Origin of the sequence: Streptomyces sp. TM32 (assembly GCF_004122755.1) — a bacterium.
In the GTDB taxonomy this organism is placed as follows: domain Bacteria; phylum Actinomycetota; class Actinomycetes; order Streptomycetales; family Streptomycetaceae; genus Streptomyces; species Streptomyces sioyaensis.
This window is the reverse complement of sequence record NZ_SDIG01000038.1, coordinates 1-44,183: the sequence shown is the minus strand read 5'-3', so window position 1 is coordinate 44,183 and position 44,183 is coordinate 1. Positions and strand designations below refer to the sequence as shown.

The following is a 44,183-nucleotide window of genomic DNA, read 5'->3' as shown; positions in this document are numbered from 1 at the left end:
GCGCCTGCGGCGGGCGGTGCCGCTGCGCGGGGCTGTGGGGTGCGGTGACGGGCCTCCGCGGGTGGGTGTCCGGACTGCTTCGCTTTACGTCCGGACACCCACCCGCTCCGGCCCGTCCCCTCCCGTTGGGGGTGGGAAGAAGGCCGGTGGGGGTGGACGTGCCTGGTCGAGCGCGCCCGGCGCGCCTTGGGGTCGTACCGAAACGGCCATCGGTGGCCCGCCCCCACTCAGCGTCACGTACTCCACTCACGGGAGGGGACGGGCCGGAGGGGCCTGTTGTGTGGACGTAAAGCGAAGCAGTCCACACAACAGGCCCCGGAGGTCCGTCACCGCACCCAACACCCACCCGGCCCGCCGCAGGCGCCACGGCGACAAACCACCACGGCGGGACAGCCGACAACGTACGACGCGCCGCAAAGCGCAGCGAAGAGCGCACCGCGAAGCGGGCGACCAACGGCGAACAACACCCACGGCGGGAAAGCCGACAACGTGGGAAGCCAAGCAAAGCGCAGCGGAGGGGCGGGAAAGCCGACAACGTGGGAAGAAGAGCTAAAGCTCAACCTCCCGCATCAGCATGCCGACCTCCGTGTTCGTCATCCGGCGCAGCCAGCCCGACTTCTGGTCGCCCAGTGCGATCGGGCCGAAGGCCGTCCGTACCAGCTTGTCGACCGGGAAGCCGGCCTCGGCCAGCATGCGGCGCACGATGTGCTTGCGGCCCTCGTGGAGGCTCACCTCGACGAGGTAGTTCTTGCCGGTGTTCTCCACGACCCGGAAGTGGTCGGCGCGGGCGTACCCGTCCTCCAGCTGGATGCCGTCCTTGAGCTGCTTGCCCAGGTCGCGCGGGAGCGGGCCCTGGATCGCGGCCAGGTAGGTCTTCTTGACGCCGTAGCGCGGGTGCGTCAGGCGGTGGGCCAGCTCGCCGTGGTTGGTGAGCAGGATGATGCCCTCGGTCTCGGTGTCGAGGCGGCCGACGTGGAAGAGCCGGGTCTCGCGGTTGGTGACGTAGTCGCCGAGGCACTGGCGCCCGTCGGGGTCCTCCATGGTGGAGACGACGCCGGCCGGCTTGTTCAGCGCGAAGAAGAGGTACGACTGGGTGGCGACCGTCAGGCCGTCGACCTTGATCTCGTCCTTCTCCGGGTCGACCCGGACCCCCTGCTCCATGACGATCCGGCCGTTGACCTCGACCCGCGCCTGGTCGATCAGCTCCTCGCACGCCCGGCGCGAGCCCATACCGGCCCTGGCCAGCACCTTCTGCAGCCGCTCGCCCTCCTGGTCACCGAAGGTCTTGGGGGTCTTGACCTGCGGCTTGTTGTGGCGGGCGCGGTTGCGCTCCTCCACCTGGGCGTCGTACTCACGGGGCCGCGCGGGCGCCTGGCCCCGGCCGCGCTGCGGACCACCCTTGGCGCCCGGCCGTGCCCCCTTGGACGCGGCGCCGGTACGGGGGCCGCCCTTGGCGCCGCCGCGGGCCGCCGCGCCCCGGCTGCCGCCGCTCTTGGCGCCTCCGCTCTTGGCGCCGCCGCCCGCGCGCTCGTCCTTGCGGCCCGAGGAGCCGCCGCCGGGGCCACCGGTGCCGCCGGATCCGCCCACGTCGTAGCGGCGCTCCTCGGGACGGGGGCGGCCCGCGCGCTGCTGCTTGTCGTCCCTCTTTCCCCCAGCCCTCGGCTGGGAGGTGCCCCCACCCGCGCCGCGGGAGTTGCCGCGCCCGCTGTCCCTGCTGTTCCTGCCGCTGCTTCGCATCAATGATCCGTCTGAGAGTCGCCGCTGTCGTCTACGTCGAACGACGGGATACCTTCCGGGGAGTCGCCCTCGACCGCGTCCGCCTCCGGGAGGAACGGTGCCAGCTCAGGGAGCTCGTCCAGGCCGCGCAGGCCCATCCGCTCCAGAAAGTAATTCGTCGTCCTGTACAGGATCGCACCTGTTTCAGGTTCCGTCCCCGCCTCCTCCACCAGGCCGCGCTGGAGGAGCGTGCGCATCACACCGTCACAGTTCACGCCGCGTACGGCCGAGACGCGGGAACGGCTGACCGGCTGACGGTACGCGACCACGGCCAGAGTCTCCAATGCGGCCTGGGTGAGCCGGGCCTGCTGGCCGTCCAGGACGAAGCTCTCCACCGCGTCCGCGTACGCGGCGCGGGAGTAGAAGCGCCAGCCGCCGGCCACCAGCCGCAGATCGAATCCGCGGCCCTGGCGGGTGTAGTCGTCGGACAGCTCGCGCAGCGCCAGCGCGACCGCGCGGCGGGGCCGCTGCAGCACCCTGGCCAGGTGCTCCTCGGTCGCGGGCTCGTCGACGACCATGAGGACGGCCTCCAGCGCGGGCTTCAGCTCCAGCCCCTCGACGCCCAGCGCCCCGGCCGGCGCCCCGGTCCGCTCCCCGGCGCCGCCGGCCCCGGACCGCGTGCCCGCCCCGGCCTCCGTGATGTCGTACGCCTCACCACCGGCCACACCGCTCATGCCTGCTCCTCCTCCGCCTGCTCCGCGGGCTCCTCCCCGGCGGCCGGCTCCCCCGGCTCCCGGTCGAACTCATCCGTGACCTGGGGCGCGGCCCCCTCGGGGCCCGTCCAGCGGACCGTCAGCTCGCCCAGTGCCTCCTCCTGCTCCAGGGCCACCACCCGCTCCCGGTAGAGCTCCAGCAGGGCCAGGAAGCGCGCCACGACGGTGAGGGTGTCCGGGGCGTCGGCGACCAGCTTCGCGAAGCCGGCCTCGCCCGCCTCGCGCAGCCACGCCATCACCACCTCGGCCTGCTCGCGCACGCTCACCAGCGGCGCGTGGATGTGGTCGACGTAGACCTGCGGTCTGGCCTTGGGCTGCATCGCCTTCACCGCGAGCCTGGCGAAGCCCTCCGCGCCGATGCTGATGACGACCTCGGGCAGCAGCTCGGCGAGGTGCGGCTCCAGCCCGACCGTACGGGGATACCGCCGGCTCTCGTCCGCCAGCCGGTCGCTGAAGATGTCCGCGATCCGCTTGTAGGCGCGGTACTGCAGAAGCCGGGCGAAGAGCAGGTCACGGGCCTCCAGGAGCGCGAGGTCCGCCTCGTCCTCCACTTCGGCCGCGGGCAGCAGCCGGGCCGCCTTCAGATCGAGCAGGGTCGCCGCGACGACCAGGAACTCGGTGGTCTGGTCCAGGTCCCAGTCCGGTCCCATGGCGCGGATGTGCGCCATGAAGTCGTCGGTGACCTTCGACAGGGCGACCTCGGTGACGTCCAGTTTGTGCTTGGAGATCAGCTGGAGCAGGAGGTCGAAGGGGCCCTCGAAGTTGTCCAGCCGGAGGGTGAAGGTGCCTTCGTCGCCGCCGTCGCCCTCCGGGGGCGCGGCTGCGGCGGCATCGGTCTGGGGGGACTCCTCCCCTGGAACGGCCGCCGCCGGCTGCGGCACGTCTACGGCCTCGGGCCCGGTGGCCGGATCGAGTGCCTGAGGCCCGTCCGCCGCGTCGTGGGCCCCGGACCAGACCGCCGGGTCCCCTGCCGGGGGCTGCTCCGGCGTCTCGGGCGGCTGGGGCGCATCCGACTCCGCGGCTGCCTCGGCCGCCCCGCGCCCGAGAGGTCTGCGGGCGCGGGGCCGGGGGGCATCGTCGTGGGTCGTCGGCATCGCGGTCCATGCTGCTGTGGTCCCGTGCCGGGGGCGACGGGCTGGTCACGGGCGGGACACCCCGCCGAGGAGGCAGGCTATCCCGTCTCCGCCCTAACGCCCGCGCAGCCGCCGCACCAAGATGCTGGCGTCGCCGCGCGACTCCAGGTCGGCCAGGACGACGGCGACCGCCTCGCGGACGATCCGGCCGCGGTCGACGGCGAGGCCGTGCTCACCGCGCAGCACCAGCCGGGCATGTTCGAGGTCCATGAGCTCCTCGGCGGAGACATAGACGGTGATCTTCTCGTCGTGCCGTTCCCGGCCGCTGGGGCGCCGGTTGGCACCGCGGCCACCACGCCGCCGGCCCTGGCCGCCGGCCTGCTGCGCGGCCGCGCCGGCCGCGTCGGAACCGGCCTGGCCGCCCTGGCCCGCCTGACTCCGGTGGGACTTGGCCGCCTCGCCGTCCGCCTCACGGCCGGTGTGCTCGGCCGGGGAGCCGACGGCGGGCACCCGCGGCGGGGTGGCCGGTCCGCCGTCGCCGGCGGTGGCTGCCGGGGTGTCAGCCCCGGTTCCGGGCCGACGGGTGCGGACCGCGGTGGCCGCCTCCTGCCCGTCCGCCGCCGGATCGGGTTCGCCGGCCGGTGCGGGCACCCGGGGCGCCTCGCCGGGCGCCGTCGAGCCGTTCGCCTGCCGGCGGGGGCTGGAGGGCTGCAGCCCCCCTCCCCCGGTGGTACGGAACAGTTCGTCGGCTCCCGGCAGACTCACTCGGCGTGACACCGGGCGAGCACCTCCCTGGCGAGCTGGCGATAGGCGGCGGCGCCGACGGAGTTGGAGGCGTAGGTGGTGATCGGCTCGCCCGCGACGGTGGTCTCGGGGAAGCGGACCGTACGACCGATGACGGTGTGGTAGACGTGATCGTCGAACGCCTCGACGACGCGGGCCAGGACCTCGCGGCTGTGCACGGTGCGCGAGTCGTACATCGTCGCCAGGATGCCGTCCAGCTCCAGCTCGGGGTTGAGCCGCTCCTGGACCTTCTCGATCGTCTCGGTGAGCAGCGCGACACCGCGCAGCGCGAAGAACTCGCACTCCAGCGGCACGATGACCTTGTGAGCCGCCGTCAGCGCGTTGACGGTGAGCAGGCCGAGGGAGGGCTGGCAGTCGATGACGATGTAGTCGTAGTCGGCCAGCAGCGGCTTCAGCGCACGCTGCAGGGTCGACTCACGCGCGACCTCGCTGACCAACTGCACCTCTGCCGCTGACAAATCGATATTGCTGGGCAGCAGGTCCATGTTGGGGACCGCGGTCTTCAGGAGCACCTCGTCGGCGGACATCCCCCGCTCCATGAGCAGGTTGTAGACCGTCAGGTCGAGCTCCATCGGGTTGACGCCGAGTCCGACCGACAGGGCACCCTGCGGGTCGAAGTCGACGAGCAGCACCCGTCGTCCGTATTCGGCGAGTGCGGCACCCAGGTTGATGGTCGAGGTGGTCTTGCCGACCCCGCCCTTCTGGTTGCACATCGCGATGATTTTGGCCGGTCCGTGGTCCGACAGCGGTCCGGGAATGGGGAAATAGGGAAGCGGGCGTCCGGTCGGGCCGACGCGTTCGCGGCGCTGTCGCGCGGCGTCCGGCGCGAGCGTCGCGGCGTATTCGGGGTCCGGCTCGTACTCCGCGTCCGGATCGTAGAAGTGCCCCTGGGGCAGGTCGTCGTAGTCGGCGAGACGGGCGGGTTCTCCACTGCCCCGGTCGCCGGCCATGGCGTTCACGTGATGGCCGTCCATGCTCTGGTGGGCTGTCGTGGAAATGCTCTGGTGGGCTGCGTGGGTGTGGCCCGCAACGGAGCCGACAGCCTCGCGCCCCGAGGGACCCTGGCCCCGTGCAACCACTCCTGGTTGACCACCTCCGGGAGAAAATGTCGACTCATTCACAAGTCGTCTTACCTCCTTGGATGTGACCAGGAAACTTTATCGATAGGTCAGCGTGGCACCATGCCGACGGTTGGCGACTCTATGGCGTGTCGGGCGTCCGCAGCAACACAATCCACCGGACCCGGCACGATGTGTCGGTAACCGGACCCCCCGATGTCAAGGGCGCAGGCGGTATCGCACCGATGTTTTGGGGGTGCGCGAATCGGTTAAAGGGTTACGTTCGCGGCGAGTTGAGAGTGCGTGTTCCGGAACACATGATTCCGCTGCTCGGACATGCGACCGGCCGGGCCCTGTGGACAGGACCCGGCCGGATGCTCGGCGTTGACGCGTGTCGTTGACGCCTCAGCCGAGGAGCGTGCGCAGCTCGATGTGCTCCAGGCCGTGGGCCTCGGCGACGGGCTGGTAAACCACCTTGCCGTCGTGCGCGTTCAGGCCCTTGGCCAGCGCCGGGTCACGGCGCAGCGCCTCGACCCAGCCGCGGTTCGCCAGCTCCACGATGTAGGGCAGCGTGGCGTTGGTGAGCGCGTGGGTGGAGGTGTTCGGCACCGCGCCGGGCATGTTGGCGACGCAGTAGAAGACCGAGTTGTGGACCGGGAAGGTCGGCTCGGCGTGCGTGGTGGGACGGGAGTCCTCGAAGCAGCCGCCCTGGTCGATCGCGATGTCGACAAGAACACTTCCGGGCTTCATCTTCGCGACGAGCTCGTTGGTGACCAGCTTGGGGGCCTTGGCGCCGGGGATCAGGACGGCACCGACGACGAGGTCGGCGTCGACGACGGCCTTCTCCAGCTCGTAGGCGTTGGAGACGATCGTCTGCACCTTGGTGCCGAAGATCTTGTCGGCCTCGCGGAGCTTGTTGATGTCCTTGTCGAGCAGGGTGACGTGGAAGCCGAGGCCCACGGCGATCTGCAGCGCGTTCCAACCGGAGACGCCACCACCGATGATGACGGCCTTGCCCGCGGCGACGCCGGGGACGCCGCCGGGCAGCACGCCGCGGCCGCCGGCCTGGCGCATCAGGTGGTAGGCACCGACCTGCGGGGCGATACGGCCCGCGACCTCGGACATCGGGGCCAGCAGCGGCAGCTGGCGGCCGGCCGTCTCGACGGTCTCGTAGGCGATGGCGGTGGTGCCGGACTCCAGCAGCGCGTCCGTGCACTCCTTGGAGGCGGCCAGGTGCAGGTAGGTGAAGAGCGTCTGGTCCTTACGGAGCCGGTGGTACTCCTCCGCAATCGGCTCCTTGACCTTCAGCAGCAGGTCGGCGGCGCCCCAGACCTCATCGGCGGTGTCGAGGATGCTGGCGCCGGCGGCGACGTACTCCTCGTTCGTGATGGACGACCCGAGACCGGCGTCCTTCTCGATGACGACCTGGTGGCCGTGGCGGACGAGTTCGTTGACTCCGGCGGGCGTGATGGCCACGCGGAACTCGTTGTTCTTGACCTCGCGGGGGATGCCGACCTTCACGTCGATCACGGTCCTTGAAAGAGAGGGTGCAGGAGGAATTATCCCCTCATGCGCTGCATGACGGAACTGACCGCGCCGAACGCGGCCCCGCCAGTCTATTGAAGGAGCTCTTCTTGTCTAGCCTTGCAAAGCAATAATCTTTCGGAGTAGCACTACCGATTTCGTAGGTCACTCGGGGTAATCGTCGAGGAGTCGCTCTCCCACGGAACGATGGAGCCGTGCCGCCGCGGGATCGCCGAGCCGGTCGAGGGTGTCCGCAATCCGTAGGTGCAGGGCCGCCTCCAGCCGTCCGTCGCCCGCCTTACGGGCGACGTCGAGGGCTTCGAGGCAGGTCCGCAGAGCCTCCTCGGGCCGTCCCGCGTACTCCTGCACCCGGGCCATCTCACCGGTCGCCCGCGCCTGCCCGGACACCTCACCGAGCCGGCGGTACGTCCTGGCTGCCGCCCGCCAGGAGGTGAGCGCCTCGCCCCATCGGCCCGCGTAGGTGTGTGCGCTGCCGATCCGGCCGTAGAGCCGCGCCGCGTCGGCGCCCTCGCCACGGGCCAGCCGCAGCTCCAGCGCCCGGCCGTACCAGTCGGCGGCCCGCTGCCAGTCGCCCAGCTCGGTGTACGTACCGCCCAGGGACTCCAGCGCCCGGCCGGTGGCCACCGGGTCCGGCACCGAGCGGGCCGCCTCCAGCGCGCTCCGGTAACGGGTGAGCGCTTGCGCGCTGCGGCCCGCCCGGCCGTCCAGGTCGGCGAGGTTGAGCAGCGCGGCGGCCCGCTCGCGGGCCAGCCCCCGCCGTTCGGCGACCTGGAGGACGAGCCCGTGCAGCGCATAGAGGTCCGGCGCGGCGGCCTCGGGGCCCTGGTGGACGAGCAGCGTGCGGGTCAGCGCGGCCATCAACCGCCGGTCCAGGGTGTCGAGTTCACCGTCCGCGACGGCGAGGGCGGCGGCGTCGAGGAGCGCCGCCCGACGGCTGCGCAGCCAGTGCGCGGCCGTGCCCTTCGAGGTGAAGCGCAGCGAGCGCGGCAGCCCGGCGACCTTCTGCCGGGCGGGCGAGTCGGCCGGCTCGCCCATCGCACGGCAGGACTGCAGCAGCCGTACGGTCCGCTCCAGCATCCGGGCGCGGGCCAGTTCGAGCTCCGCCGGGCGCTCGTGCTCCCGGAGCAGTGCGCGCACCAGCGGATCGAGGCAGCCGGGCAAGCGGTACCGGGGGTGCGCGGCGGCGTCGGGCGTACCGGCGCCCGCCACCCCGTCGTCCGGTGCGGCGAGCGGCCGCAGCAGGCCGAGCGCGGCGAAGTCGTCCAGGGTCGTGGCGGCCGCGGCCACCGAGCAGCCGGCCAGCGCGGAGGCGATGTGGGCGTCCACGAGGCCGGCCGGCGCCAGCGTGAGCAGCCGCAGTATCCGGGCGGCGGGCGCCGGCAGCGCGTCATGGGCGAGCCGGAAGGCGCGGAACAGCGGGCGGGCGCCGGTGGGCAGGTCCTCGGGCAGCGGGACGGCGTGCAGCGCCCGGCACAGATCGGCGACCGAGGACATCGGGCGGGCGGCGAGCCAGGCACCGGCCAGCACCAGTGCGGCGGGCTGGCCGCCGCACTCCTCCGCGACGCTGTCGGCGGTCCGGGGGTCGACGGTGATCCGGGTCGGTCCGGCGTAGCGGGTGAGGATCTCGACGCCGGCCGCGCTGTCCAACCCGCCCAGGGTGCACGGCCGGACGTCCGGGATCCCGGTCAGCGGCCCCTGGGAGACCACCACGACCAGGCAGCCCGGGGCGTCCGGGAGCAGCGGTTCGACCTGCTCCGCACCGGGGGCGTCGTCCAGGAAGAGCAGGGCACGGCGGCCGGCGAGCGCCCCGCGCAGCTGCTCGGTCAGTTCGTCCTCGGCGGCTCCCGGCGGGGCACCGGCACCCAGGGCGGCCAGCAGCTCACGTGCGGTACGGCCGGTGTCGGCCGGTTCGCCGCCCGGTCCGGTCAGCGTGGCCCGCAGCACCCCGTCGGGGTGCTCGCCGGCCAGCTCGCGCAGCAGTTCCTCGGCCAGTGCCGTACGGCCGGAGCCGGGGCGGCCGGCGATCAGCAGCACCCGGCTGCGGGCGCCCTTGCGGCCGGAGAGGGTGTCCAGGCCGGCGCGGGCGATGTCGGCGTGCAGCTCCTTGAGCTCACGGCGGCGCCCGGCGAAGTGCACAGGGGCGGGCGCGGGGACGGCCGGGTGGTGGGCGGCACCGTCCGGGCGGGACCGCGGGGCCGGCCTGCCGGATGCCGTCGCGGCGGGCGCCTCCCCCGCCTCCGGCAGGAGGGGCCCCCCGCCCACCGCCTGGTCCGTCACCGGTCACGCTCCCGTCCACCTGCGCGTACGAGTCCGCCGCTGGGGCGCGGACGGCACGCTGTCGAGCGTAGTTCACGGCCCGTCACGTCCGGTGCGGAGCAGGGCGGTCGAGTCACCCGATCGGATCGGCGGATCATCCGACAGACCTGTGGTGCGGCGCCGGCGGCCCGGCGGCTCAGGCCTCGAAGGGGCGGGCCGGCCACGGCGCGTCGGCCGGCCGGAGCGCGTCCAGGCCGGGGCCGCTCCGGGCCGCGGTGAGCGCGAGCACGCCGACGACGAGGCAGTTGTTGTGCAGCTCACCGGCGAGCGCCCCGCGCACCAGCTCCTCCTGCGGGACCCGCGCCAGCTCCATGTGGGCCTCCTCCTCGGAGACCTCGAACCGCTCCCCCTCCGCCTCGGACAGCTCGCGGGCGAGGAAGATCCGCACGGCCTCGTCGCAGCCGCCGGGCGTGGTGTAGACGTCGGTCAGCACCCGCCAGTCCGCGGCCTTGACGTGCGCCTCCTCGTACAGCTCGCGCTGCGCGGCGTGCAGCGGGTTCTCCCCGGGGACGTCGAGCAGCCCGGCGGGGATCTCCCAGAGCTTCTGGCGTACGGGGTGGCGGTACTGGCGCAGCACCAGCACCCGGCCCGCGTCGTCGAGCGCGACGACGGCCACGGAGCCGGGGTGGACCTGGTAGTCGCGCGAGACGGTGGACCCGTCCGGCATGACGACCTGGTCGGTGCGCACGCTGGTCTTGTTTCCGGTGAACGGCGTCGTCGTCGCGGTGACCGTCCACTCCTCGGGGGTGTCCTTGATCGCCATGGCGCGTCCTCCTGTAGGTGCCTCTATCACGCAGAAACCGGGGTACGGCCTCGAAGAACGAGGCCGTACCCCGGCAACCGTATCCGTCGCCGCGCGACTACTTCACGGCACCCGTCTTGCGCGCGACCGCGGCCTTCACCAGCCCGGCGAAGAGCGGGTGCGGGCGGGTCGGGCGGGAGCGCAGCTCGGGGTGCGCCTGGGTGGCGACGAGGTAGGGGTGCACCTCGCGCGGGTACTCGACGTACTCGACGAGCTTGTTGTCCGGGGAGGTGCCGGAGAACTGCAGCCCGGCCTTCTTCTCCAGCTCACCGCGGTAGGCGTTGTTGACCTCGTAGCGGTGGCGGTGGCGCTCCTCGACGTAGGGCTGGTCGTCGTAGACCTCGCGGACGATCGAGCCCTCGGCGAGCTTGGCCGGGTACATGCCCAGCCGCATCGTGCCGCCCATATCGCCCTCACCTGCGACGATGTCCATCTGCTCGGCCATCGTGGAGATGACCGGGTCGGCCGCGGCCGGGTCGAACTCGGTGGAGTTCGCGCCCTCGATGCCGGCGAGGTTACGGGCCGCCTCGATGACCACGCACTGCAGGCCGAGGCACAGGCCGAGCAGCGGGAGCTTGTTCTCCCGGGCGTAGGTGATCGCGCCGACCTTGCCGTCCACACCGCGGTCGCCGAAGCCGCCGGGGATGCAGACCGCGTCACAGTCCGCGAGCTGCTCGGCGGCGCCGGCCGGCGTCTTGCAGTCGTCGGAGGTGACCCACTTCACCTTCACCCGGGCCTTGTTCGCGAAGCCGCCGGCCCGCAGCGCCTCGGTGACCGAGAGGTAGGCGTCCGGCAGGTCGATGTACTTGCCGACCAGCGCGACCCTGACCTCGTGGTCGGGGTTGTGGACGCGGTCGAGCAGGTCCTCCCACTGGGTCCAGTTCACATCGCGGAACGGGAGGTCCAGCTTCCGTACGACATAGGCGTCCAGGCCCTCGGTGTGCAGCACCTTGGGGATGTCGTAGATCGACGGGGCGTCGATCGCGGCCACGACCGCGGCCTCGTCGACGTCGCACATCAGCGAGATCTTGCGCTTGATCACGGTGGGGACCTCGCGGTCGGCGCGCAGCACGATCGCGTCGGGCTGGATACCGATGTTGCGCAGCGCCGCGACCGAGTGCTGGGTCGGCTTGGTCTTCAGCTCACCGGACGGACCGATGTAGGGGAGCAGCGAGATGTGCACGACGAAGACGTTGTCCCGGCCGACCTCGTGGCGGACCTGGCGGACGGTCTCCAGGAACGGCAGCGACTCGATGTCGCCGACGGTGCCGCCGACCTCGGTGATGACGACGTCGACGTCCTCGGTCGCCATCCGCCGGATGCGGTGCTTGATTTCGTTGGTGATGTGCGGGATGACCTGCACGGTGTCACCGAGGTACTCGCCGCGCCGCTCCTTGGCGATCACGGTGTTGTAGACCTGGCCGGTGGTGACGTTCGCGGAGCCGTCGAGGTCGACGTCGAGGAACCGCTCGTAGTGGCCGATGTCCAGGTCGGTCTCGGCGCCGTCATTGGTGACGAAGACCTCACCGTGCTGGAACGGGTTCATCGTTCCCGGGTCGACGTTCAGGTACGGGTCGAGCTTCTGCATCGTGACCCGCAGGCCGCGCGCCTTCAGGAGAGCACCCAGGCTGGAGGCGGTGAGCCCCTTGCCCAGCGAGGAGGCGACGCCCCCGGTGACGAAGAGGTGCTTGGTCGTCGAGGATTTGGGCGGCATGGCCAAGAGGGGGCTCCCGTGGTCGCGAGGTGGAGAGGTGCGAGGCGGCGCCTGCCTGGGGTTTCAGGGGTGCCCTCGCTGCGGTTCGGGGGTGCCTTCACCACTGCCGTGACGTCCTGGGCGTCCCACCGGTCCACGGGGTACCAGGCTATCAGCGACCGGGCATGGTCGTGCCCGGCCGGAGGCGGAAACCCGGCGCGGGCGGCCGTGCTGCCTGCGGCACGTGACGGAGGCCACCCGTTCGGACCACTTCTCTCGTCGCGAGGGTCGCGCGGAGCACCGGGGTGCGTCGTATCCTGCTCGGACACTCGCGACGAGCCGTCCGGGAAGGCAGCACCCTCCCCCAGCTACCGCTGGGCGGTGCCCCCAGCCCGATTTCCGGTCCCGCTGCTCGGCGACGTTTCATGGGCAGGACGGACAATCACAACGTCCCATGGGGGGCGTGACTCCAGTTCGACGGGAGACGCACGTGGCCGGGCGCATCGAGGACTACGCACTTATCGGCGATATGCAAACCGCCGCTCTAGTGTGCCGGGACGGCACGGTGGACTGGCTGTGCCTGCCCCGCTTCGACTCGCCGGCGGTCTTTGCCGGGCTGCTGGGTACGGAGGAGCACGGTTTCTGGCGGATGGGCCCGGTCAACGGGCCCGGCGGTCGGCCGGCGCCCGCCGACCGCCGGCGCTACCGGGGCGATTCGCTGGTCCTGGAATCGGAGTGGGACACCCCGCGCGGCACGGTCCGGGTGATCGACTTCATGCCGCCGCGCGATGGCGCTCCGCAGCTGATCCGCATCGTGGAGGGGGTCAGCGGCCGCGTCCCGATGCGCTCCGAACTGCGGATGCGCTTCTCCTACGGCTGGGTCGTGCCCTGGGTGCACAAGGTGGACAGCCGTACCGTCGCGGTCGCGGGCCCCGATTCGGTGTGGCTGGACACCGCGGCGGAGACCTACGGCAAGGACCTGACCACGTTCTCCGACTTCACCGTCGCGCCCGGTGAGCGGATCGCGTTCACGATCAGCTGGGAGCCCTCCCACAAGCAGCCGCCGGCCGTGGCGGACCCGGAGGGCTCGCTGGAGGCCACCGAGGAGTTCTGGCGCGAGTGGGTCGAGCACTGTACGTATCACGGTCCTTACCGGGATGCGGTGGTGCGTTCGCTGATCACGCTGAAGGCGCTGACGTACGCGCCGACCGGCGGGATCGTGGCGGCGCCGACGACCTCGCTGCCGGAGTGCGTGGGCGGCGTGCGCAACTGGGACTACCGCTTCACCTGGCTGCGGGACGCGGCGATCACCCTGTCCTCCCTGCTGCGCACCGGCTACCGCGAAGAGGCGCGGGCCTGGCGGGAGTGGCTGCTGCGGGCGGTGGCCGGCGACCCGGACAACCTCCAGATCATGTACGGCATCGCCGGTGAGCGGGAGTTGGGCGAGAACGAGCTCAGCTGGCTTCCGGGATACGAGAATTCCCGTCCGGTGCGGGTCGGCAACGGCGCCGCCGGACAGCTCCAGCTCGATGTCTACGGCGAGGTCACCGAGGCGCTGCACCTGGCACACATGACGGGCCTGGCCCGCAACGACTACGCCTCGCTGCTCCAGCTCAAGCTGATCCAGTGGGTGGAGAAGCACTGGGACGAACCGGACGAGGGGATCTGGGAGGTCCGCGGCCCGCGCCGGCACTTCGTGCACTCCAAGGTCATGACCTGGGTCGCGGTCGACCGTACGGTCAAGCTGATCGAGTCCGGGGACGTCGACGGACCGCTGGAGCGCTGGAAGGACCTGCGCGAGACCATCCACCGGGACGTCTGTGAGAAGGGCTACGACAAGGAACGCAACACCTTCACCCAGTCCTACGGCTCGCAGGAGCTGGACGCCTCGCTGCTGCTGATCCCGCAGATGGGCTTTCTGCCGCCGGACGACAAGCGCGTCATCGGCACGATCGAGGCGATCCAGCGGGAGCTGTCCACCGAGGACGGCTTCGTGCTGCGCTACCCGACGTCCGGTGCGGACGACCTCGGGGTGGACGGTCTGGAAGGTGAGGAAGGTGCCTTCCTCGCGTGCTCGTTCTGGCTCGCCGACGACCTCGCGATGATCGGCCGGGTGGACGAGGCCCGCAAGCTCTTCGAGAAGCTGCTCTCGCTCCGCAACGACCTGGGCCTGCTCGCGGAGGAGTGGGACCCCAAGGCCAAGCGGCAGGTGGGCAACTTCCCGCAGGCGTTCAGCCATGTCCCGCTGATCGACACGGCGCTGCGGCTGACGGCGAGTGGGGCGTACGGAGGCTAGAGCCCCCTTCGGGGCTCCAGCCTCCCGGCGGCCTTGGGTGCCGTCCGGTTTCCGGGTGGCACCACCTCTGTTTCCGGGTGGCCCCCTTCTCCCTGTCAGAAGGGGGTCAGGGTGAGGGTGATCTCCGTCGGGGCGGGGTCCTCCATGTAGGAGGCGAAGCCGGCGACGTCGTCGAAGGCGAAGCCGTAGGCCTTGCCGTCGCGGGTCGCGGCGTGCATGGCCTTGGCGTAGTGGTTGGTCAGCCGCTGCCGGTAGAAGGTGGCCGGGTCGGTGGTGGGCTGGCTCGCGTGTCCGGCGAGGGTGGAGCGGTTGAGGGCGGCGCCCAGGACGGCGGCGACCGGGCCGAGGACCCCGTCGTTGGGGGCGGCCAGGGTGCCGTCACAGAACAGGACGTCGCGGGTGGACGGCTTGCCGAAGGAGACCGTGCGGGGGCCGGTGAAGGTGAGGGTGCCGCCGCGGGTCCGGCCGGTGAAGGTGCCCGCGTCGGTGGTGACGGTCAGGTCCTTGTTCTCGTAGGCGGACCAGGCCTCGTCGATGGCCGGGGCGAGGTGGTCGCCGGCGAACAGGCCGCTGTCCAGGCCGTGTCCGGGGGCGATGACGCGCTTGTCGTCGATCACCAGCCGTTCGAAGCCCTCGGCCTGTCGGACCGCGGAGAAGACCGCGGCACGGCCGCCGTCCTTGAGCGTGCCGGTGGTCTGCTGCCGTGCGCCGGTGAGCGTGAGGGCGAGCGGGACGCTGAACATGTCGACCATGGTGGTGTTGCAGTACATCCCGCCGGCGTGGAAGGTGAACTCGGCGCAGTCGTGCACGACGCCGTAGTTGGGGTCGCCGGAGACCCAGCCCGCCGGGTAGGCCAGCGCGGCCTTGCCGTTGCCGTCCTGGACCGCCTTGAACTTCAGCTTGCTGCCCAGTGCGGTGTAGATCCGGCCGGACATCGGGGGGAGCCGGAGGGTCGTGGTGCCGCTCGCGGCGAGCGGGATGGCGTAGTCGGTGAAACCGTCCGGCCCATTGTCGGCCAGGGCGACGGGCCGGAGTTCACCGTCCGGGGTCACATGCACCTGCCGGGTGCCGTCGTTGCCGACGAGGTAGACCCACACCGAGGAGTTGGCGAAGGCGCCGGAGCGGTTGACGAGGTGCAGGGGGATGCTTGCGGCGGACCGGCTGGATGCATCGGTGCCGGCGGGGGCGCCGTGGGCGCGGCCGGCCTGGGTGAGGCCGAGGGTGGTGGCGGCGCCGGCGGTGAGCCCACCGAGCAGACGGCGACGGGTGATCATGAGACCACTCCTGGGCGGACATGCATGCTCATGACATTCTCTCCTCGGTGCAGTGGGGGTGGTGAGGAGTTCCGTGGGACGGGAGCGCAGGGGGGAGTTCCGTGGCCGGTGCCCGCCACTCGGCGGCCGGGCATGGTGCAGCGTGAGAGCCCCGCGTGAGAGCCCGGGTGAGAGCGCTCCCACCTCCCGCGCAGTGAACCCTGCCGACCCGACGGCCACTCGTCAAGTCACCGCGTGATAAAAGGAGTTGGATGAGGTCTCAGCCGAACGGCCCCCGACCGACGCTGGAGGCGGTCGCGGCGCTCGCCGGGGTCTCCCGCGCCACGGCGTCCCGCGTGATCAACGGCGGCGCCGGTGTACGGCCCGCGGTCCAGGAGCGGGTGCACCGGGCGGTGGTCGAGCTGGGCTACGTACCGAACAGCGCGGCCCGCTCGCTGGTCACCCGCCGCACCGGAGCGGTCGCCGTGATCATCGCCGAGCCGGAGAGCCGGGTCTTCAGCGATCCGTTCTTCGGCCGCCAACTCCGCGGCATCAGCCGGGCGTTGGCCCGTGCCGACACCCAGCTTCTGCTGATGTTCGTCGAGGGCCGCGCCGACTACGACCGCATCGGCCGCTGGCTGTCGGCCGGCCACGTCGACGGGGCGCTGATGTTCTCCCTGCACCGCGACGACCCGCTGCCCGCCCTCGCCGAGCGCGCCGGACTGCCCACCGTCTACGGCGGCCGGCCCGACTGGGCGGGCGCCGGCCACACACCGCCGCCGCTGTACGTCGACACCGACAACCGGGGCGGCGCCCGCCAGGCCGTACGCCATCTCCTCGGCCGTGGCCGGCGCCGGATCGCGGTGATCACCGGACCCCTGGACCAGACCTCGGCGGTGGACCGTCTCGACGGCTACCGCGACGCGCTGGGCCCGGCGGAGCCGGATCCACGGCTGATCGCGGACGGGGGGTTCACCGCGCACGGCGGCGAGCGGGCGATGGCCGAGCTCCTTCGGGCCGCCCCGGATCTGGACGCCGTCTTCGCCTGCTCCGATCTGATGGCGAACGGGGCGCTGCGCACGCTGCGGGCGCACGGGCGGCGGGTGCCGGACGAGGTGGCGGTGGTGGGCTTCGACGATCTGGAGCCGGCGGCCTGGGCGGATCCGCCGCTGACGACGGTGCGGCAGGACGTGGAGGAGATGGGGCGGCTGATGGCCCAACTGCTGCTGCGGCTGCTGGACCGGCAGAAGGCGGACCCGGCGGAGGGGCCGGGCCCGGCGGCGCCGGCGCCGATCATCACCGAGGCACGGCTGGTGGTGCGGGAGTCGACGTGAGGGGCTCTCGGCGGGGGCCGGGCGGCCGTGGCGGGGCGGCGGCCCCGGCCACGGCGCCGCCATCGGCCGGGCCGGGGCACCGCGACCCGCCACCACACCCCCGCGCCGATCCGGACCAAGCCCCTCCGGATAGCGGACTGCGGGTACCGTTCCTGGCCATGGGGCCGGAAGCGAAGATGGAGACCGAGATCACGGTGCGCAGGGCGCTGGAGCTGCCCGCGCTGCGCCGCGGCCTGCCGGAGGTGCTGGCCGGCGGGGACCGGCTGGACCGTGCGGTGCGCTGGGTGCATGCGGGCGAGGTCCCGCACATCGCCTCGCTGCTCAAGGGCGGCGAGCTGCTGCTGACCACCGGCCTGGGGCTGGGTGCCCGGCCCTCCGAGCAGCGCGCCTTCATCCGCAAGCTCGCGGACCGCGAGATCGCCGCCCTCGTCGTGGAGCTGGGTTCCCGCTTCGCCTCGCTGCCCGCCGCCCTGGTCGACGCCGCACGGGACTGCGGACTGCCGCTGATCCAGCTGCACCGTGAGGTCCCGTACGTCACGGTCACCGAGGCGATCCACACCGAGATCATCAACAGCCACTATGCGATGCTGCGGCGCGCCGACGAGGTCCTGCGGCGCTGCACCGACGTGCTGCTGCGCGGCGGCGGCGCACCGGAGGTGCTGCGGCTGCTGGCCGGCTTCACCGGCAACCCGCTCTGTCTGGAGGCCCCCGACGGCAGCCCGCTGTACGCGGCCGGGCCGGAGGGCGACGACGGCCCCGCGGACGCCGATCCGCTGCTGGCCTGGGAGGGGCTGCGCGACACCGGCGTACGCATCGACGTCCCCGGCGGCGGCCACGGCCCCGACGCGGTCCGGGCCCGTCTCGTCCTGCTGCCCGTCAACACCCCGCTGGCTCCGGTGCACCGCATCGCCGCCGAGCGCGCCGCCGATCTCCTCGCCGTCGTCATGCTCCAGTCCCGTCAGGAGGAGGTGCTCGCCGCCCGGGGCCGCGGCGACTTCCTCGCCGATCTGGCGGAGGGCCGGATCACCGCGGCCGAGGCACCCGCCCAGGCCCGTCTGCTGGGCTTCCGCCCCGGTACGGACCCGGTCCTCCCGGTGGTGATGCGGCTGCCGGCCGGTCTCCCCTCCCCCGGTAGCTGGGCGCTGCTCGCCCAGGCCCTGCGCGAGGAACTCGCCGCGCCCGGAGTGCCGGTGCTCCTCGGCGTACGCCCCGTGGAGAACCGGGTCCCGGTGCTCGTCGCGCTGCGCGCGGGCCAGGACCGTGCGGCGCTCGCCGACCGGATCGCCGAGGCGCTGCACGCCGGGGTCGTCCGCGCCGGCCTGGACCGGCCGGCCGCGCACCGCCCGGTGATCGTCGTCGGCACACCGGGCGACTGGGCGGCCGCGGGCCCCGGGCTGCGGCACGCGGCCCAGGCGGCAGCCGCGGCCCAGGGCCTGCCGGCGGCGCCCTGGTACGACGCGCGCCGGCTGGACATCGAGCTGCTGCTGTGGCGGATGCGCGAACACGGCGAGCAGGGCGTCCTCACCGACTTCGTGGAGCGCGCCATCGGGCCGCTGCTCGCGCACGACCGGGGCGCCCGCCAGCCGCTGCTGCCGACGCTGGAGGCCTATCTGGCCAGCGCGGGCCGCAAGGCCGAGACCGCGCGCGATCTGAAGGTGAACCGGCAGACGCTGTACGACCGGCTGGCCCGCATCGCCCAGCTGCTGGGGACGGACCTGGACGATCCGCAGACGGTGCTGGGCCTGCGGCTGGCCCTGCGCGCCAGACGGCACACGGGCAAGGGGTGACGGGCGGCCATCGGGGCCGGGCCCCGGGCCCGGAGCGACCGGCCCGGCTACACCGGCTGAACCGGCTGGGCCAACTCGTCGTAGACGCTGAGGACCTGGGCGACGGTGTCGTTCTCGCTGGGCCAGCCGGCCGCCTGGGCCCGGCCCGCCTCGGCGAGCGCCGCCCGCCGTGCGGGGTCGGCGAGCAGCCCGAGAACGGTACGGGCCAGGGCGGCGGCATCCCCGTAGGGGACCAGTTCCGCGGCCCGGCCGACCAGTTCGCGGGTACCGCCGGTGTCGGTGGCGACCAGCGGCACCCCGGCGCGCAGCGCCTCCTGGGCGATCAGCGAGCGCGCCTCCCATCTGCTGGGCAGCACCACCAGATCCGCCGCGGCGAGGAGTTCGGGGACGTCGTCGCGGCGGCCGAGCAGCTGGACGGGCAGCCGCTCGGTGTCGATCCTGCGCTGCAGCGCGGCCCGCTGCTCGCCCTCCCCCGCGATGACGACCAGCGGCTGCGGATCGAGCGAGCACCAGGCGTGTGCCGCGTCCAGCAGCAGGTCATGGCCCTGACTCGGGTTGAGACGGCCGACCGCGAGCAGCAACGGGCGGTCCACCGCGCCCAGCTCGGCCCGCTCCTTGTGGCGCATCCGGTCCTGGTCCTCGGGCTCGGCCGGGGCACCACCGGACCGGGGCGCCGGAATGGCGACCGGCGCCAGCCGGGCATCGCGCGCACCCCGCTCGCGGGCCCGGTCCACCAGATCGGAGCAGGCGCCGAGGACGACGGCGGCGGCCCGCGCCACCCGCCGCTCCATCAGATGCACCAGCCCGGCCCGCGCGCCCTCGGTGTGTGCCTTGGTGTGCCAGGTGATGACCAGGGGGACCCGCCCGCCGCCCCGGGGGCCGCGCAGCCCGCGCAACGCCATGGAGGCCCGCATCCCGGCCCGCAGGCCGTGCGCATGGACGAGATCGGCGTCCCAGCAGGCGCTGCGCAGCAGAGCCACGCTCGCCGGGTCCATCCGCGGCGGGACGTGCACGAAGCGGGCGCCGGCACCCGCGAAGTCGTAGGCCTGCTCGGCCTCCGGCGTGGCACAAACGGTCACCCGCACCCCGCGCGCGACCAGCCCTTCGGCCAGCGAGCGGACATGCGCGGCGCTGCCGGCGCTGCCGTGCCCCAGCACCTGGACCGTGCGCAGCGGCGACAGCCCGTGCGCCGAGGTCGGGGTGCTGATCACGTGAACGGGGCTCCTGGGTCGGGGCGGAGGGACCGTACCGGCGGGCCGGGTCCGATGGCGGTGGGTGCTGTGGGTGGTGTCGGGTGCTGCGGCGCGCGACCCGCGACCGATCGCCGGCCCGTCCGCCCGCCCGGAGGACGGGCCGGACGCAGCAAGTCCGCCCGGGGTTGCGCACGCGCCCAGGATGCCAGCCCGGCGACGTCAATTCGGCACCGTCGGCCCGCCGTTCCGGTGGGAAGTCTCACCCCAGCGCCCACCAGATCACCCACATGGGCGACAAACCGCCCGCGCGTGTTAACGGTCCGTAGGCCGTGCCCACTCTCCGGAGTGCGCCTGCCACCATCCCGAGGGGCGCGTGCGCCGTTGGCCGGGGCGCGTCCGGAGGTTGTCCTGATCCGGGCGTACGGGAGACGGGCCGCGGAGCACACCGCTATGCCCTGGCATCGCGCTTCCACATCCACGACATCGCGGCTATTCCGGACATGCGCCACACACACCGTACGGATGCCCCGTACGGATGCCCGTACCGATGCCTCGTACGGACGGCGATCCCGTACGCACCCGTCCCCCGGAAGGGCGGCCTCCCGCCCCGGCCGGCCACCCCGGCCGTCCCGGGCGGGCCTCAGAGCGCCGCGGCCGCGCGGCTGATGCGGTTCCCCGCGGCCGCGGCGGCGATCAGCCCCACGGCGTGCGCGGCCAGTCCACGACGGCCGTTGCCCGTGACGACGGCGAGGCCGAGCGCGGCACCCAGGGCATGGGCGCCGGCGTCCCCCAGCATCGTGCGCTCTCCAAGGTCGTCGGCGGCGACGGCCGCCACCGCCCCCAACGGCGCGGCGGACAGCGGGCCCGCCGGTCCACGGCGCAGCAGCCCGGGCGCCCCGAGGGCCAGGACCGCGCCGGCCGCGCGGCCCGGCCGGACGTCGAGGAGGTTGACCAGATGGGCCGAGCCCGCGATCACCACGCCCGCCAGCAGTTTGTCGGCCGGGCATGGCTTCAGCAGCGCGCCCGCCGCGAGCCCGGCGGCGCCGATCCCGAACAGCTTCACGGCGCCGCTGGTGACCTCGCCGTCCCGGAGCGCCGAGAGGTGTGCCCGGAATCCGCGGCGGGGGTCACCGGCCCCGCACATGTCGTCGTGGACCCCGCAGCCCCCGGCGGCCAGCACCGCCAGCGCGGTGGCGGCCCGGGTCCGGGCGGACAGACCCGGGGCACCGACGGCGGCGAGCGCGGTACCGGTGGCCGTCGCGAGTCCGGCATGCAACTGCACCGTCCGGCCCGCATGGTTCGTGCGCTCCCACCGGACGGCGCCGCCCGGCGGCCGCTTCCGCAGCGCCGTGTAGGCAGCCCGGGTCGCCCCCGCCGCCGCGAGGAACAACGTGATCCGCCCCAGCGCCCCGCCGCCTGCCGCCGTCACCGCATCTCTCCCCTCGCCCGGCACCATGCCGGGCTCAACTCCCGTCACCCCAGGGGGCGTCACGCGTGTACGGCGTGCCGATACAGCAGCACGTCACAGCACCTTTCACAGCACGCCACCGCACGTTTAGCCCTTCACCCCGACCGTCACCGGCTGATCGTTGTGCAGTTCGGTGAAGAGCTTCTTCGCCCGCCGCGCGTCCCACTTCACGGCGCTGCCCTTGGGGGTCTGGAAACCGAGGCTGGAGACGGGGACATGGAGGCGGGTGCCCTTGCCGGACGAGACGCTCTTCATCGCTTCGAAGAGCGAGGTGAGGTTCCACAGGCTCATGTTCTTGTCGACGATGAGCGTGTCGAGGCCCGCGTTCATCGTGGGGTAGACCTTGGCCGGGTTGAGCAGGATGCCGGGGGTGGCCGTCTTGTGGGAGAGCGCGGCCAGGAATTTCTGCTGGTTCTGGCCGCGGCCGAGGTCACCCTGGGCCTCCTGGTGGCGCTGGCGGACGAACGCGAGCGCGGCGCGGCCGTCGAGCGTATGGCAGCCCTTGGTGAGGTTTTCGCCGGACTTCTTGTCCTTGACGGCCTTGTCCAGGCACATCGGCACCCCGCCGACCGCGTCCACGATGCCGACGAAGCCCGCGAAGCCGATCTCCGTGTAATGCCCGATGTGCAGGCCCGTGTTGTGCTCGATGGTCCGGACGAGCAGCTCGGGACCGCCGCGCGAGAACGCCGCGTTGAGCTTGTCCTTCGACGCGGCGTAGTGCTTGCCGGTTTCGGGGCGGATGTACGGCGGGATGGTCACCCAGGAGTCACGCGGCAGGCTCATCATCGTGGTGCCGTGGGCGCCGGTGTGCAGCAGGATCATCGAGTCGGTACGGCGGCCCGCGTCCGCCGAGCCGCCGGTGTGCAGGTCCTTCAGCTGCTTTCCGGAGAGGCCCTGGCGGCTGTCGGAGCCCACGATCAGGTAGTTGGCGCCCTTGCCGAGCGACGGCCGGGCGGCGAGCTTGCCGAGGTCGACGTCGCGTTCGAGCTTGGTGTCGGCCCATGTGTAGGTACCGACGGACGTGAGCAAGGTCACAGCGATCAGGACGCCGGAGAGCCGCAGGATCCGGCGGCGCCGGGTGGGGCGGGTGGCCGCGGGCCGGGTGCTTCGGCGCACGGGTCCGCCGGGGCCACCGGGTCCGCCGGGGCTGCCGTGTGAGCCCGGCCCGCCGTACGCGCCGTCTCCGCCGTACGGGCCCGACCCGCCGTACGAGCCGTCCCCGCCGTACGGGAACGCCGGGTCGGCCACAGGAGCGCCGGTCGAGGCCAGAGGGGCCGCGGCATACGGATCCTCGCCGCCCGGATGGCCGGGAAACGGTCTGGCGGCGACCGGCTGCGGCGTGTACGGGGCGGGCTGCCATATCTGCCCCGTGACGGCATGCGCCGCCTCGGCTTCGCCGCCGTAACGGCGGGTGTCGTCGGACCACTCCAGCCAGTCGCTCATGGGCGGACAGTCTGCACACTCACCGGCCCTTCACCAAATGGGCCGCAAATCTGCACCACAGGAAGGGTGTTTAGGGGAGAGAAAGCGGATTTCGTGCGGGGTGGGGTGATGAGGCGGGCGCGGTCTTCGCCCGGGAACCGGGCCCCTGACAGGCCAGACGGGCAGGCGGCTGCTGACGCCCGGAGGCCGGGCAGACACCCGGAGGCGGGGGGCCGTCCGGAGGCAGGCAGGCGCCCGGAGGCGGGGCGGGCGCCCTGTGACGGGGCCCGCCCCCAGCCGGCTCGGTCACCTCGACGACAGGCTCTGATAGGCCGGCTGCCCGATCTCCTGCGCGGCGGTCCCCGAGCGGTGCATCCGTTGCCACCTCAGACGGGTGCCCAGCAGGAAGGCCACCACCGACTGGATGACGACGAGATACATCAACTGCCGGTAGACCAGGAGCTGGAACGGCATCGCCCACAACGCCCGGATCTTCTCCCCGTCCAGGCGCAGCGCGTATGCCGCGCAGAGCAGTTGCACGAGCAGGAAGCCACCCCAGACGCCGGCCGACTGCCAGGGGCTGAGGAAGAGCACCCCGTACAACGCGAAGATGTCGACGACCGGCGCGATCAACGGCAGGGCGACCTGGAACAGTGTGAGATAGCTCAGCCCGCGGCGGCCGAAGCGCCCGGCCGGGCCCATTTCGACGACGGCCCCGCGGTGCTTCCACATGGCCTGGATCGTGCCGTAGCACCAGCGGTACCGCTGCCGCCACAACTGGCGCAGCGAGGTCGGCACCTCGGTCCACGCGACGGCGGACTCCTCGTAGACCACCCGCCAGCCCGCCTGCCACAGGGCCATCGTCAGGTCGGTGTCCTCGGCGAGGGTGTCCTCGCTGACCCCGCCGACGCCCATCAGCGCGTCCCGGCGGAAGGCGCCGATGGCACCGGGGACGGTCGGCATGCACTCCAGCACCTCGAACATCCGGCGGTCGAGGTTGAACCCGAAGACGTACTCCAGATGCTGCCATCTGCCCAGCAGGCGGCGCCGGTTGCCGACCTTGGTGTTGCCGCTGACCCCGCCGACGGCCGGGTGGGCGAGCGGCTGGATGAGGCGCTCGATGGCGTCCTGCTCGAAGACGGTGTCGGCGTCGACCATGACCACGATGTCGTACATGGCGTGGGCCAGACCGGTGTTGAGGGCGGCCGCCTTGCCGGCGTTGGGCTGCCGGATCACCCGCACCCGGGGGTCGTCGATCCAGGTGGCGAGGTCCGCCGTCCGGTCCGTGGACCCGTCGTCGATCACGATGATCTGCAACTGCCGGTGGGTCGAGGCGAGCAGGGAACGGACGGTGGACTCGATGCCCGCCTCTTCGTTGTAGGCGGGGACGAGGACCGTCACCGGGTCGGTGACCTCGCGCAGCCGGGGCGCTCCGGGACGGAACCGGGTCAGCCGCCGGACATGGGCACGGGCGAGGAAGACCAGCATCGCCAGTCGCAGCAGCCCCAGCCCGCCCGCGACGGCGAGCACCCAGGCCATTCCGCTGACGAAGGCGTGCCCCAGGGCCTTGGCCCAGATCAGGGCGGTACCCGTCCAGCGCTCGACGGCGGAGACCGGCGCGTCGGGCGAGGGCTGCCGGACGCCAGCCGTCACGGTGGTGAACTTCGCGATCCTCGGGTTGTCGAGCAGCTCCTTGGTGCCCAGGTAGGCGAGGTCGTTCTGGCTGAACTGCCGGATCACGCCCTGCGACGGCTTGCGGTACCACTGGTCGGCGGCGACCAGGGTGTACCCCTCGGCGCCGGCCTTCTCGGCGGCATTCCATTCGGCGCCGCACAGGGTGTCCACCGCGGTGGTCTGCGGCAGCCGCAGCAGCTTGGTGTGGATGCCCGCGCTGCCCGCCAGTGCCTTCTGGGTGAGCGACAGCTCCAGCGAGGCCCGTACCGGCGAGGACTCCCCCATGGCGGCGCCGGTGTAGGTCTCCGAGCCGATCTCATGGCCCTCGGCCCGGATCCGCCGCACCAGGTCCGGGTACTGAGCCACCTGGGCACCACGGAGGAAGAACGTGGCATGGGCGTGGTGCTTGCGCAGCAGGTCGAGCAGCCGGGGTGTCCATTTGGGGTCGGGCCCGCCGTCGTAGGTGAGCGCCACCGTACGGGCGGGCACCGCGGACGAGGCCACCTTGCCGTGGTCGAACCGCAGCACCGGGCCGCCCTTCTCGACGGACCTGGGCACGGGGGTGGTGCAGTCCTTGCGGGTCTTCGCGGCGTCGACCTCGTGGGTGGTCCAGCCCTCGAAGAGCAGCGCGCCGAACATCACCGGGAGGACCATGCACAGCAGCAGCCAATGGCCGCGCGGGTCACGGGACTGCCGGTGCCGGGCACGGTTCGCGCGGCGCCTCACATCGCCCCCGGGACGCCGGGAACAGGCGTCGCTGTGACCCTTCTTCGGACAACAACGGTCTGATACGGGGCATTTGCCACGTCAGCGAGCGGGTTCCGCGGAGCCCTCGCGCGCCGGGGGGAAGCATCGGCGCATGGTCGGTCATCGGATATTTTGTGCCGTTTTGTATACCGTCTGGCCTCACACATGGTGGGCGAGTGTACTCATGACGACGCCGGGGTACGCATCGCGGATCATGAGCGCCCCGGCCGTGCGCAGGAGGTTTGTAACGCCTGCTCAAGCGGCGGCGCAGAGAGAGCGGGGCTGCATCGCGGCAGCGGAACGCCCCCGTGATCAACGCGATCCCGCGGGCCGGCTCTCCGGCCTCCGTCAGCATGTGACCGTGGGTGCGCGTTCCCCTCCCGGCGGTGCGGAAGATGCTCCCGCCGGCGGCCGACGGCTCGGACGGAAGGAGACACTGCTCACATCCCGGAGTGGCGACGCTCACATCCCGGGCCGGCGACGGACGGCCTGCCTGGACGGAGCCGGCCGCGGGTGATCCGAACGCCACCCCCTAGCTTCCCGTGCGCGCCGTCTCCAGGAGTTCCTCGGCGTGCGCGCGGGCCGTCTCGGAGTCCTCCTGGCCGGCCAGCATCCGGGAGAGTTCGCGGACCCGTTCCTCGCCCTCCAGGACGGTGACCCCGCTCCTGGTGACCGAGCCGTCGTTCGTCTTCGCCACCAGCAGCTGGCGGTCCGCGAACGCCGCGACCTGCGGGAGGTGCGTGACCACCACGACCTGCGCCGACTTCGCGAGCCGGGCCAGCCGCCGGCCGACCTCGACCGCCGCCTTGCCGCCGACCCCGGCGTCGACCTCGTCGAAGAGGTACGTCGGGACGGGGTCGGAGCCGGCGAAGACCACCTCGACGGCGAGCATCACCCGGGAGAGCTCGCCGCCGGACGCGCCCTTGGCGATCGGCCGGGGCGGTGCGCCCGGATGCGGCGCCAGGAGGAGTTCGACCTCGTCGGCACCGGCCGGTCCGTAGGCCACGGTGCGGCCGCCGACCGCGATGCCGTCGGCGTCCTCGGCGACCTCGGTCTGGCGGATCTCGACGGTGACCCGGGCGTGCGGCATGGCGAGTTCGGCGAGTTCGGCGGTGACCGCGTCGGCGAAACGTTCGGCCGAGGCGGTGCGGGCGTCGGTCAACGTCTGAGCCAGCTCGCCCAGTTCCGTGCGCAGCGCGTCCCGCTCGGCGGTCAGCTCGCCGATCCGGTCGTCGTCGCCGTCCAGGTCCGCGAGTCGGGCGGCGCTCTCCTGGGACCAGGTGAGCACGGCTGCGATGTCGTGGCCGTATTTGCGGGTCAGCTGGTTCAGGGCGGCGCGGCGCTCCTCGACGGCGGCCAGCCGCAACGGGTCGGCGTCCAGACCGTCCGCGTAACTGGCCAGCTCGCCGGCCACGTCCGCCATCAGGATGCCGATCTCGCCGAGCCGCTCGGCGAGCGCGGCGAGTTCCTGGTCGTGGCTGCGGACGGCCTCCAGGGCGCGGTGGGCGCCGGCGACCAGGGTGGTGGCGTCGACGCCCTCGGGGTCCTCGGGGTTGCCGGCCAGCGCGGCGTGCGCGGCGGTCGCGGCCGAGGCCAACGCCTCGGCATGGCCGAGCCGCTCGGCCTCGGCGGCGAGCTCGGTGTCCTCACCGGGCTGCGGTTCGGCCGCGGCGATCTCGTCGAGGCCGAAGCGCAGCAGATCGGCTTCCTGGGAACGTTCCCGGGCCTGCGTCGTCAGCTCGTCCAGCTCGGTGGCGACGGCACGCAGCCGGCGGTGGGCGGCGGTGTATTTGGCGAGCGGGACGGCGACCGCGTCCCCGGCGTAGCGGTCCAGGGCCTGGCGCTGCCGGGCCGGCCGCAGCAGGCCCTGCTGGTCGGTCTGGCCGTGCACGGCGACCAGGTCGTCGGCCAGCTCCGCCAGCAGGCCGACCGGTACGGAGCGGCCGCCCACGTGGGCGCGCGAGCGGCCCTCCGCGGAGAGGGTGCGGCTGATCAGCAGCGCCCCGTCGTCCAGCTCCGCGCCGGCCTCCTCGGCGCGGACGGCGGCAGGGGCACGGGAGCCGACGCTGATCCTGCCTTCCACGACGGCCGACTTGGCACCGATCCGCACCAGGGCGGGGTCGGCGCGCCCGCCGAGCAGCAGGCCGAGGCTGGTGACGACCATGGTCTTGCCCGCGCCCGTCTCGCCGGTCACCGCCGTGAAGCCCGGGGACAGCTCGACAACGGCATCGTCAATGACGCCCAGGGACCGGATCCGCATCTCCTCCAACACGGATACGACCTTACGAGGTCCGGGTGCCGCCCCGCGACGGCCTCCCCTCACTCCTGCCCCGGCCCTGCGGAAAACCCCACCGCAAAGCGGGTGGAAGCCACATGGTGCGGGCGCCTGCCCGGCCGTCACGCTGAGCACGGCCCGGAACCGAGCCGGAACGATAGATGCCGGAACGGAGCCGGAACGGAAGGTGTGCTCCTGTCCGGCGGATCGGTGCACAGGGCGGTGCGCGGGCTCCGGCTCGCGCCGCCCGGCGACGGCGACGCCGTGCGCAGCCGCCGGGCGGGTACCCCCGCCGTCCACACCCCCGTCTTCACCGACGACGCACTCTCCGCCCGGCGCGACTCCGGCCTCACCCGCGCCAGGGAACTCCTCGCCGACGGGACGCCGGAGGAACACCCTGAGCACTCGGGGCCCCGGGCAAGCCGGTGCCCGGCTCAGATGGTGCTACCCGGGTCCTCTGCTCTTCCGGCTCGGCCCGCTGCCCTTCCGTACTCCCGTGCGGCCAGGCCGAAGACGAGGCCGCCGACCAGGAACCAGGGGTTCCACAGTGCCAGCGTCCACAGCCGCTGTTCCGGGCTGACGGCTGCCTCCTGGCCCGTTGCGTCGGCCATCAACAGCACCTCGACGGAGACGCCGCGCACCAGCAGCACCGCGCAGACACCCCAGCCCAGTGCCGTGACCGCCCGTCCTGCCAGGCCACGAGACCGCGGTCGGGCGAGACGCCATCCGAGCGCACCGCCGAGGAGGCACAGGATTCCCACGCCCCACAAGCCCACCGCCACGAACCACCCGGGGCGTTCCTCGGCCAGCGGCCCCGCTGACACGCTCAGGCCCCGGCTACCGCCCAGCGCCCAGTAGAAATGCAGCACGGCGAAAGCGACCGCCCAGGTACACGCGATACGCCCCCACCGGCCCGGTGTTGTTCTGTCCTGGGGATCTTCATACATGGCCAGGAGCATGCCACTGCCGTGGCACGCCGCCGCCGGCTTCGCCGACAAGCCAGCAAGCACACCGTCCGGGCGGCCGCGGCATCGGTGGCCGCCCGGCTCCCTCACGTGCGACCGAACACCTCGGACGGACCACACGCATCGAACGTGACCGCAGGCAACGGACGTGCCGAACGCGTCGGACGTGACCGTCTAGTGCGGTGCCCCGCGCCACCCCGCCACCGGGAGCGCGAACTTGGCGACCAGGCGGTCGGTGAAGGAGGCGTGATGCAGGCGGGCCAGGCGTACCGGGACCGCGCCGCGGCGGACCTCGACGCGGGCGCCGGCGGGGAGTTCGACGCTGCGGCGGCCGTCGCACCACAGGACGCCGTGCGGGGTCTTCGGCTGGACCTCGACGGCAAGGACCGAACGCGGCGAGGTCACCAGCGGCTTGGCGAACAGTGCGTGTGCGCTGATCGGGACCATCAACAGGGCCTCGACCTCGGGCCAGACCACCGGGCCGCCGGCCGAGAAGGCGTAGGCGGTGGAGCCGGTCGGGGTCGCACAGACCACCCCGTCGCCGCCGAAGCGGGAGACGGGCCGGCCGTCGACCTCGGTCACCACCTCCAGCATCCGCTCCCGGGCGGCCTTCTCCACCGACGCCTCGTTCAGGGCCCAGTCGGTGTGCACGACGTTGCCGTTGTTGCGGACGAGGATGTCGAGCGTCATCCGTTCCTCGACCTCGTAGGCGCGGGTGACGACCCGGTCGACGACCTTGTCGAGGTCGTCGCGTTCGGCCTCCGCGAGGAAGCCGACCCGGCCGAGGTTGACGCCGAGCATCGGGACCCCGGACGTCCGGGCGAAGTCGGCGCCGCGCAGCAGCGTGCCGTCCCCGCCCAGGACCACCAGCAGTTCGCAGCCCTCGGCCGCGCACGGCTCGGAGTCGACGCGCTCGACCGACGACGGCAGCGGCAGGTCCGCGGCCTCCTCCGCCAGCACCCGCACCCCGATGCCGCAGCGCAGCAGGCCCTGGACGACGAGTTCGGCGCTGCGGATGGCCGCGGGGCGGCCCGTGTGGGCGAGCAGGAACACCGTCCGCCCGGCACCGTTGTGCTCGTGTGCTGCGCTGCCTTCAACTGCCTGGGTAGTGGTCAACGAGGCCCCTCCGCCACTGCACGGTCGACGTCCGCCGGGTCGAGTGCAGGCGCCCCGGCGCGCAGCCACAGAAAGTACTCGACATTTCCCGAAGGACCCGGCAACGGGCTCGCAGTTACGCCAAGTACGCCAAAACCGAGCGCGGCCGCCCGCTCGGCGACGGCCCGTACCGCCTCGGCCCGCAGCTGCGCACTGCGCACCACCCCGCCGCTGCCCAGCCGCTCCTTGCCCACCTCGAACTGCGGCTTGACCATCAGCACCAGGTCCGCGTCGGGCGCCGCACAGGCGGCCAGCGCGGGCAGCACGAGTCCCAGCGGGATGAACGAGAGATCGCCGACGACGAGGTCGACGGGCTGCGAGTCGATCTGGTCGAGTGTCAGTTCCCGCACGTTGGTGCGGTCCTTGACGGTGACCCGCTCGTCGCTCTGCAGCGACCAGGCGAGCTGTCCGTACCCGACGTCGACGGCGACGACATGGCCGGCGCCGGCCCGCAGCAGGACATCGGTGAAGCCACCGGTCGAGGCGCCGGCGTCCAGCGCCCGCCGGCCCTCGATCTTCAGGCCGAGCGGAACGAAGGCGGCGAGGGCGCCGGCGAGCTTGTGCCCGCCGCGCGAGACGTAGTCCGGATCGCTCTCGTCCGCCCGGACGACCACGGCGGCGCTGGTCTCCACCTGGGTGGCCGGTTTCGTCGCGGTCGCGCCGCCCACGGTCACCCGGCCCGCGGCGATCAGCTGGCTGGCGTGCTCGCGCGAACGGGCCAGCTTGCGGCGCACCAGCTCCGCGTCGAGTCGGCGTCGTGCCACTCCTGCCACCTGTGGTTCAGCTCCTGTTGTCGTGCGGCGTCGAGAAAGTCGAGGACGGTGCGGGCGGCCCGGGGTGCTGGTCGAGGGCGGCCAGCACGTCGCGCAGCCCACGGTGCACATCCTCGTACACCGGGAGGTGGCCGTCGGCGGGGAGGTGGTCGGCGTCGGCGAGGCGCCGCAGCCGGGCGTCGACCGCGGGCTGGCCGGTGGGGGTCACCCCCACCCCGAGCGGCTGCGGCCCGGCCGCCCCGGCGCCCGCCGCCTCCCCCGCTCCGCCGTCCTCGGGCTCCACGCGCTCCTCCGGCTCCCCGGGCCCGGCGGGTGCGGGTGCCTCCGGCTCCGGGCCGGACATCGGCTGTTCCATGCCCCCGACGCTACCTCGGCGAAGGGCACCACGGACGAACGAGCCGTCCCCGACCTGGCGTATCGTCGCTTCCGATGGCAACTCTCGACCAGTGCCGCGCCGCTCTCGACCGGCTGGCCCAGAACATGTCCTCGGCCGACGGCAGGGTCCGCGGGGCCACCGCGGTCCACCGTTCGCTCAGCTGCCGCATCACGGACCTCGATGTGACCTTCGTGGGGCGGCTGGCCGACGGCACCATCCAGGAGGTGAGCGCCGTCCCCGGCCCGCCCCCGCACAAGGCCGACATCCGTCTGACCATGACCGGCGACGATCTGGTCGCCCTGGTGGACGGGGAGCTGAACTTCGCCCGGGCCTGGAGCAGCGGCCGTGTCAAGCTGGAGGCCGGCCTGCGCGACCTGCTGCGCCTCAGGACGCTGCTGTAGTCGCCGCCTCGCCCGCCGCCTGCCCGGCCACGGCCCGGCCGCCGCGGTTGCGGTGCCGGCGGGCGGCGGGGACGACCAGCGGGGTGCCGGTCTCCGGGTCCTCGATGATCTGGCAGCCGAGCCCGAAGACCCGTTCCACCAGCTCCGCGGTGACGATGTCGCCCGGCGCGCCCTCGGCGACGACCGCCCCGTCCTTCATGGCGATGAGATGGGTCGCGTACCGGGCCGCGTGGTTGAGGTCGTGCAGCACCGCGACCAGGGTGCGCCCCTGTTCCTCGTGGAGCTCCGCGCACAGGTCCAGCACCTCGATCTGATGCTGGATGTCCAGATAGGTCGTCGGCTCGTCCAGCAGGAACAGCGGCGTCTGCTGGGCGAGCGCCATCGCGATCCACACCCGCTGGCGCTGCCCGCCGGACAGCTCGTCGACACAGCGGTCGGCCAGCCCGTCGACACCGGTGGCCGCCATCGACTCCCGGACGATCCGCTCGTCCTTCGCCGACCACTGCCGCAGCAGGCCCTGGTGCGGGTAGCGGCCGCGCGCGACCAGGTCCGACACGGTGATCCCGTCCGGGGCGATCGAGGACTGCGGCAGCAGCCCGAGGGTCCTGGCGACCTTCTTGGCCGGCTGCGCGGAGATCGCGGAGCCGTCCAGCAGCACCGAGCCCGCGGCCGGCTTCAGCATCCGCGACAGCGCGCGCAGCAGCGTGGACTTGCCGCAGGCGTTCGGGCCGACGATGACCGTGAAGGAGTGGTCGGGGACGGCGACCGAGAGATTCTCGGCGATGACCCGCTGGTCGTAGGCGAGGGTGACCTGCTCGGCCGTGAGACGGCTCACGTCAGCGCTCCTGGGGTTGTCGTATCGCTGTGGGGGTCGGGTGGTACGGGCGACGGTGCGGCCGCGGGCCGCCGCCGGCCGCCGCTCGCCGGGCCGCTCAAATCCGGCCCGCCCGGCGCTCCGTGGCCAGCAGCCACAGCAGATAGCCGCCGCCGAGGACGCCGGTGAGCACCCCCACCGGCAGCTGGTCCGCGCCGAAGAGCCGCTGCGAGGACCAGTCGGCGGCGACCAGCAGGGCGGCTCCCATCAGGGCGGACGGCAGGAGGTTGGGGCCGGGAGAGCCGGTCAGCCGGCGGGCGAGCTGGGGTGCGCTGAGCGCCACGAAGGAGATCGGCCCGGCCGCCGCGGTGGCGACGGAGACCAGGACGACCGCCGCGATCAGCACGACGACGCGGACCCGGCCGACCCGTACGCCCAGCGCGGCCGCCGCGTCATCGCCCATCTCCAGCATGCGCAGCGCCCGCCCGTGGCACAGCAGCAGCGGGACGAGGACGGCGCAGACGACGGCCGGCGGCCAGACCTGGCGCCAGTCACGGCCGTTGAGGGAACCGGTCATCCAGGTGGTGGCCCGGGTCGCCTCGACGATGTTCGCCTTGGTCAGGAGGTAGAGCACCATCGCGTAGAGCATCGCGCCGGCGCCGATGCCGACCAGCACGAAGCGGTAGCCGTGGATGCCGCGCTGCCAGGCGAGCAGGAAGATGCCGAGGCCGGTGACCAGGCCGCCGACAACCGCTCCGGCGGCGACCGCGAAACCGCCGCCCTGGAAGAAGACGATGACGGCCAGGGCGCCGACGGACGAGCCCTGGGCGAAGCCGAGGACATCCGGGCTGCCCAGCGGGTTGCGGGAGACGGTCTGGAAGACCGCCCCGGCGATCCCGAACGCGGCACCGACCAGCAGCCCCACCAGCACCCTCGGCAGTCGCAGGTCCTGCACGACGAACTGCTGGCCGGCGTCGCCGCCGCCGGTCAGGGTGGCGATCACCTCGGCCGGCGTCATCGGGTAGTCGCCGGAGCCGATCAGGGCGACGCCGGCGGCCAGCGCGAGGGCCAGCAGCAGCAGTCCGGTCCCCAGGGCGCGTGGTTCCAGGCGCAGCGAGAGCCCGCCCTTGGTGCGCACCGTTCTGGTCCGCCGGGCCGTCCCCGCTCGCCGACCGCGTCCGGCCCCCGGCGTCCGCCGCTGCTCGGTGTCTGTCGCGCTCACAGCTGGGCCATCCTCCGACGCCGTACGAGGTAGATGAAGACCGGCCCACCGGCGAGAGCCGTCACGATGCCGACCTGGAGCTCGCCGGGCCGGGCCACGACCCGGCCGAGCACATCCGCACCGACCAGCAGCACCGGCGAGAGCACCGCGGAGTACGGCAGGACCCAGCGCAGATCGGGCCCGGTCAGGGCCCGTACGGCATGCGGAACCATCAGGCCCACATAGACGATCGGGCCGCAGGCGGCGGTCGCCCCGCCGCACAGCAGGGTGACGGTGACCATCGCCAGCACCCGGGTGCGGGTCAGCCGGGTGCCCAGCGCCCGCGCCTGATCGTCGCCGAGCGCGAGGGCGTTCAGCGGCCGGGCGAGCAGCAGCGCGAGGACGGCGCCCACCGCCAGGAACGGCGCGATCCGGGTCACCGTCGGCATGGTGGCGGTGGCCAGCGAACCCACCGTCCAGAAGCGCATCTTGTCCAGCGCCGCGGTGTCCATGAGGTTGACCGCGTTGAGGTAGCCGACGAGGACGGCGGTCAGCGCGGTGCCGGCGAGGGCAAGCCGTACGGGCGTGGCGCTGCGGGTGCCGCCGAGGACGTACACCGCGACGGAGACCGCCGCGGCGCCGGCGAACGCGCACCACACATAGCCGGACAGCGAGGTGACGCCGAAGAAGCTGATGGCGGTGACGACCGCGGCCGAGGCACCGGCGTTGATACCGAGAACTCCGGGGTCCGCCAGGGGATTTCGGGTCAGCGCCTGCATGACCGTGCCGGCCAGGCCGAGGGCGGCGCCCACGAGCAGGCCGAGCAGGGTGCGGGGGAAGCGGACATCGCGGATGACCACATCGGTGTCGCTGCCGGTGTAGTGGAACACCCCGTGCCACACCTGGTCGAGGGGGATCTGTTTCGCGCCGACGGCGATGCCGAGGACGGTGACGACGGCCAGTAAGGCCACGGAGGCGAACAGCCCCGCACCACGCAGGACCTGTCGTCGCCGGGGTGACACCGGGGCCGGGGTGGCCGGTGCTTCGGGGGGACTGTCAACCAACACGCTAGTTAGGTTAGCCTACCCTGATATCGACCGTGCCCGGCCCCCACGAGAGAAGCGCAGACGCCATGAGTACCTCCCGAAGCACCCCCGTTTCCCGTCGCGGCATCCTGGCCGCGGGCGGCGCCGTCGGTTTCGGCGCCCTGCTGGCCGCCTGCGGCGGGGGCAAGGGCCCGGGAGGCACCAACGGCAGTGCCGGGAAGGGCTCCTGGGTCTTCACCGACGACCGCAAGGAGAAGGTCTCCCTGGCGCACACCCCCCAGCGCATCGTGGCCTTCACCGGCACCGCGGCCGCGCTGCACGACTTCGGGATCGACGAGCAGATCGTCGGCGTCTTCGGCCCCACCAAGCTGAAGAACGGCCGGCCCGACCCGCAGGCAGGCGACCTGGACATCGACAAGGTCACCATCCTGGGCAACGCCTACAACCAGTTCAACGTCGAGAAGTACGCGTCCCTGCGCCCCGATCTGCTGGTCACCAACATGTACGAGCCGGGCGCGCTGTGGTTCGTACCGGACGACAGCAAGGACAAGATCACCAAGCTGGCCAAGTCCGTGGCCCTCACCTCCTCCCGCACCCCGCTCGTCAAGATCATCGAGCGCTACGCCGAGCTGGCGGAGTCGCTCGGCGCGGACCTCAAGGCCAAGAAGGTCACCGACGCCAAGGCCCGCTTCGAGAAGGCCTCCGAGGCGCTGCGCAAGGCCGCCAAGGCCCACCCGGTCAAGGTGCTCGCCTGCTCCGGCAGCCCCGACCTCTTCTACGCCTCCAACCCCGGCATCAACGCCGACCTCATGTACTACAAGTCCCTCGGCGTCGACCTGATCGTCCCCGACCACCTGGACAAGGGCGGCTACTTCGAGAGCCTGAGCTGGGAGAACGCCGACAAGTACCAGGCGGACGTGCTGCTGCTGGACAACCGGACCGCCACGCTCCAGCCCAAGGACCTGGCCGCCAAGCCCTCCTGGGCCAAGCTGCCCGCCGTCAAGGCGCACCAGATCACCCCCTGGTCGAGCGAGCCCCGCTTCTCCTACGCGGGCGCCGCCCCGCTCATCGAGTCGCTCGCCAAGGCGGTCGGCAACGCCAGGAAGGTCAACTGACGCCCGGCCGCGCCTCGGCCGGCGCGCTCCGCCGCAACCGCACCGCACAACCGCCGCCGCACCCCGGCCCCGTTCACCGCCGTCGCACCACCGCAGCCCGCCCCGGGAGGTTCCCCACATGACCACGACAGCCGCCCCCGCCACCGCACCGTTCCGCTTCTTCGAGGTCCAGGTCCTGCGCACCCGGCGGCTGGGCCCGTCCATGGTGCGGGTCACCTTCGGCGGCGAGCGGCTGGCCGAGCTGGCGTCCGGCGGTCGCGACCAGCGTTTCAAGCTCTTCCTCCCGCAGCCCCATCAGGACCGGCCGGCCCTCGACGACACCGGCGACGGCTGGTACGCCGCCTGGCGGGCGCAGGATCCGGCCGAGCGGGCGGTGATGCGCTCGTACACGATCCGCGCCCAGCGCCCTGACCCGGCGGAGTTCGATGTGGACTTCGCCCTGCACGGCGCGGAGCCGGGCACCTCCCCCGAGCTCTCCACTCCGTTCGAGCAGGGAGGTGCTCCCCTCACGGCGGGCGGCCCGGCCTCCCGCTGGGCCGCCCGCGCCCGGCCCGGCGACCGGCTGACCGTGCTCGCCCCGGCCGTCGAGGACAACGGCGGGGTCGACTTCCGCCCGCCGGCCGGCACCGACTGGATCCTGCTCACCGGCGACACGACGGCGCTGCCCGCGATCGCCGGCATCCTGTCCTGGCTCTCCCCCGGCACCCGCGCCAAGGTCTGGATCGAGATCGCGCACGAGGACGACCGGCAGCAGCTGCCGTCCTTCGCCGACGCCGAGATCACCTGGCTGGTCCGCGACGGGGCCACCGCCGCAGGCGGCGACTCGGTGCTCGACGCACTGCGCGCCGCCGAACTGCCCGCGGGCACCCCGTACGCCTGGGTCGCCGGCGAGGCCGGGACGGTCCAGGCGGTGCGCCGCCACCTCGTCCGCGAGCGCGGCATCGACCGCAGGGCCGTCACGTTCACCGGCTACTGGCGGCGCGGCGCCACCGAGGAGGACCTGCTCGCGGAGCTGACGGCCGCGGCGGCGACATCCCGGGACGAGTGAGTCACCGCGGCGGCGGGGGCGCACCGGGCCAGGGGCGCACCGCCGGAGCCCCGGCCCTCAGATCCCGATCCGGGCCAGCGCCTTGTCCGCGTCCGCCGCGCAACTGCCGTCGCCCGCGGCCGTCCAGGCCGCCGCGCACAGCGCCCGCAGCCCGTCCAGCGGCGTCCCCTCGCCGGTCACCGCGAGGGTGTCGCCGGACGCCTCGGCCCGCCAGCCGCCGCACCGGAATCCGTCCCCGTCCGCGGTCACCTCGGGCTGCGGTGCCAGCAGTCCGCGCAGGTCCGCTTCCACATAGGCGGGACGGTGCCGCGGCGGGGCGGCCAGCAACTCGGCGGGGGTGGTGACGCCGGTGAGCACCAGCAGCGAGTCGACACCGCCGTTGCAGGCACCCTCGATGTCCGTGTCGAGGCGGTCGCCGATCACCAGCGGTCGCCGCGCGCCGGTCCGCAGCACCGTCTCCCGGTGCATCGGCGGCTGCGGCTTGCCCGCCACCTGCGGCGATCCGCCCGCGGCGATCCGCACCACCTCGATCAACGCACCGTTGCCCGGGGCGATCCCGCGCTCCTTGGGGATGGTGAGATCGGTGTTGGACGCGAACCACGGCACCCCGCGCTGCACCGCGTACGCGGCCTCCGCCAGCCGCGCCCAGTCCAGCGTGGGGTCGTAGCCCTGCACCACCGCCGCCGGATCGTCCTCCGCGGAGAAGACGGGCTCCAGCCCGCGCTCGCGCAGGGCCACCAGCAGCCCCTCGCCGCCGATCGCCAGCACCCGCGCGCCCGGCGGCACCTGCTCGGAGATCAGCCGGGCCACCGCCTGCGCCGAGGTGATCACGTCCTCGGCGCCGGTCGGCAGCCCGAAACCGGACAACTGGTCGGCCACCGCCTGCGGTGTCCGGGCCGCGTTATTGGTCACATAGGCGAGGTGCATCCCCCCGTCCCGTGCGGTGGTCAGCGACGGGACCGCATGCGCGATGGCCTGTCCGCCGGCGTAGACGACCCCGTCCAGATCCAGCAGCGCGGTGTCATATGCCTCGCTCAACGCATGCCGGGACCCGTCGGGCCGCCTGCGAACCTGCTCGTTCATGCCGTCTCGCTCCTCGCTCCCGTGCGCCCACCGAGGGACCCGCCGCCACCGGGGACGACTCGCCGCCCGGCACCGGTGCGTGCCCCTCCGCTTCGCGCCTACCGGTATTTCCAGCCACATACGGGCTGTCCCCCGATCTTCCCTCATCGGTGTGGCGGCATAGCATTCTTCAATGACCAGTAGCGACGGCCTCCGCCTCCTCCCGTTCCGCGGACTGCGTTACGCCCGGGAACGGGTCAGCAGCCTGACCGCCGTGACCTCCCCGCCGTACGACGTGGTGGTCCGGCCGGACGGCGTGCGCCATCTGGAGACCGCCGATCCGTACAACATCGTCCGGCTGATCCTCCCGCACGCCGCGGACCCGACCACCCGCCACCGCCAGGCCGCCGACACCCTGCGCCGCTGGCGCGCCGAGGGCGTGCTGACGCAGGACACCGAGCCCGCGCTGTACGTCTACGAGCAGCGCGCCGGTGAGGTGCTGCAGCGCGGACTGATCGGGGCGCTGCGGCTGGACGGCCCGGTGCTGCCGCACGAGGGTGTCATCCCGGAGGTGGTCGAGGACCGGGCCGCCCTGATGCGTGCGGCGGCCGCCAACTTCGAACCGCTGCTGCTGTCCTACCGCGGCCAGGGCACCGCGACCGGCGCCGCCGCGGTCATCGAGCGGGTGGTGGAGGAGGAGCCGCTGCTCGCGACCGTCACGGAGGACGGCTTCGCGCACCGCCTGTGGGCGGTCACCGCCCCCGCCGACCTCGCCGCCATCGACGACGACCTCAGCGGCCGGCAGGCCCTGATCGCCGACGGCCACCACCGCTGGGCGACCTACCAGCGGCTGTACGAGCAGCGGCCCGGCGCCGACGCAGCCTCGCCCTGGGCGTCCGGCCTGGTGCTGCTGGTCGACACCGCCCGCTATCCGCTCCAGGTCCGGGCGATCCACCGGGTGCTGCCGCATCTGCCGCCGGCCAAGGCGCTGGCGGATCTGGCCGGTGCCTTCCGCGCCCGTACGCTCCCGGGCGAGCTGTCCGCCGCCCTTCAGGCCCTGGAGGAGACGCCCGGTACCGCCTTCGTCCTGGCCGGCGGGCCGGACTCCTTCCACCTCCTGGACCGCCCCGACCCCGGCCTGCTGGACCGGACGATCCGCCGGGACCGGCCCGAGGCCTGGCGGCAGTTGGACGCCACGGTGCTGCACTCCGTCCTGCTGGACGAGGTCTGGCACATCCCTGACCATCCGTCGGACATCGGCTATCTGCACCACACCGGGGCCGCGGTCGAGCAGGCCGCCCGGCACGGCGGCACCGCGGTCCTGATGCGCGCTACCTCCGAGGAGACGGTCCGTCAGCTCGCGGAGCAGGGCGTGACGATGCCACGGAAGTCCACCTCCTTCGGCCCCAAGCCCGCCACGGGCCTGGTCCTGCGCACGCTGGACGACACCGGCAACTGACCTCCCGCACCGCCCGCACCGCGGCACCACACACCCTCCCTTCGAAGTAGTTAGGTTAGGCTTACCTAACTACGTCGCCGGGCGGGTCTCCCTGCCCCTGCGCACACCCCACCCTGCGCGGGACGTGGTCAACTCCGCACCAGGGAGGACATCGTCATGAGTCTCCTCGCGCACTCCACCGAGGACCCGTCCGACAGCCGGACCCATCTGCTCCACAACGGCACGGCGCACCACTACCACCGCGCGGTCACCGAGACCGTCGCCCGGATCAGCGCCAAAATCGCCGGCACCACCCGCCCGTTCACCGGCATCACCGTCGACGGCCTCACCCCCACCGTCTCCGGCGTCGACCTGGACACGCCGCTGTACGACGCGACCGCGGCGCTGGACGAGCTGGAGGACGTCTACCTCCGCGACGCCGTCTACTTCCACCACCCGCGTTACCTCGCCCACCTCAACTGCCCCGTGGTGATCCCCGCCCTGGTCGGCGAGGCCGTGCTCGCCGCCGTCAACTCCTCCCTGGACACCTGGGACCAGAGCGCCGGCGGCACCCTCATCGAGCGCCGGCTGATCGACTGGACGGCCGACCGGATCGGCCTCGGCGCGCACGCCGACGGCATCTTCACCAGCGGCGGCAGCCAGTCCAACCTCCAGGCCATGCTGCTCGCCCGGGACGAGGCCTGCCGCCGCGCGCTCGCCGGCGGCGAGGTACCCGACGGCGCCGGGCCCTCCGACGTCCTGCCGCGGCTGCGCATCCTCACCTCCGCCTGCAGCCACTTCAGCATCCGCAAGGCGGCCACCCTGCTCGGCCTGGGCGCGGAGGCCGTCATCGCCGTCCCCTGCGACGAACAGAAGCGGATGCGCACCACCGACCTGGCCGCGGAACTGGCGCGCTGCGACCGCGAGGGCCTGATACCCATGGCCGTCGTCGCGACGGCCGGCACCACCGACTTCGGCTCGATCGACCCGCTCCCCGAGATCGCCGGCCTGTGCGCCGGGTACGGCACCTGGATGCACGTCGACGCCGCGTACGGCTGCGGCCTGCTGGTCTCCCGCCGCCGCGCCCTGCTGACCGGCATCGAACGCGCCGACTCGGTGACCGTCGACTACCACAAGTCCTTCTTCCAGCCGGTCAGTTCGAGCGCCGTCCTGGTCCGCGACCGCACCACCCTGCGGCACGTCACCTACCACGCGGACTACCTCAACCCGCGCCGGACGGTGGAGCAGCGCATCCCCAACCAGGTCGACAAGTCGCTCCAGACCACCCGCCGCTTCGACGCCCTCAAGCTCTGGCTCACCCTGCGCATCATGGGCGCCGAGGCCATCGGCGCACTCTTCGACGAGGTCATCGACCGCGCCGCCGACGCCTGGAAGCTGCTGCACGACGACCCCCGCTTCGAGGTCGTCGTCGAGCCCCGGCTGAGCACCCTGGTCTTCCGCTACGTGCCCAGCACCGACCAGGACCCCGACCTCAGCGACCGGGTCAATCTGCACGCCCGGGAAGCCCTGTTCGCCTCCGGCGACGCGATCGTCGCGGGCACCACCGTCGACGGCCGCCACTACCTCAAGTTCACCCTGCTCAACCCGGAGACCACGCTGGCGGACATCGCCACCGTGCTCGATCTGATCGCCGAGCACGCCGGCACCTTCCTCGCCGCCCGGCCCCGGCCGACGCTCAGCGCGCGCTGACTGCCCCTCCCCTAGGGCCTGTTCCGAACGACAGACCCTCGCCGACCCCCCATCGGAGCCCCCGTGTCCGCCCCTTACGACTTCATCGCCATCGGCCTCGGCCCGTTCAATCTGGGTCTGGCCTGTCTGACCGAGCCGATCGACGGGCTCGACGGCCTGTTCCTGGACGACAAGCCGTCCTTCGACTGGCACCCCGGCATGATGCTGGACAGCAGCCACCTCCAGGTGCCGTTCCTGGCCGACCTGGTCACCCTCGCCGACCCCACCTCCCCCTTCTCGTTCCTCCACTACCTCAAGGAATCGGGGCGGCTCTACTCCTTCTACATCCGCGAGAGCTTCTATCCGCTGCGCGCCGAGTTCAACGACTACTGCCGCTGGGCGGCCGGCAAGCTCGACACCGTCCGCTTCTCGCACCGGGTCACCACCGTCGAGTACGACCCGGCCGCGGAGCTGTACGTCGTCCACGCCACGCACCTGCCCACCGGCGAGGTCACCTCCCACCGCGCCCGCAAGCTCGTCCTGGGCACCGGCACCCCGCCACACCTCCCCGAGGCCTGCCGGGGCCTGGGCGGCGATCTGCTGCACAACGCCGACTACCTCGACGCCAAGGCGTCCCTCCGGGCCAAGGACAGCATCACCCTGATCGGCAGCGGCCAGAGCGCCGCCGAGATCTACCACGACCTCCTCCAGGACATCGACGCCCACGGCTACCACCTGACCTGGGCGACCCGCTCCCCGCGCTTCTTCCCCCTCGAATACACCAAGCTCACCCTGGAGATGACCTCACCGGAGTACGTGGACTACTTCCACGCCCTCCCCGCGGCCACCCGCGACCGCCTCAACGCCACCCAGAAACACCTCTACAAGGGCATCGACTCCGCCCTGATCAACGACATCTTCGACCTGCTCTACCAGAAGAACCTCAGCGGCCCCGTCCCCACCCGGCTGCTCACCAACACCGCCCTGCACCGGGCCCGCTACGACCGGACCTCCGGCACGTACACCCTCGGCCTGCGCCAGGAGGAACAGGGCACGGATTTCACCCTCGACACCCAGGGCCTGATCCTCGCCACCGGCTACCGCTACCGCGTCCCGGACTTCCTCGCCCCGGTCCACGACCGCCTCGTCTGGGACGACGCCGGCCGCTACGACGTGGCCCGCAACTACAGCATCGACACCACCGGCCACGGCATCTTCGTGCAGAACGCCGAACTGCACACGCACGGCTTCGTCACCCCCGACCTCGGCATGGCCGCCTACCGCAACTCGTGTCTGGTGCGCGAGCTGCTCGGCCGCGAGTACTACCCGGTCGAAAAGGCCATCGCCTTCCAGGAGTTCGCCGCTCCGGCCAGCCCGCACCACCCCCTGGAGATCCCCGCATGAACGAGCACCGCACGCGCATCCGCGGGCAGCGCGCGCCGCACGCCGCCGAGGCCGGGCCCGGCGAGCGGCCGGCCGCCGCCCCGCTCTTCACCCGCACCGACGCCACGCTCGGGGAGTTCGCCCTGCGCTGGGTCGATCCGGCCGCCGACGCCCGGCTGCTGCACCGCTGGGTCACCCACCCCAAGGCCGTCTTCTGGCTGATGCAGGACTGCGACCTCGCCGCCGTCGAGAAGGAGAGCGCGCGGATCGCCGCCGACCCCTTCCACGACGCCTTCCTCGGCCTGCACAACGGCACCCCGGCCTTCCTCATGGAGCGCTACGACCCGGCCCACCGGGAGCTGGTCGGTATCCACACCGCCGAGCCCGGCGATGTCGGCATGCACTTCCTCACCGCTCCCACCACCACCCCCGTGCACGGCTTCACCCTCGCCGTGCTCACCACCGTCATGGAGATGCTCTTCGCCGACCCGGCCACCCGCCGCGTCGTCGTCGAACCCGACGCCCGCAACACCGCCGTCCACGCCCTCAACGAGGCCGTCGGCTTCGAGGTCCTGCGCACCGTCTCGCTCCCCGCCAAAGACGCCTGCCTCAGCACCTGCACCCGCGAGAAGTTCCTGGCCGCCCGAGGAGACCACCGATGACCGCCGCCGGCCCGCCCAGCGCCCAGGAAGCCGTCGCCCACCTCACCCCCACCCTGTGGGCACGGGCCAACCGCCTGCTGCTCCGCAAGGCCCTCGCCGAGTTCGCCCATGAACGGCTGCTCACCCCCAAGCGCCTGCCCCCGGACGGCCACTACTGTCTGCACAGCGACGACGGCTCGACCGAGTACCGCTTCGCCGCCCGCAGACAGGCCCTGGACCACTGGCAGATCGACGCCGACAGCATCACCCGTCACCGTTCCCACACCGAACTCCCCCTGGACGCCCTGGAGTTCATCCTGGAACTGCGCGACTCCCTGGGCCTCGGCGCGGAGGCCCTCCCCGTCTACCTGGAGGAGATCAGCTCCACCCTCTCCGGCACCGCCTACAAACTCGCCACCCAGCAGCCCACCGCCGCCGCACTCGCCCACGCCGGCTTCCAGACCATCGAGTCCGGGATGACCGAGGGCCACCCGTGCTTCGTCGCCAACAACGGCCGCCTCGGCTTCGGCATCCACGAGTACCACGCCTACGCCCCGGAAAGCGCCCGCCCCCTCCAGCTGATCTGGCTCGCCGCCCGCCACGACCGCGCCACCTTCACCGCCGGCGCCGGCCTCGACTACGACACCCTCATACGCGGCGAGCTCCCCCGGCACACCCGCGACCGCTTCACCGCCACCCTCACCGGCCTGGGTCTCGACCCGGACGACTACTACCTCTTCCCCACCCACCCCTGGCAGTGGTGGAACAAGCTCTCGGTCACCTTCGCCGCCGAGGTCGCCCAGCAGCACCTGGTGTGCCTGGGCCCCGGCGACGACAGCTACCTTGCCCAGCAGTCCCTGCGCACCTTCTTCAACACCACCAACCCCGCCGCCCACTACGTCAAAACGGCCCTCTCGGTGCTCAACATGGGCTTCATGCGCGGCCTGTCCGCCGCCTACATGGAAGCCACCCCGGCCATCAACGACTGGCTCGCCCGCCTGATCGACGCCGACGACACCTTCCGGGCCGCCGGCTTCTCGATCCTCCGCGAGCGCGCCGCCCTCGGCTACCACCACCCCCAGTACGAGGCCGCCACCGACAAGGGCTCCCCGTACCGCAAAATGCTCGCCGCCCTCTGGCGCGAGAGCCCCGTCGCCGGCCTCGAACCGGGCCGCCGGCTCGCCACCATGGCCTCCCTCCTCCACACCGACGACCAGGACGATTCCTTCGCCGCGGCCCTCATCGAGGAATCCGGCCTGGCCCCCGCCGACTGGCTGCGCCGCTACCTCGACGCGTATCTGACCCCGGTCCTGCACGCCTTCTACGCCTACGACCTGGTCTTCATGCCGCACGGCGAGAACGCCATCCTGGTCATCGAGGACGGTGCGGTGGCCCGGGTGATCTTCAAGGACATCGCCGAGGAGATCGCCGTCATGGCCCCCCAAGGCCTTAAGGGCCAGGGTGGTGCCCCCGTCACCGCGACCCTGCCCCCGGCCGTCGAACGCATCCGCGCCGACGTCCCCGAGGACAAGAAGCTCCTCTCGGTCTTCACCGACGTCTTCGACTGCTTCTTCCGCTTCCTCAGCGGCATCCTCGACGACCGCGGCGTCCTCGACGAGGACACCTTCTGGCGCACCGTCGCCGAGTGCGTCCTCGACTACCAGGCGTCCGCGCCGCACCTCGCCGACAAGTTCGCCCAATACGACATGTTCGCCGAGGAGTTCGCCCTCTCCTGCCTCAACCGCCTCCAGCTGCGCAACAACCAGGAGATGGTCGACCTCCAGGACCCCGCGGGCGCCCTCCAACTCATGGGCACCCTCCGCAACCCCCTCGCCCCCTACGCACCG

Annotated in this window: 34 protein-coding genes; 11 read left to right on the top strand and 23 right to left on the bottom strand. The window is 72.6% G+C overall.

Features of this window, described 5'->3' with window-relative positions; translation table 11 throughout:
• Positions 1 to 549: 549 nt before the first annotated feature.
• The 9 genes from EST92_RS12220 to EST92_RS12175 form a co-directional block, all read right to left on the bottom strand.
• Positions 550 to 1,737: a pseudouridine synthase gene (locus EST92_RS12220; RefSeq protein ID WP_129280960.1), complete on the bottom strand. Its 1,188-nt coding sequence runs from the start codon at positions 1,735 to 1,737 to the stop codon at positions 550 to 552.
• Positions 1,737 to 2,450 carry an SMC-Scp complex subunit ScpB gene (gene scpB / locus EST92_RS12215; protein ID WP_174243991.1) on the bottom strand — a complete coding sequence of 238 codons (714 nt, stop codon included), beginning with the start codon at positions 2,448 to 2,450 and terminating at the stop codon, positions 1,737 to 1,739. The genes EST92_RS12220 and scpB overlap by 1 nt, the downstream gene beginning before the upstream one ends.
• Positions 2,447 to 3,583, bottom strand: a complete 1,137-nt coding sequence (locus tag EST92_RS12205; protein ID WP_129280959.1) for a segregation/condensation protein A — start codon at positions 3,581 to 3,583, stop codon at positions 2,447 to 2,449. The genes scpB and EST92_RS12205 overlap by 4 nt, the downstream gene beginning before the upstream one ends.
• Positions 3,584 to 3,676: 93 nt before the next feature.
• On the bottom strand, positions 3,677 to 4,339 hold the full coding sequence (locus tag EST92_RS12200; protein ID WP_129280958.1) for a hypothetical protein: 663 nt from the start codon (positions 4,337 to 4,339) through the stop codon (positions 3,677 to 3,679).
• Positions 4,324 to 5,445, bottom strand: coding sequence for a ParA family protein (locus EST92_RS12195; RefSeq protein WP_174243990.1), 1,122 nt, complete (start codon positions 5,443 to 5,445; stop codon positions 4,324 to 4,326). Before EST92_RS12195 ends, EST92_RS12200 begins: the two co-directional genes overlap by 16 nt.
• Positions 5,446 to 5,829: 384 nt before the next feature.
• Positions 5,830 to 6,945, bottom strand: coding sequence for an alanine dehydrogenase (gene ald / locus EST92_RS12190; RefSeq protein ID WP_129280965.1), 1,116 nt, complete (start codon positions 6,943 to 6,945; stop codon positions 5,830 to 5,832).
• 168 nt (positions 6,946 to 7,113) lie between these two features.
• Complete coding sequence (locus EST92_RS12185) at positions 7,114 to 9,246, bottom strand: tetratricopeptide repeat protein (RefSeq protein WP_129280957.1); 2,133 nt, start codon at positions 9,244 to 9,246, stop codon at positions 7,114 to 7,116.
• A 175-nt stretch (positions 9,247 to 9,421) separates the two neighbouring features.
• Positions 9,422 to 10,048 (bottom strand): NUDIX hydrolase, encoded by a 627-nt coding sequence (locus EST92_RS12180; RefSeq protein ID WP_129280956.1) that lies wholly within the window; start codon positions 10,046 to 10,048, stop codon positions 9,422 to 9,424.
• A gap of 97 nt (positions 10,049 to 10,145) precedes the next feature.
• Positions 10,146 to 11,801 (bottom strand): CTP synthase, encoded by a 1,656-nt coding sequence (locus EST92_RS12175; RefSeq protein WP_129280955.1) that lies wholly within the window; start codon positions 11,799 to 11,801, stop codon positions 10,146 to 10,148.
• 469 nt (positions 11,802 to 12,270) lie between these two features.
• On the opposite strand from EST92_RS12175, the gene EST92_RS12170 reads away from it, so the two are divergent.
• Positions 12,271 to 14,076: a glycoside hydrolase family 15 protein gene (locus EST92_RS12170; RefSeq protein WP_275540875.1), complete on the top strand. Its 1,806-nt coding sequence runs from the start codon at positions 12,271 to 12,273 to the stop codon at positions 14,074 to 14,076.
• Between the two features lie 95 nt (positions 14,077 to 14,171).
• On the opposite strand, the gene EST92_RS12165 is transcribed toward EST92_RS12170, so the two are convergent.
• Positions 14,172 to 15,350: a beta-1,3-glucanase family protein gene (locus EST92_RS12165; RefSeq protein ID WP_129280953.1), complete on the bottom strand. Its 1,179-nt coding sequence runs from the start codon at positions 15,348 to 15,350 to the stop codon at positions 14,172 to 14,174.
• A 251-nt stretch (positions 15,351 to 15,601) separates the two neighbouring features.
• On the opposite strand from EST92_RS12165, the gene EST92_RS12160 reads away from it, so the two are divergent.
• Together EST92_RS12160 and EST92_RS12155 are read left to right on the top strand one after the other, a co-directional pair.
• Positions 15,602 to 16,663, top strand: coding sequence for a LacI family DNA-binding transcriptional regulator (locus EST92_RS12160; protein ID WP_129280952.1), 1,062 nt, complete (start codon positions 15,602 to 15,604; stop codon positions 16,661 to 16,663).
• Between the two features lie 158 nt (positions 16,664 to 16,821).
• On the top strand, positions 16,822 to 18,450 hold the full coding sequence (locus EST92_RS12155) for a PucR family transcriptional regulator ligand-binding domain-containing protein (protein WP_129280951.1): 1,629 nt from the start codon (positions 16,822 to 16,824) through the stop codon (positions 18,448 to 18,450).
• A 47-nt stretch (positions 18,451 to 18,497) separates the two neighbouring features.
• Here EST92_RS12155 and EST92_RS12150 read toward each other — a convergent pair whose 3' ends face one another.
• The 9 genes from EST92_RS12150 to EST92_RS12110 all read right to left on the bottom strand — a co-directional run bounded on the left by EST92_RS12150 (position 18,498) and on the right by EST92_RS12110 (position 30,477).
• On the bottom strand, positions 18,498 to 19,661 hold the full coding sequence (locus EST92_RS12150; protein ID WP_129280950.1) for a glycosyltransferase family 4 protein: 1,164 nt from the start codon (positions 19,659 to 19,661) through the stop codon (positions 18,498 to 18,500).
• Positions 19,662 to 20,283: 622 nt separating this feature from the next.
• Positions 20,284 to 21,099: a hypothetical protein gene (locus tag EST92_RS12145; protein ID WP_129280964.1), complete on the bottom strand. Its 816-nt coding sequence runs from the start codon at positions 21,097 to 21,099 to the stop codon at positions 20,284 to 20,286.
• 99 nt (positions 21,100 to 21,198) lie between these two features.
• Positions 21,199 to 22,554, bottom strand: coding sequence for an LCP family protein (locus tag EST92_RS12140; protein WP_129280949.1), 1,356 nt, complete (start codon positions 22,552 to 22,554; stop codon positions 21,199 to 21,201).
• A gap of 285 nt (positions 22,555 to 22,839) precedes the next feature.
• Complete coding sequence (locus tag EST92_RS12135) at positions 22,840 to 24,933, bottom strand: bifunctional polysaccharide deacetylase/glycosyltransferase family 2 protein (RefSeq protein ID WP_129280948.1); 2,094 nt, start codon at positions 24,931 to 24,933, stop codon at positions 22,840 to 22,842.
• Positions 24,934 to 25,486: 553 nt separating this feature from the next.
• Positions 25,487 to 27,214 carry a DNA repair protein RecN gene (gene recN / locus EST92_RS12130; RefSeq protein ID WP_129280963.1) on the bottom strand — a complete coding sequence of 576 codons (1,728 nt, stop codon included), beginning with the start codon at positions 27,212 to 27,214 and terminating at the stop codon, positions 25,487 to 25,489.
• Between the two features lie 449 nt (positions 27,215 to 27,663).
• Positions 27,664 to 28,176, bottom strand: a complete 513-nt coding sequence (locus EST92_RS12125; protein WP_129280947.1) for a DUF3995 domain-containing protein — start codon at positions 28,174 to 28,176, stop codon at positions 27,664 to 27,666.
• 192 nt (positions 28,177 to 28,368) lie between these two features.
• Positions 28,369 to 29,247: an NAD kinase gene (locus tag EST92_RS12120; protein ID WP_129280962.1), complete on the bottom strand. Its 879-nt coding sequence runs from the start codon at positions 29,245 to 29,247 to the stop codon at positions 28,369 to 28,371.
• 59 nt (positions 29,248 to 29,306) lie between these two features.
• Positions 29,307 to 30,122, bottom strand: coding sequence for a TlyA family RNA methyltransferase (locus EST92_RS12115; protein WP_129247569.1), 816 nt, complete (start codon positions 30,120 to 30,122; stop codon positions 29,307 to 29,309).
• Between the two features lie 7 nt (positions 30,123 to 30,129).
• Entirely contained in the window at positions 30,130 to 30,477 is a 348-nt protein-coding gene (locus EST92_RS12110) for a hypothetical protein (protein ID WP_129280946.1), read from the bottom strand.
• A gap of 74 nt (positions 30,478 to 30,551) precedes the next feature.
• Here EST92_RS12110 and EST92_RS12105 point away from each other — a divergent pair, with 74 nt between their 5' ends.
• A complete protein-coding gene (locus tag EST92_RS12105; protein WP_129280945.1) occupies positions 30,552 to 30,899 on the top strand; it encodes an SCP2 sterol-binding domain-containing protein in 348 nt (115 codons plus the stop codon).
• Here the strand turns inward: EST92_RS12105 and EST92_RS12100 are convergent.
• The 3 genes from EST92_RS12100 to EST92_RS12090 form a co-directional block, all read right to left on the bottom strand.
• Positions 30,883 to 31,734, bottom strand: a complete 852-nt coding sequence (locus EST92_RS12100) for an ABC transporter ATP-binding protein (protein ID WP_129280944.1) — start codon at positions 31,732 to 31,734, stop codon at positions 30,883 to 30,885. The genes EST92_RS12105 and EST92_RS12100 overlap by 17 nt on opposite strands.
• A 97-nt stretch (positions 31,735 to 31,831) precedes the next feature.
• Entirely contained in the window at positions 31,832 to 32,851 is a 1,020-nt protein-coding gene (locus EST92_RS12095; RefSeq protein WP_161981732.1) for an iron chelate uptake ABC transporter family permease subunit, read from the bottom strand.
• A gap of 80 nt (positions 32,852 to 32,931) precedes the next feature.
• Positions 32,932 to 33,981 carry an iron chelate uptake ABC transporter family permease subunit gene (locus tag EST92_RS12090; RefSeq protein WP_174243989.1) on the bottom strand — a complete coding sequence of 350 codons (1,050 nt, stop codon included), beginning with the start codon at positions 33,979 to 33,981 and terminating at the stop codon, positions 32,932 to 32,934.
• A 65-nt stretch (positions 33,982 to 34,046) separates the two neighbouring features.
• Here EST92_RS12090 and EST92_RS12085 point away from each other — a divergent pair, with 65 nt between their 5' ends.
• Positions 34,047 to 35,075, top strand: coding sequence for an ABC transporter substrate-binding protein (locus EST92_RS12085; RefSeq protein WP_129280942.1), 1,029 nt, complete (start codon positions 34,047 to 34,049; stop codon positions 35,073 to 35,075).
• 118 nt (positions 35,076 to 35,193) lie between these two features.
• Positions 35,194 to 36,123 (top strand): siderophore-interacting protein, encoded by a 930-nt coding sequence (locus EST92_RS12080; protein WP_129280941.1) that lies wholly within the window; start codon positions 35,194 to 35,196, stop codon positions 36,121 to 36,123.
• 57 nt (positions 36,124 to 36,180) lie between these two features.
• Here the strand turns inward: EST92_RS12080 and EST92_RS12075 are convergent, their stop codons facing one another.
• Positions 36,181 to 37,206, bottom strand: coding sequence for an HAD-IIA family hydrolase (locus EST92_RS12075; protein WP_129280940.1), 1,026 nt, complete (start codon positions 37,204 to 37,206; stop codon positions 36,181 to 36,183).
• Positions 37,207 to 37,378: 172 nt separating this feature from the next.
• Between EST92_RS12075 and EST92_RS12070 the strand changes: the two genes are divergently transcribed.
• The 5 genes from EST92_RS12070 to EST92_RS12050 form a co-directional block, all read left to right on the top strand.
• Positions 37,379 to 38,644 carry a DUF1015 domain-containing protein gene (locus tag EST92_RS12070; RefSeq protein ID WP_129280939.1) on the top strand — a complete coding sequence of 422 codons (1,266 nt, stop codon included), beginning with the start codon at positions 37,379 to 37,381 and terminating at the stop codon, positions 38,642 to 38,644.
• A gap of 156 nt (positions 38,645 to 38,800) precedes the next feature.
• Positions 38,801 to 40,333, top strand: a complete 1,533-nt coding sequence (locus EST92_RS12065; protein WP_129280938.1) for an aspartate aminotransferase family protein — start codon at positions 38,801 to 38,803, stop codon at positions 40,331 to 40,333.
• A 63-nt stretch (positions 40,334 to 40,396) separates the two neighbouring features.
• Positions 40,397 to 41,716, top strand: a complete 1,320-nt coding sequence (locus tag EST92_RS12060; RefSeq protein ID WP_129280937.1) for a lysine N(6)-hydroxylase/L-ornithine N(5)-oxygenase family protein — start codon at positions 40,397 to 40,399, stop codon at positions 41,714 to 41,716.
• Positions 41,713 to 42,357: a GNAT family N-acetyltransferase gene (locus EST92_RS12055; RefSeq protein WP_129280936.1), complete on the top strand. Its 645-nt coding sequence runs from the start codon at positions 41,713 to 41,715 to the stop codon at positions 42,355 to 42,357. Before EST92_RS12060 ends, EST92_RS12055 begins: the two co-directional genes overlap by 4 nt.
• Positions 42,354 to 44,183: IucA/IucC family siderophore biosynthesis protein (locus EST92_RS12050; protein WP_135789048.1), on the top strand; the 1,830-nt coding region annotated here is incomplete at its 3' end. The genes EST92_RS12055 and EST92_RS12050, both read left to right, overlap by 4 nt.

Bases quoted from the DNA above. Each gene is read 5' to 3' on its own strand.
- EST92_RS12220 (WP_129280960.1), bottom strand. From the start codon at position 1,737: ATGCGAAGCAGCGGCAGGAACAGCAGGGACAGCGGGCGCGGCAACTCC.
- scpB (WP_174243991.1), bottom strand. From the start codon at position 2,450: ATGAGCGGTGTGGCCGGTGGTGAGGCGTACGACATCACGGAGGCCGGG.
- EST92_RS12205 (WP_129280959.1), bottom strand. From the start codon at position 3,583: ATGCCGACGACCCACGACGATGCCCCCCGGCCCCGCGCCCGCAGACCT.
- EST92_RS12180 (WP_129280956.1), bottom strand. From the start codon at position 10,048: ATGGCGATCAAGGACACCCCCGAGGAGTGGACGGTCACCGCGACGACG.
- EST92_RS12175 (WP_129280955.1), bottom strand. From the start codon at position 11,801: ATGCCGCCCAAATCCTCGACGACCAAGCACCTCTTCGTCACCGGGGGC.
- EST92_RS12165 (WP_129280953.1), bottom strand. From the start codon at position 15,350: ATGATCACCCGTCGCCGTCTGCTCGGTGGGCTCACCGCCGGCGCCGCC.
- EST92_RS12160 (WP_129280952.1), top strand. From the start codon at position 15,602: ATGAGGTCTCAGCCGAACGGCCCCCGACCGACGCTGGAGGCGGTCGCG.
- EST92_RS12155 (WP_129280951.1), top strand. From the start codon at position 16,822: ATGGGGCCGGAAGCGAAGATGGAGACCGAGATCACGGTGCGCAGGGCG.
- EST92_RS12145 (WP_129280964.1), bottom strand. From the start codon at position 21,099: ATGGTGCCGGGCGAGGGGAGAGATGCGGTGACGGCGGCAGGCGGCGGG.
- EST92_RS12140 (WP_129280949.1), bottom strand. From the start codon at position 22,554: ATGAGCGACTGGCTGGAGTGGTCCGACGACACCCGCCGTTACGGCGGC.
- recN (WP_129280963.1), bottom strand. From the start codon at position 27,214: ATGCGGATCCGGTCCCTGGGCGTCATTGACGATGCCGTTGTCGAGCTG.
- EST92_RS12125 (WP_129280947.1), bottom strand. From the start codon at position 28,176: ATGTATGAAGATCCCCAGGACAGAACAACACCGGGCCGGTGGGGGCGT.
- EST92_RS12110 (WP_129280946.1), bottom strand. From the start codon at position 30,477: ATGGAACAGCCGATGTCCGGCCCGGAGCCGGAGGCACCCGCACCCGCC.
- EST92_RS12105 (WP_129280945.1), top strand. From the start codon at position 30,552: ATGGCAACTCTCGACCAGTGCCGCGCCGCTCTCGACCGGCTGGCCCAG.
- EST92_RS12085 (WP_129280942.1), top strand. From the start codon at position 34,047: ATGAGTACCTCCCGAAGCACCCCCGTTTCCCGTCGCGGCATCCTGGCC.
- EST92_RS12080 (WP_129280941.1), top strand. From the start codon at position 35,194: ATGACCACGACAGCCGCCCCCGCCACCGCACCGTTCCGCTTCTTCGAG.
- EST92_RS12075 (WP_129280940.1), bottom strand. From the start codon at position 37,206: ATGAACGAGCAGGTTCGCAGGCGGCCCGACGGGTCCCGGCATGCGTTG.
- EST92_RS12070 (WP_129280939.1), top strand. From the start codon at position 37,379: ATGACCAGTAGCGACGGCCTCCGCCTCCTCCCGTTCCGCGGACTGCGT.
- EST92_RS12065 (WP_129280938.1), top strand. From the start codon at position 38,801: ATGAGTCTCCTCGCGCACTCCACCGAGGACCCGTCCGACAGCCGGACC.
- EST92_RS12055 (WP_129280936.1), top strand. From the start codon at position 41,713: ATGAACGAGCACCGCACGCGCATCCGCGGGCAGCGCGCGCCGCACGCC.